53 protein-coding genes and 1 other annotated feature (1 of these 54 running past the window's edge) are annotated in these 57671 nt (G+C 56.9%); of the genes, 31 read left to right on the plus strand and 22 right to left on the minus strand.

Annotation, left to right across the window (positions count from 1 at the left end):
- Window positions 1-66: 66 nt before the first annotated feature.
- The 7 genes from cobS to dacD all read right to left on the minus strand — a co-directional run bounded on the left by cobS (window position 67) and on the right by dacD (window position 6301).
- Entirely contained in the window at window positions 67-807 is a 741-nt protein-coding gene (gene cobS, locus ABLU96_RS16495) for an adenosylcobinamide-GDP ribazoletransferase (protein WP_064404592.1), read from the minus strand.
- A 70-nt stretch (window positions 808-877) separates the two neighbouring features.
- Complete coding sequence (locus tag ABLU96_RS16500) at window positions 878-1090, minus strand: bifunctional adenosylcobinamide kinase/adenosylcobinamide-phosphate guanylyltransferase (RefSeq protein WP_004852374.1); 213 nt, start codon at window positions 1088-1090, stop codon at window positions 878-880.
- A 193-nt stretch (window positions 1091-1283) separates the two neighbouring features.
- Window positions 1284-1619 carry a DUF496 family protein gene (locus tag ABLU96_RS16505; RefSeq protein ID WP_004103624.1) on the minus strand — a complete coding sequence of 112 codons (336 nt, stop codon included), beginning with the start codon at window positions 1617-1619 and terminating at the stop codon, window positions 1284-1286.
- Window positions 1620-1787: 168 nt separating this feature from the next.
- Window positions 1788-2846: an FUSC family protein gene (locus ABLU96_RS16510; RefSeq protein WP_004103626.1), complete on the minus strand. Its 1059-nt coding sequence runs from the start codon at window positions 2844-2846 to the stop codon at window positions 1788-1790.
- 98 nt (window positions 2847-2944) lie between these two features.
- Entirely contained in the window at window positions 2945-3418 is a 474-nt protein-coding gene (gene sbmC, locus ABLU96_RS16515; protein ID WP_348862630.1) for a DNA gyrase inhibitor SbmC, read from the minus strand.
- A 126-nt stretch (window positions 3419-3544) separates the two neighbouring features.
- Window positions 3545-4981 (minus strand): capsule assembly Wzi family protein, encoded by a 1437-nt coding sequence (locus ABLU96_RS16520; RefSeq protein ID WP_047723374.1) that lies wholly within the window; start codon window positions 4979-4981, stop codon window positions 3545-3547.
- 153 nt (window positions 4982-5134) lie between these two features.
- Window positions 5135-6301, minus strand: a complete 1167-nt coding sequence (gene dacD / locus ABLU96_RS16525; protein ID WP_064404619.1) for a serine-type D-Ala-D-Ala carboxypeptidase DacD — start codon at window positions 6299-6301, stop codon at window positions 5135-5137.
- Between the two features lie 180 nt (window positions 6302-6481).
- On the opposite strand from dacD, the gene sbcB reads away from it, so the two are divergent.
- Window positions 6482-7906: an exodeoxyribonuclease I gene (sbcB, locus tag ABLU96_RS16530; RefSeq protein WP_025107723.1), complete on the plus strand. Its 1425-nt coding sequence runs from the start codon at window positions 6482-6484 to the stop codon at window positions 7904-7906.
- Between the two features lie 105 nt (window positions 7907-8011).
- Here the strand turns inward: sbcB and fusA are convergent, their stop codons facing one another.
- Window positions 8012-10114 carry an elongation factor G gene (gene fusA, locus ABLU96_RS16535; RefSeq protein WP_064404589.1) on the minus strand — a complete coding sequence of 701 codons (2103 nt, stop codon included), beginning with the start codon at window positions 10112-10114 and terminating at the stop codon, window positions 8012-8014.
- 238 nt (window positions 10115-10352) lie between these two features.
- Between fusA and ABLU96_RS16540 the strand changes: the two genes are divergently transcribed.
- A complete protein-coding gene (locus ABLU96_RS16540; protein WP_064374863.1) occupies window positions 10353-10664 on the plus strand; it encodes a helix-turn-helix domain-containing protein in 312 nt (103 codons plus the stop codon).
- 18 nt (window positions 10665-10682) lie between these two features.
- Here ABLU96_RS16540 and nifJ read toward each other — a convergent pair whose 3' ends face one another.
- Window positions 10683-14198 carry a pyruvate:ferredoxin (flavodoxin) oxidoreductase gene (nifJ, locus tag ABLU96_RS16545; protein WP_064407239.1) on the minus strand — a complete coding sequence of 1172 codons (3516 nt, stop codon included), beginning with the start codon at window positions 14196-14198 and terminating at the stop codon, window positions 10683-10685.
- A gap of 404 nt (window positions 14199-14602) precedes the next feature.
- Between nifJ and nifH the strand changes: the two genes are divergently transcribed.
- The 14 genes from nifH to nifM all read left to right on the plus strand — a co-directional run bounded on the left by nifH (window position 14603) and on the right by nifM (window position 27955).
- Window positions 14603-15484 carry a nitrogenase iron protein gene (nifH, locus tag ABLU96_RS16550; RefSeq protein ID WP_004852391.1) on the plus strand — a complete coding sequence of 294 codons (882 nt, stop codon included), beginning with the start codon at window positions 14603-14605 and terminating at the stop codon, window positions 15482-15484.
- Window positions 15485-15500: 16 nt separating this feature from the next.
- Complete coding sequence (gene nifD / locus ABLU96_RS16555) at window positions 15501-16949, plus strand: nitrogenase molybdenum-iron protein alpha chain (protein WP_014230022.1); 1449 nt, start codon at window positions 15501-15503, stop codon at window positions 16947-16949.
- Between the two features lie 55 nt (window positions 16950-17004).
- Window positions 17005-18567: a nitrogenase molybdenum-iron protein subunit beta gene (nifK, locus tag ABLU96_RS16560; RefSeq protein WP_025107726.1), complete on the plus strand. Its 1563-nt coding sequence runs from the start codon at window positions 17005-17007 to the stop codon at window positions 18565-18567.
- Window positions 18568-18606: 39 nt separating this feature from the next.
- Window positions 18607-18825, plus strand: coding sequence for a putative nitrogen fixation protein NifT (gene nifT / locus ABLU96_RS16565; protein WP_014230024.1), 219 nt, complete (start codon window positions 18607-18609; stop codon window positions 18823-18825).
- Window positions 18826-18835: 10 nt separating this feature from the next.
- On the plus strand, window positions 18836-19498 hold the full coding sequence (locus ABLU96_RS16570) for a NifB/NifX family molybdenum-iron cluster-binding protein (RefSeq protein ID WP_064380224.1): 663 nt from the start codon (window positions 18836-18838) through the stop codon (window positions 19496-19498).
- Window positions 19499-19819: 321 nt separating this feature from the next.
- Entirely contained in the window at window positions 19820-21193 is a 1374-nt protein-coding gene (gene nifE, locus ABLU96_RS16575) for a nitrogenase iron-molybdenum cofactor biosynthesis protein NifE (protein ID WP_025107729.1), read from the plus strand.
- A gap of 10 nt (window positions 21194-21203) precedes the next feature.
- Complete coding sequence (gene nifN / locus ABLU96_RS16580; protein ID WP_032750494.1) at window positions 21204-22589, plus strand: nitrogenase iron-molybdenum cofactor biosynthesis protein NifN; 1386 nt, start codon at window positions 21204-21206, stop codon at window positions 22587-22589.
- Window positions 22576-23046 (plus strand): NifB/NifX family molybdenum-iron cluster-binding protein, encoded by a 471-nt coding sequence (locus tag ABLU96_RS16585; RefSeq protein ID WP_049104338.1) that lies wholly within the window; start codon window positions 22576-22578, stop codon window positions 23044-23046. Before nifN ends, ABLU96_RS16585 begins: the two co-directional genes overlap by 14 nt.
- A gap of 194 nt (window positions 23047-23240) precedes the next feature.
- Complete coding sequence (nifU, locus tag ABLU96_RS16590) at window positions 23241-24065, plus strand: Fe-S cluster assembly protein NifU (RefSeq protein ID WP_014230029.1); 825 nt, start codon at window positions 23241-23243, stop codon at window positions 24063-24065.
- Window positions 24066-24095: 30 nt separating this feature from the next.
- Window positions 24096-25298, plus strand: coding sequence for a cysteine desulfurase NifS (nifS, locus tag ABLU96_RS16595; RefSeq protein WP_064404585.1), 1203 nt, complete (start codon window positions 24096-24098; stop codon window positions 25296-25298).
- A 14-nt stretch (window positions 25299-25312) separates the two neighbouring features.
- On the plus strand, window positions 25313-26455 hold the full coding sequence (gene nifV, locus ABLU96_RS16600) for a homocitrate synthase (RefSeq protein ID WP_032693846.1): 1143 nt from the start codon (window positions 25313-25315) through the stop codon (window positions 26453-26455).
- The gene (locus tag ABLU96_RS16605) at window positions 26455-26715 is read left to right on the plus strand and encodes a nitrogenase-stabilizing/protective protein NifW (protein WP_014230032.1); all 261 of its coding nucleotides are present in this window, start codon (window positions 26455-26457) and stop codon (window positions 26713-26715) included. The genes nifV and ABLU96_RS16605 overlap by 1 nt, the downstream gene beginning before the upstream one ends.
- The gene (locus ABLU96_RS16610; protein WP_046877504.1) at window positions 26712-27158 is read left to right on the plus strand and encodes a nitrogen fixation protein NifZ; all 447 of its coding nucleotides are present in this window, start codon (window positions 26712-26714) and stop codon (window positions 27156-27158) included. The genes ABLU96_RS16605 and ABLU96_RS16610 overlap by 4 nt, the downstream gene beginning before the upstream one ends.
- Window positions 27155-27955 (plus strand): nitrogen fixation protein NifM, encoded by an 801-nt coding sequence (gene nifM / locus ABLU96_RS16615; RefSeq protein ID WP_046877505.1) that lies wholly within the window; start codon window positions 27155-27157, stop codon window positions 27953-27955. Before ABLU96_RS16610 ends, nifM begins: the two co-directional genes overlap by 4 nt.
- A gap of 22 nt (window positions 27956-27977) precedes the next feature.
- Here nifM and ABLU96_RS16620 read toward each other — a convergent pair whose 3' ends face one another.
- Window positions 27978-28508 carry a flavodoxin gene (locus ABLU96_RS16620; protein ID WP_025107735.1) on the minus strand — a complete coding sequence of 177 codons (531 nt, stop codon included), beginning with the start codon at window positions 28506-28508 and terminating at the stop codon, window positions 27978-27980.
- 321 nt (window positions 28509-28829) lie between these two features.
- Here ABLU96_RS16620 and nifL point away from each other — a divergent pair, with 321 nt between their 5' ends.
- The 4 genes from nifL to ABLU96_RS16640 all read left to right on the plus strand — a co-directional run bounded on the left by nifL (window position 28830) and on the right by ABLU96_RS16640 (window position 33962).
- Window positions 28830-30317 carry a nitrogen fixation negative regulator NifL gene (nifL, locus tag ABLU96_RS16625; protein ID WP_025107736.1) on the plus strand — a complete coding sequence of 496 codons (1488 nt, stop codon included), beginning with the start codon at window positions 28830-28832 and terminating at the stop codon, window positions 30315-30317.
- Complete coding sequence (gene nifA / locus ABLU96_RS16630) at window positions 30314-31888, plus strand: nif-specific transcriptional activator NifA (protein ID WP_064404584.1); 1575 nt, start codon at window positions 30314-30316, stop codon at window positions 31886-31888. The genes nifL and nifA overlap by 4 nt, the downstream gene beginning before the upstream one ends.
- A gap of 164 nt (window positions 31889-32052) precedes the next feature.
- Complete coding sequence (gene nifB / locus ABLU96_RS16635; RefSeq protein WP_064404581.1) at window positions 32053-33459, plus strand: nitrogenase cofactor biosynthesis protein NifB; 1407 nt, start codon at window positions 32053-32055, stop codon at window positions 33457-33459.
- Window positions 33459-33962 (plus strand): nitrogen fixation protein NifQ, encoded by a 504-nt coding sequence (locus tag ABLU96_RS16640; RefSeq protein ID WP_014230039.1) that lies wholly within the window; start codon window positions 33459-33461, stop codon window positions 33960-33962. Before nifB ends, ABLU96_RS16640 begins: the two co-directional genes overlap by 1 nt.
- Window positions 33963-34051: 89 nt before the next feature.
- Here the strand turns inward: ABLU96_RS16640 and ABLU96_RS16645 are convergent, their stop codons facing one another.
- The 3 genes from ABLU96_RS16645 to ABLU96_RS16655 all read right to left on the minus strand — a co-directional run bounded on the left by ABLU96_RS16645 (window position 34052) and on the right by ABLU96_RS16655 (window position 37451).
- Window positions 34052-35410 (minus strand): APC family permease, encoded by a 1359-nt coding sequence (locus tag ABLU96_RS16645; protein WP_004103635.1) that lies wholly within the window; start codon window positions 35408-35410, stop codon window positions 34052-34054.
- Between the two features lie 287 nt (window positions 35411-35697).
- Window positions 35698-36588, minus strand: a complete 891-nt coding sequence (locus tag ABLU96_RS16650; protein WP_064404579.1) for a LysR substrate-binding domain-containing protein — start codon at window positions 36586-36588, stop codon at window positions 35698-35700.
- A gap of 38 nt (window positions 36589-36626) precedes the next feature.
- Window positions 36627-37451, minus strand: a complete 825-nt coding sequence (locus tag ABLU96_RS16655; protein ID WP_004852412.1) for an SDR family oxidoreductase — start codon at window positions 37449-37451, stop codon at window positions 36627-36629.
- Window positions 37452-37626: 175 nt separating this feature from the next.
- On the opposite strand from ABLU96_RS16655, the gene hisL reads away from it, so the two are divergent.
- From hisL to hisIE, 9 genes are all read left to right on the plus strand, one after another.
- Window positions 37627-37677, plus strand: coding sequence for a his operon leader peptide (gene hisL / locus ABLU96_RS16660; protein ID WP_009654477.1), 51 nt, complete (start codon window positions 37627-37629; stop codon window positions 37675-37677).
- Window positions 37653-37775, plus strand: a sequence feature (His leader region). Its footprint overlaps the gene before it by 25 nt.
- 47 nt (window positions 37776-37822) lie before the next feature.
- Window positions 37823-38722, plus strand: a complete 900-nt coding sequence (gene hisG / locus ABLU96_RS16665; protein ID WP_032693852.1) for an ATP phosphoribosyltransferase — start codon at window positions 37823-37825, stop codon at window positions 38720-38722.
- A 39-nt stretch (window positions 38723-38761) separates the two neighbouring features.
- Window positions 38762-40066 carry a histidinol dehydrogenase gene (gene hisD / locus ABLU96_RS16670; RefSeq protein ID WP_032719822.1) on the plus strand — a complete coding sequence of 435 codons (1305 nt, stop codon included), beginning with the start codon at window positions 38762-38764 and terminating at the stop codon, window positions 40064-40066.
- Complete coding sequence (gene hisC / locus ABLU96_RS16675; RefSeq protein WP_014230044.1) at window positions 40063-41124, plus strand: histidinol-phosphate transaminase; 1062 nt, start codon at window positions 40063-40065, stop codon at window positions 41122-41124. The genes hisD and hisC overlap by 4 nt, the downstream gene beginning before the upstream one ends.
- Complete coding sequence (gene hisB, locus ABLU96_RS16680; protein WP_064404576.1) at window positions 41121-42188, plus strand: bifunctional histidinol-phosphatase/imidazoleglycerol-phosphate dehydratase HisB; 1068 nt, start codon at window positions 41121-41123, stop codon at window positions 42186-42188. The genes hisC and hisB overlap by 4 nt, the downstream gene beginning before the upstream one ends.
- The gene (hisH, locus tag ABLU96_RS16685; protein ID WP_014230046.1) at window positions 42188-42778 is read left to right on the plus strand and encodes an imidazole glycerol phosphate synthase subunit HisH; all 591 of its coding nucleotides are present in this window, start codon (window positions 42188-42190) and stop codon (window positions 42776-42778) included. The genes hisB and hisH overlap by 1 nt, the downstream gene beginning before the upstream one ends.
- Window positions 42778-43515 (plus strand): 1-(5-phosphoribosyl)-5-[(5-phosphoribosylamino)methylideneamino]imidazole-4-carboxamide isomerase, encoded by a 738-nt coding sequence (gene hisA / locus ABLU96_RS16690; RefSeq protein WP_025107742.1) that lies wholly within the window; start codon window positions 42778-42780, stop codon window positions 43513-43515. The genes hisH and hisA overlap by 1 nt, the downstream gene beginning before the upstream one ends.
- The gene (gene hisF, locus ABLU96_RS16695; RefSeq protein WP_064404574.1) at window positions 43497-44273 is read left to right on the plus strand and encodes an imidazole glycerol phosphate synthase subunit HisF; all 777 of its coding nucleotides are present in this window, start codon (window positions 43497-43499) and stop codon (window positions 44271-44273) included. The genes hisA and hisF overlap by 19 nt, the downstream gene beginning before the upstream one ends.
- Window positions 44267-44866 carry a bifunctional phosphoribosyl-AMP cyclohydrolase/phosphoribosyl-ATP diphosphatase HisIE gene (hisIE, locus tag ABLU96_RS16700; RefSeq protein ID WP_004122447.1) on the plus strand — a complete coding sequence of 200 codons (600 nt, stop codon included), beginning with the start codon at window positions 44267-44269 and terminating at the stop codon, window positions 44864-44866. The genes hisF and hisIE overlap by 7 nt, the downstream gene beginning before the upstream one ends.
- An 83-nt stretch (window positions 44867-44949) precedes the next feature.
- Here hisIE and ABLU96_RS16705 read toward each other — a convergent pair whose 3' ends face one another.
- The 7 genes from ABLU96_RS16705 to ABLU96_RS16735 all read right to left on the minus strand — a co-directional run bounded on the left by ABLU96_RS16705 (window position 44950) and on the right by ABLU96_RS16735 (window position 53023).
- The gene (locus tag ABLU96_RS16705; RefSeq protein ID WP_064404572.1) at window positions 44950-46269 is read right to left on the minus strand and encodes a glycosyltransferase; all 1320 of its coding nucleotides are present in this window, start codon (window positions 46267-46269) and stop codon (window positions 44950-44952) included.
- A gap of 131 nt (window positions 46270-46400) precedes the next feature.
- Window positions 46401-47546, minus strand: coding sequence for a glycosyltransferase family 4 protein (locus tag ABLU96_RS16710; RefSeq protein ID WP_025107744.1), 1146 nt, complete (start codon window positions 47544-47546; stop codon window positions 46401-46403).
- Window positions 47547-48440 carry a glycosyltransferase gene (locus tag ABLU96_RS16715; protein ID WP_064404570.1) on the minus strand — a complete coding sequence of 298 codons (894 nt, stop codon included), beginning with the start codon at window positions 48438-48440 and terminating at the stop codon, window positions 47547-47549.
- Window positions 48437-49591 (minus strand): UDP-galactopyranose mutase, encoded by a 1155-nt coding sequence (gene glf / locus ABLU96_RS16720; protein WP_004852435.1) that lies wholly within the window; start codon window positions 49589-49591, stop codon window positions 48437-48439. The genes ABLU96_RS16715 and glf overlap by 4 nt, the downstream gene beginning before the upstream one ends.
- An 18-nt stretch (window positions 49592-49609) precedes the next feature.
- Window positions 49610-51502, minus strand: coding sequence for a DUF4422 domain-containing protein (locus ABLU96_RS16725; protein ID WP_032719826.1), 1893 nt, complete (start codon window positions 51500-51502; stop codon window positions 49610-49612).
- A 13-nt stretch (window positions 51503-51515) separates the two neighbouring features.
- Entirely contained in the window at window positions 51516-52256 is a 741-nt protein-coding gene (locus ABLU96_RS16730) for an ABC transporter ATP-binding protein (RefSeq protein WP_004852439.1), read from the minus strand.
- The gene (locus ABLU96_RS16735) at window positions 52256-53023 is read right to left on the minus strand and encodes an ABC transporter permease (protein WP_004138730.1); all 768 of its coding nucleotides are present in this window, start codon (window positions 53021-53023) and stop codon (window positions 52256-52258) included. The genes ABLU96_RS16730 and ABLU96_RS16735 overlap by 1 nt, the downstream gene beginning before the upstream one ends.
- 1305 nt (window positions 53024-54328) lie before the next feature.
- Here ABLU96_RS16735 and ABLU96_RS16740 point away from each other — a divergent pair.
- Entirely contained in the window at window positions 54329-55333 is a 1005-nt protein-coding gene (locus ABLU96_RS16740) for an NAD-dependent epimerase (protein ID WP_064404568.1), read from the plus strand.
- Between the two features lie 471 nt (window positions 55334-55804).
- Entirely contained in the window at window positions 55805-55927 is a 123-nt protein-coding gene (locus tag ABLU96_RS16745; RefSeq protein WP_004138729.1) for a small membrane protein, read from the plus strand.
- A 573-nt stretch (window positions 55928-56500) separates the two neighbouring features.
- On the opposite strand, the gene ABLU96_RS16750 is transcribed toward ABLU96_RS16745, so the two are convergent.
- On the minus strand, window positions 56501-56974 hold the full coding sequence (locus tag ABLU96_RS16750) for a UDP binding domain-containing protein (protein WP_074189013.1): 474 nt from the start codon (window positions 56972-56974) through the stop codon (window positions 56501-56503).
- A gap of 412 nt (window positions 56975-57386) precedes the next feature.
- A protein-coding gene (locus ABLU96_RS16755; protein WP_064404567.1) for an NAD-dependent epimerase crosses the window boundary here: on the minus strand, window positions 57387-57671 show its end. It continues 723 nt past the right edge of the window; the window shows 285 of its 1008 coding nt (coding positions 724-1008); its start codon lies off the right edge, out of view — the gene reads right to left on this strand; the stop codon is at window positions 57387-57389.

Genomic DNA, 57671 nt, shown 5'->3' on the forward strand with positions numbered 1-57671 from the left:
CCGGCCCGCAGACAGCGGTGGACTGGTAGCCCGGTCAGCGCAGCGCCACCGGGAATAAATCAATGCCTACAGCAGGGCCAGCAGAAATATGACTTCGCCCAGCTCAATCGCCGCGCCTAATGTGTCACCGGTTTGCCCGCCCAGGGTACGCTTCAGCGCCTGACCCAGCGCCCAAACCAGCACCAGAGTGATAAGCGCCGCCCGCAGACCGTTGACCCCGAGCAGCAGCGTCGCCAGCGCCAGCGCGATCCCCATGGTAATCAGCATCTGCCGCAGCGTGATTTTGCCGATAAATAAGTTGCCCAGCCCCTCTTCCCGGGCGTAGCGCTGACGATACATCAGCAGCACCGCCATACCGCGGCCGACGGCGCAGGCGGCAGCCAGCACGGCAAGCGCCGACGTGCCGCGCAGCGCCACTTCGCTGACCACCAGCACTTTGGCAACCAGCACAAAAATCAGCGCCAGCCCGCCGTGAGTGCCCAGCCGACTGTCGCGCATGATTTCCAGCATCCGCTCGCGGCGGCGGGCGGAAAAGATGCCATCGCAGGTATCCGCCAGCCCATCAAGATGGAACCCGCCGGTCAACAGCGCCAGCGCCAGCACGCCGAGCAGCGCGGCGAGCGGGCCGCCGCACCACGGCTGCAGCAGCATCACAACGGCGCCAGCAATCGCCCCCAGCAGCAGCCCCACCAGGGGAAATGTAATGATACTGCGTTGATATTGTTCAATTTCCAGCCCCTGGGATAAACGCGCCGGGACCGGCAGGCGGCTGATAAATGATAATGCGGCAAAAAAAGACTTAATCATTGAGTGATGACTCCTGTCGATAAACCCCGCGGCAGCGGTTATTCACGCCCGCCACCGACCGTGACCTGACTTATCCGCGCGGCTGCCGCGCGGAGAAAGCCTGCCCGCGTTCTTCCAGCCGCCAGTGGGCAAGCCGGGTATCACGGTGGTGTTGAATGCGCGCGGCCATTTGGTTGTCGGAGAGCCGGGAGGTAGCGATGAAGATCGCCGAAACGAAAGAGTTGAGTAAAGATTCGGCGTCACGGCGTTGGCCGCTAAGCGCGTCGCCGGTCATCAGTATCATCGCGGCGGCACCTGTTGCAGGGACAGCATGAGATAAACCCTTCCGATATCAATATGTTTACGGCGGAAGTATACCAAATTCCTGGGTAAAGGTTCAGCGTCGCACGGGCGTTTTTGCTAAGGAACTGTGAGGTCACGCAAGAGGAAGAAGAGGAACTCCGGCAGCGAGCGCCGCCGGAGCGCATTAACGGGGCTTACTCGGCAGATTTATCTTCGACTTTCGCTTCGCCCATCGCTTTCAGCTTTTTAGAGATATCGCGACGTTCTTTGGAGATCTCGGCGTTTTTGATGATGTAATCGTCAACGCGATCTTCGTAATCGCTCTTCATGCTGGCGATGATGCCCTGAATAGCTTCAACGCTCATGCCCGGCTTGATGTAGTCGCTCAGGTTGTCCAGCAGCAGTACGCGCTTCTGGTTATCACGGATCTTTTTCTCAACGTCCTGAATTTCACGCTGCAGTTTGTTCTTACGACGGTACAGGCGAACAAACTCCAGTACGTCCTGGAAAGAAGGCTTAGTTGTTTCCATTTTTATACCCCTAATATTTGAGATTCGGATTCGCTAAAGCGACTGCTACATAGGGCTAACATAACTGTTAGCAGCCGCTGATGACAATGTTTTTTCCTTTGCCGTTATCATAACCCTAAACGCTGCTGAATCGAAGCAAGCGATGGAAAAACCACGTGAGTCTGGTCTTTATTTACGCAACGCACGGCAGATTAAATGCGACAGCAGTTCGAGCTGGCGCGCCAGCTCGATAGTTAACCAGACATAACCGTGAATGGGCGTTTCGGAGAAATTGTCGTCCTGCTGCTCTTTGATGAGCTGGCGCAGTTCGGCCACAATTTCGTTGAGCTTTTCATTGTTGGCAAGAATCGGCTGCGGATTGCCCTCATACAATGCGTGGGCGATAGTCAGCAATGTTTGCTGGGTCATTTGCTGGGTTTCGCGCAGCGTATGGGCGTTAAGCATCACGAAGTGGCCGGGACGCGACGCCCAGTAGGCGTTGATTTGCAGCTCCAGCATGCACACCAGGTTACGGCTGACGGTCTGGATCGCCTCAAAGATGGCCTTCTGGATATGCGTCTCTTTGCTGGCGGGGGTAATTAATCCGCGCATTTTCACCACGTCGTTAAGCACCTTCTGCATATGCTTTTCCAGACGCGGACGCTCAACGAGGTTCGGCGAGAAGCCCGCCTGATACAAACGGTTGAAGGCGGTGACGTAGCTGGCCATCTGGATGCGCCAGTGCAGGAAAGCCCGCTGCGGCCAGATACCGGTAAACAGCATCGCCAGCAGGGAGCCGAAGATCACGTCGCCGCTTCGCCACAGCGCGGTGGTCATGTCGCCCGGCGGCGCGCCGACCACTACCGCCAGGGTGATGCCGATCAGCAGCGCCTGGTAGGGCTTTTTGCCCAGCGCCAGCCAGCCGCAGAGGAACATCGCAACCGCGCACCACAGCAGCATAATGGGCAGAGAGATAAGCTCCAGCTTGAGCGCTACCAGCCCGAGCGCCGAGCCGAGGATCGTGCCGCCGATACGTTCAAACGCGCGCGGTACGACATTTCCCCAGAAGGAGATAGGCCCCATCACTACCACCAGGGTGATGAGGGGCCAGGTGCCTTCAGGAACGTTAAGCAGGCGCACCAGCACAAAGGTGAGCACAAAGGCCAATGCTATTCGCACGCCATGGACGATGCGGTAATGGCGATACAGCCGAATTTCAAATGGCTTAAGTGATTTATCCGCGCGCACAACCTACTCCGACACAACGAAAAGGCCAATTGTAACTGCTTTTTCGCCGCAAGCATCACGCGAATGTAATAAACCTTGTCAAACGAAGGGACAATGTTCTACTTCACCGCCGGCTCGACCGCGATATACATATCAATATCCCAGTAGCCGTCCTGGTTACCATCGTTAAGATAGACTTCAAAACAGGGCTTCATCGCCATCTGATGGGTTGTGCTTTGCACCAAGCTCTCGAAGAACTGGTACCACGGCGTCGCAAAGTCAAAATTCTCGACTCTGGCACGGGCAACCGCATAATCCCCGCCGGCGATTTCGGTCATCATCACGCCTTCGCTACCCTCAGGAATCTGGTAGTCGTCCGCCACCGTGACGGTGGTGTCGCAGCGCAGCTTTTCCGCCGGGACTTCGTCCGGGTTGTCGTAGTAAACGGCCACCCACTCCTGCGCCGGCACCTGGCTGTTATCGACCCACATCATCAGCTGTTCAAACCCCTGTTTTACCGTCTGCTCCCAGGGACCGACCAGATGAAAACCAGCAATTTTCTTCTTGCCTACGGATTTAACGTTATAGTCCATGCTGCCTCCACTGTTGATAAAATACTGTATGTATATACACATAAATTAGCAGTACTATCACCCACAGTATGTGCGGCAATTCACAAATCCGCGCGGCAAGAAGATGAAAAAATCGCCGCCATACGGTTATAAACTGAACGGTAGCTCAACGCCGATGCTGGCCCCAACATCGTCGCTGGCGCTGTGGTTAGCGTCGGTGTACCACAGGGAGGTATTCAGGCGTACCGTTGGCATAACATCGCCGCTCCAGCCCAGCTGTACGCCCTTCAGCGTATCGGCGCGCGGGAAGGCTTTATTGATTCGCTGGTTTTTTGGATTGACCTCAGCGTAGACCAGCCGCGCGCTCCAGCGCTGATTCTCTTCGGTTACCAGCTCCACCTTACCGGCATATAAACGCCCGTCGCCGCCCATCGCATCGCCCAGCGGATAGCCCTGCTGGTAGTAGCCGTCTTTATAGATAAAGTGGTTATAGATGTAGTTAGTACGGCCCATGTTCGAGCGGGTATCGTGGGCTTCCAGATACCAGTTAACCGCATTGCTGTTCCACTGGTGATGCCCTTCCACGCCGCCAAGATAGAGGTGCGCCGAGGGTAAATATCCGGCTTCGTCCTCGCCGATCATCTGGCCGTAAATGCTCACCGGCCAGCCGAGGGTGGGCGCCAGCTTCAGCTTGAAATCAAAACCGGCCAGCTGGTTGCCGGGATCGTCGGCCGAGTCGCCGGTGTTATCATTGCCGGTGAGGCCGTCCCAGAAGCTGCTGAATGAGGAAGGCCGCCCTTCGCCGCCCCACTGCATAACGCGCGAGGCTCCCAGCTCCAGCGAGGTGAGCGGTGAAAAAGTCAGGCGACCACCGAAGATTTTGGTATGCGGTACGGCTGCGTACTGGTTCATCTGGCTGGCGGAAAGCTGGTACTGCCAGGGGCCAATCCAGCTTAGCCATGAGGTTTCCGGCGCCCGCTGTTCGGCGCGCTGCAGCAGAAAACCGGTCATGGGACGCGCGGCATCGGAGCGGATCAGGCTACCTTCATAGCCCGGCCCCCACCACTGGGGGATTTGCCCGAACGCCAGCCACTGGTTCCACAGCTTAACCGCGCCGTATGCGCCGTTGGCGTTCACGCTCGAACCGTTACTGATGCGCTTGTCGCCTTCAACATTGCCCTGCAGGTGCAGATCCCACCATTCGCCGCTGTTGTTCAGGGCGAGAGAAAGCGACTGGTCGGCGGGGTAAGACTGGGCGAACCCCTGCGGCGTGCCCGGCTTATCAGTGGAGCTGTAGCCGGTAACGCGCACGTCAGCTTTCAGCGCGCTTAATCGCTGATTTACCCGACCCAGTACCACCCGCTCTGCGGACGTTGTCGGATGGGCATTGGCCAGCGCGCGCTTAATCTCCTCTTCGCTCAGAGGCCAGGTCGACAGGCTCAACGAGAGGGTTCCACGGTCGGATAACCAGGCTAAATCATTGCGGAATTCGTTATCGGCCAGAACGAGGCCGGAGGCAAAACCAGAAGTGCTAAAAACGGTGAAAAGTCCCAGAGAAAGCGCACTACGCGCAAAGTATTTCATCTTCCCAGCTCCATTTATGGCGCACAAGCGCCAGGCTTTTTCCTGAAGGGTGACCGGGTAAGGTAATGGAGTGAAAGTAAACGAAGCGCCAACCGAAGCGGCATAATAATCAAACAGCTACGAGATGCCGCTCCGGGCGGAGCGGCGGAGAAGTTACAGTTTTTGATGCAGATAATCGCTAAAGCGCGACAGCACGCCGCCCTTGCCAACGCTTTCCAGCGTCACCAGCGGCCAGTGGGCCACCACTTTATCACCATCGTAAAGGGAGATTTCGCCAACCCGCTGGTGGGCGGCGATCGGCGCTTCCAGCACTTTGTTATCCAGCACGTATTTGGCCTTAATGCGCGAGACTTCCGACTTCGGCAGCGCTAGCCAGAAGTCCTGATCGGTCCCCAGCTTAATCTGCTCTTTATCGCCATACCAGATACGCTCAACGCCGACCTGCTTGCCGTCCTGCAGGACCTGGACGGTATCGAAGTTTTGCTGGCCCCAGTGCAGCAGCTTCGCCGCCTGCTGTTCACGCCCTTTCGGGCTGTCGGCTCCCATCACCACCGCAATCAGCCGGCGCTGGCCGTCCACCGCGGAGGCAATCAGGTTGAAGCCGGCGCCCGAGGTGTGGCCGGTCTTCAGACCATCGACGTTCATGGTCTTATCCCACAGCAGACCGTTGCGGTTCTGCTGGGTAATGCCGTTCCAGGTCAGGCTCTTCTGGCTGTACATATGGTAGACGTCCGGCTCGCCGTGAATAATCGCCCGCGAGAGCACCGCCAGATCGTAGGCCGAACTGTGCTGACCCGGCGCGTCCAGACCGTGGACGGTTTCAAAATGGGTATCCTGCAAATGCAGTTTTTCCACGTAGCTGTTCATCAGCGCGACGAACTGCGGCTGGCCGCCGGCGACGTAGTCCGCCAGCGCCACGCAGGCATCGTTGCCGGAGTCAACGATCAGCCCGCGGCTTAAATCGCGTACGCTGACCCGATCGCCGGGCTTAAGGAACATCAGCGAAGAACCATTAAAGACCGGGTTACCCTGCGCCCAGGCGTCTTTCCCGACGGTGACGATGTCGTCAAAGGTGATGCGCTGGCTGTCGATAGCGCGATCGACCACGTAGCCGGTCATGAGTTTGGTCAGGCTGGCGGGATTGCGCTGCTGATGCTCGTTACCGGCGGTCAGGATCTGGCCGGTGGTGTAATCCATCAGCACCCAGGAACCGGCCTGAATAGAAGGAGGCGTCACGTTGACGGGAAAATCATTGGCGGCAAATGCGCAGGAAACGCTCGCAGCGAGCAAAGATACAGCAATAAAAAAACGGCCTTTCAACGGCATATCCTCTAAATTGACAGATTCGCCGTCCTTTTTACGGAACTTCTCGTTTCAAATCAGGGTTTAATTGCAAGAAAATATGACATCACCGACGCGGGACAAAGGGGATACCCTTCTGATGGCCCGGCAAATCGTTTACCATGAAGGCTGCTCGCCACCAGGAATAATGAACAGATTATGCAAGATAGCGCCAGCCAGCCCGGATTTTTATTTCACGATTACGAGACCTTCGGCACCAGTCCCTCGCTCGACCGACCGTCGCAGTTTGCCGCCATTCGCACCGATGAAGACCTGAATATCGTCGGCGAACCCGAAGTCTTCTACTGCAGGCTCGCCGATGACTATCTGCCGCAGCCGCAGGCGGTCATGGTCACCGGGATAACGCCGCAGGAGGCGAACGCCAAGGGCGACAACGAAGCCGCTTTCGCCCGCCGCGTTCACGATCTGTTCACGGTGCCGAAAACCTGCATCGTCGGCTATAACAACGTGCGCTTCGATGACGAAGTGACGCGCAACATTCTCTATCGTAATTTTTACGATCCCTACGCCTGGAGCTGGCAGCACGACAACTCCCGCTGGGATCTGCTGGACGTGATGCGCGCCTGCTATGCGCTGCGCCCCGAAGGGATCAACTGGCCGGAAAATGAAGAGGGCTTACCGAGCTTCCGGCTGGAGCATCTGACCGTCGCTAACGGCATCGAACACAGCAACGCCCACGACGCGATGGCCGACGTTTACGCCACCATCGCCATGGCGAAACTGGTGAAAACCCAGCAGCCGCGCCTGTTCGATTATCTTTACGCCCACCGCAACAAGCGTAAGCTGGCGACGCTGATTGACGTGCCGCAAATCAAACCGCTGGTGCATGTTTCCGGCATGTTCGGCGCGGCGCGCGGCAATACCAGCCTGGTCGCCCCGCTGGCGTGGCACCCGGACAACCGTAACGCGGTGATTATGGTCGACCTGGCCGGAGACATCGCCCCCCTGCTGGAGCTCGATGCCGACACCCTGCGCGAGCGGCTGTATACGCCGAAAAGCGAGCTGGGCGATCTGGCTGCGGTGCCGATCAAGCTGGTCCACCTGAATAAATGCCCGGTGCTGGCGCAGCAAAACACCCTGCGTCCGCAGGATGCCGACCGGCTGGGCATCAATATCCAGCGCTGTCTGGAGAACGCCCAGCTGCTGCGGGCCAATCCGCAGGTACGCGAGAAAGCGGTGGCGATTTTTGCCGAAGCGGAGCCGTTTGTGCCGTCCGATAATGTCGATACGCAGCTGTATAACGGCTTTTTCAGCGATGCCGACCGTGCGGCGATGAAAATCGTACTCGAAACCGAGCCGCGCAACCTGCCGGCGCTGGATATTACCTTCGCCGATAAGCGTATCGAGCGCCTGCTGTTCAACTATCGCGCGCGCAACTATCCCGGCACGCTGGATGAAGCCGAGCAGCAGCGTTGGTTAGAGCACCGTCGCCAGGTCTTTACGCCTGAGTTTTTGCAGGCCTACGCCGATGAGCTGCAGACGCTGTACCAGCAGTATGCGGACGATAAAGAGAAGCTGGCGCAGCTGAAGGCGCTGTGGCAGTACGCGCAGGATATTGTTTGATTGGCAGAAATTCCCGGGTTGCGGCTAATGCCTTACCCGGGCTACAAACGATGGCAGGACTCGTAGCCCGGGTAAGACGCCTCGCGTCGCACCCGGGAACGTTGCTTAGCCTTTGGCGCGGCTGGCGATAATCGCCTCAGCCACGTTGCGCGGGGCTTCCGCGTAGTGGTGGAACTCCATGCTGTAGGTCGCCCGGCCCTGGGACATTGAACGCAGCGTGGTGGAATAGCCAAACATCTCGGCCAGCGGCACGTCGGCGCGGATAATCTGGCTGCCGAACAGCTCCTCCATCCCCTGCACCATTCCGCGACGGGAAGAGAGATCGCCCATAATATTCCCGGCGTACTCTTCCGGGGTCTCCACTTCCACGTGCATCACCGGTTCAAGAATAACCGGGTCGGCCCTGCGCGCCCCTTCCTTGAAGCCAAATATCGCCGCCATCCGGAAAGCCATCTCCGACGAGTCGACGTCGTGATACGAACCAAACGTCAGGGTCGCCTTGATATCCACCACCGGATAGCCCGCCAGCACGCCGGTGCCCATCGCTTCGCGCAGCCCTTTTTCCACTGAAGGGATGTACTCGCGCGGCACCACGCCGCCTTTGGTCGCGTCCTCAAACACGAAACCGCTTCCCGGCTCCAGCGGTTCAAGGGTCAGCACCACGTGACCGTACTGCCCTTTACCGCCGGACTGGCGGACAAATTTGCCTTCCACCTCTTTGACCGTTTTGCGGATCGTCTCGCGATAGGTCACCTGCGGACGCCCGATATTCGCCTCGACGCCAAACTCACGCTTCATGCGGTCGACGATAATCTCCAGATGCAGTTCGCCCATCCCGGAAACGATCGTCTGGCCGGACTCCTCGTCAGTATGCAGACGAAACGACGGATCTTCCGCCGCCAGCCGCTGCAGCGCGATACCCATTTTCTCCTGATCGGCTTTGGTTTTCGGTTCAATCGCCAGCGAAATCACCGGCTCCGGAAACTCCATCCGTTCGAGGGTAATCACCGCATCCGGGTCGCACAGCGTGTCGCCGGTGGTGACATCCTTCAGGCCGACGCAGGCGGCAATGTCCCCGGCGTGCAGTTCGTCCACCTCATGGCGATCGTTGGCCTGCATCAGCACGATGCGTCCGATGCGCTCTTTCTTACCTTTCACCGGATTCCACACCGCATCGCCTTTTTTCAACGTCCCGGAATAGACGCGGATAAAGGTCAGCTGTCCAACGTAGGGGTCGGTCATCAGCTTGAAGGCCAGCGCCGAGAACGGCTCGTCGTCGCCCGGATGACGTTCAGCGGGCCGCCCTTTCTCATCCACGCCCTGAATCGCCGGGATATCCAGCGGCGACGGCATCAGCTCAACCACCGCATCGAGCATCCGCTGCACGCCTTTGTTTTTAAACGCGCTGCCGCACAGCACCGCCTGGATTTCCCCCTTCACCGTGCGCTGGCGCAGACCGGCGACGATCTCCGCCTCGTCCAGCTCACCGGTTTCGAGATATTTGTCCATCAGTTCGTCGCTGGCTTCCGCCGCCGCCGAGACCATTTTCTCCCGCCACAGCCGGGCGGTTTCTACGAGGTCGTCAGGCACAGGCGCATAGCTGAAGGTCATCCCCTGGGTGGCGTCATCCCACAAAATGGCGCGCATTTTGATGAGATCCACCACCCCGGTGAAGTGCTCTTCGGCGCCAACCGGGATCGCAATCGGCACCGGATTGGCCTTCAGGCGATCGATCATCATCTGCACCACGCGGAAAAAATCCGCGCCGGGGCGGTCCATCTTGTTGACGAAGGCCAGCCGCGGAACGTGGTATTTATTCGCCTGCCGCCAGACGGTTTCCGACTGCGGCTGCACGCCGCCGACGGAGTCGTAAACCATCACCGCGCCGTCCAGGACGCGCATGGAGCGTTCCACTTCGATGGTGAAATCCACGTGCCCGGGGGTATCGATGATGTTAATCCGGTGCGGCTCGAAGCTGCGGTCCATGCCGGGCCAGAAGCAGCTCACCGCCGCGGAGGTAATGGTGATCCCGCGCTCCTGCTCCTGCGCCATCCAGTCGGTGGTTGCCGCGCCATCGTGTACTTCCCCCAGCTTGTGGCTCATCCCGGTATAAAACAGGATGCGCTCGGTGGTGGTGGTTTTGCCGGCATCGATATGCGCGGAGATACCGATGTTGCGATAACGTTCGAGGGGGATGGGTCGGGGCATGATGCGTCCTTAGTCATTGTGACTGTTAACAGGCGGCCGGAATTGGCCGCCGTTCATATAACGGCATCTATCATAGTACAACTGTACGAGTATATTCGAACTATTTTTGCTATCGTTACTATTGGTGAAGCTGCGACGACCCGCGTGGCTTTAGAAAAGCAGTTTCGGTATATTACCGGCCAGCCGCCGATACGGGCTGCTGCTCACGGAGCTGCGCCGCCGCCGACACAGGAATATTATGATCGCCAATCACCCCGAACGTGAACAAATTCGCCTCGAAAATGTCCTTTTCGCTCTCGGCAACCCGCTGCGGCTTGAGATTATCCGTATCCTTGCCGACGGCAGCGAGCAGAGCTGTAACGCCCTGCGTCATGAAGATGTGGCGAAGTCGACCATGACCCACCACTGGCGCGTCCTGCGCGACAGCGGTGTGATCTGGCAGCGGCCTCAGGGGCGGGAGAATTTGATTTCGCTGCGCCGGGAAGATTTAGACGCGCGCTTTCCCGGCCTGCTGGATACGCTGCTTAAGGTCATGCAGCACGATAACTAAAGGCCTGCGCGCCGGCCTCTACTCCTCACCGGCCAGCCGCCGATACTGGGCAAAGCGGGCGCGCGCATCCTCCTCGGTTCTGCTAAAAAGCGCATCCGCGAGATGCGGCGTCGTTTTATGCAGCGAGGCGTAGCGCACTTCGCCAAGCAAAAAGTCGCGGAAGCTCTCCTCCGGCTCTTCGGAATCGAGCATAAACGGCGTCTTGCCCTCCGCTTCCCGCTGCGGATGATAGCGCCACAGGTGCCAGTATCCCGCCTCAACCGCCCGTTTCGCCTCGCGCTGGCTGCAGCGCATACCGGCTTTCAGCCCGTGGTTAATGCAGGCGGCGTAGGCAATCACCAGCGACGGTCCCGGCCAGGCTTCAGCCTCGGCGATCGCGCGCAGCGTCTGATCTTTATCGGCGCCCATGGCGACCTGGGCCACGTACACATTGCCGTAGCTCATCGCCATCATGCCAAGATCTTTTTTCCGCGTGCGTTTGCCCTGCGCGGCAAACTTCGCGATGGCCGCCACCGGGGTCGATTTAGACGACTGCCCGCCGGTATTGGAGTAAACCTCGGTATCAAACACCAGAATATTCACGTCTTCCCCGCTCGCCAGCACGTGATCGAGACCGCCGAAGCCGATATCGTAGGCCCAGCCATCGCCGCCGAAAATCCACTGCGACCGGCGCACAAAATAGTCGCGGTTCTGCCATAGCTGCTCCAGCAGCGGCACGCCCTCTTTTTCCGCCGCCAGCCGTTCGCTGAGCCGGTCCGCGCGCTCGCGGGTACCCTCGCCTTCATCCTGCTTCGCCAGCCACTGGCGCATCGCGTCGAGGAGTTCGTCGCTGACCGGCAGCGCCAGCGCGGCGGTCATATCATCGGCGATTTGTTGACGCACCGCCTGGCCGCCGAGCATCATGCCGAGGCCAAACTCCGCGTTATCCTCAAACAGCGAGTTCGCCCATGCCGGGCCGTGGCCGCGGTGGTTGGTGGTATAGGGAATCGACGGCGCGCTGGCTCCCCAGATTGAAGAGCAGCCGGTGGCGTTAGCGATCAGCATCCGGTCGCCAAACAGCTGGGTTATCAGGCGGGCATAAGGCGTTTCGCCGCATCCCGCGCAGGCGCCGGAAAACTCCAGCAGCGGGGTTTCAAACTGGCTGCCTTTGACCGTCGTCTTCCGGAACGGATTGCTCTTCGGCGTCAGCGCCAGCGCATAGTCCCAGACCGGCGCCATCTGGCGCTGGCTATCAAGAGACTGCATTTTTAACGCCTTGCCGCGCGAAGGACAGATATCCACACAGTTGCCGCAGCCGGAGCAATCCAGCGGCGAAATAGCCAGATGGTAGTGGTACGCCTTCGCTCCCTGAGCGGGTTTGCTCAACAGCCCGGCCGGCGCGGCGTCCTGCTCTTCGCCGTTGAGCAGCGCCGGGCGGATCGCCGCGTGGGGGCAGATAAAGGCGCACTGGTTACACTGCGTGCAGCCCTCCGGCTGCCAGACCGGCACTTCCAGCGCGATCCCGCGTTTCTCCCAGGCGGCGGTGCCCGAGGGAAAGGTGCCGTCTTCCATGCCGACAAACGCGCTTACCGGCAACTGGTCGCCGCACTGGCGGTTCATCGGCTGCAGAATATCGCGGATGAAATCCGGCATCATGGCTGAAGCCTGCGCCACGGGCTCATCCAGCGTCGCCCAGTGCGCCGGAATGGTCACCTGATGCAGCGAGGCCATGCCCAGCTCGATCGCCCGTTGGTTCATCTCGATCACCGCCGCCCCTTTGCTGCCGTAGCTTTTTTCAACCGCCTGCTTGAGGTAATCCGCCGCGGTCTGCGGGTCGATAATTGCCGCCAGCTTAAAGAACGCCGCCTGCATCAGCATGTTAAAGCGCCCGCCCAGCCCGAGCTCACGGGCGATATCCACGGCGTTCAGGGTATAAAAATGGATATTTTCCCGCGCCAGATAGCGTTTAAAGCCGACCGGCAGATGCTGCTCCAGCTCCGCATCGGACCAGCTGCAGTTGAGTAAAAAGGTCCCGCCCGGCTTTAACCCATCCAGCAGGTCATAGCGCTCCACGTAGGACTGCTGCGAACAGGAGATAAAATCGGCCCGATGAATCAGGTAGGGCGAATTGATCGGCCGGTCGCCGAAGCGCAAATGCGAAACGGTAATGCCGCCGGATTTTTTCGAGTCATAGGAAAAGTAGGCCTGCGCGTAGAGCGGCGTTTTGTCGCCGATGATTTTAATCGCGCTTTTATTGGCCCCGACTGTGCCGTCCGAGCCCATGCCCCAAAATTTACAGGCGGTGATGCCATCATGCGAGACCGCCAGCGTCTGCTGGCGCGGGGGCAACGAGGTAAAGGTGACATCATCGACAATACCGAGGGTAAAGCCGTCCATCGGCAGCGGTTTATTGAGGTTGTCAAAGACCGCCGCGATATCGTTGGGCAGAACGTCCTTACCGCCAAGCGCGTAGCGGCCGCCGACAATCAGCGGCGCATCGTCGTGGTGGTAGAAGGCGTTTTTCACATCCAGGCACAGCGGTTCAGCCTGAGCGCCGGGCTCTTTGGTGCGGTCAAGCACGGCAATCCGCTGTACGGTTTTCGGCAGCTGAGCGAAAAAGTGGGCCAGCGAAAAAGGGCGAAACAGATGCACGCTGAGCAGCCCGACCTTCTCTCCCGCCGCGTTCAGCGTATCCACCACTTCCTGAACGGTGTCGCAGACCGACCCCATGGCGATAATCACCCGTTCGGCATCCGCCGCGCCGGTGTAGTTAAACAGATGGTACTCCCGGCCGGTGAGCGCGCTGATTTGCGCCATATAGCTTTCGACAATGTCGGGCAGCGCCTGATAAAAACGGTTACCCGCCTCTCTTTCCTGGAAGTAGATATCCGGGTTTTGCGCCGTTCCGCGGATGACCGGATGATCCGGATGCAGCGCGTTACGGCGGAAGCTGTCGAGCGCGGGCCGGTCCAGCAGCGTCGCCAGCTGGTCATATTCCAGCACCTCGATTTTTTGAATTTCGTGCGAGGTGCGGAAACCATCGAAGAAGTTAACAAACGGGATGCGTCCCTTAATCGCCGCCAGATGCGCCACCGCCGACAAATCCATCACCTGCTGCACGTTGTTCTCCGCCAGCATCGCGCAGCCGGTCTGGCGAACCGCCATCACGTCCTGGTGATCGCCAAAAATATTCAGCGAATTGGTCGCCAGCGCCCGGGCGCTGACGTGAAAGACGCCCGGCAGCAGTTCACCGGCGATTTTGTACATGTTGGGGATCATCAGTAGCAGCCCCTGGGAAGCCGTATAGGTGGTGGTGAGCGCCCCGGCCTGCAGCGCGCCGTGTACCGCGCCTGCCGCGCCGGCTTCCGACTGCATCTCCATTAAGCGCACCGGCTGGCCAAAGAGGTTCTTTTTCCCCTGCGCCGCCCACTCGTCGACGTTTTCCGCCATCGGCGTGGAGGGGGTAATGGGGTAAATCGCCGCGACCTCGGTAAAGGCATAAGAGATCCAGGCCGCCGCGGCGTTGCCATCCATTGTTTTCATTTTTCCGGACATTGTTCAATCCTCGAAGGTGAGAGGCATCTTCGCCGCCTCAAATAAGCGGCAAACCCAGTTGTTGCCTCAAGCACAGCCTGTGCCAGCTCGCGGATGACCGAAGAGTTAGCGCGAATTCAACGCGTTATGAAGATAAAGGCAACGCAGCGCGCCGAGAGATTGCGTGGAACAAGACACAGGGGACGACAAGCTGTTGAACAGACGACAAACCGCCACAATGGCCCCGGCAGGCGGAATTGTTCTGTTTCCCACATTTGGTGGCCTTATTGTGCCGTTTTGTTTTACGCCCTGCGCGGCAATGAATTAATAAATCCATAAAAATCAGATAAATAAATAAAAAGGCACGGCTGGTATGTTCCCTGCACTTCTCTGCTGGCAAACACTCAACCACAGGAGAAGTCACCATGACCATGCGTCAATGCGCTATTTACGGTAAAGGCGGTATCGGCAAATCCACCACCACGCAGAACCTCGTCGCCGCGCTGGCGGAGATGGGTAAGAAAGTAATGATCGTCGGCTGCGATCCGAAGGCGGACTCCACCCGCCTGATCCTGCACGCTAAAGCACAGAACACCATTATGGAGATGGCCGCGGAAGTCGGCTCGGTCGAGGATCTCGAGCTCGAAGACGTGCTGCAAATTGGCTACGGCGACGTGCGCTGCGCGGAATCCGGCGGCCCGGAGCCAGGCGTCGGCTGCGCGGGGCGCGGCGTGATCACGGCGATCAACTTTCTTGAAGAAGAAGGCGCCTACGAGGACGATCTCGATTTTGTCTTCTATGACGTGCTCGGCGACGTGGTCTGCGGCGGCTTCGCCATGCCTATCCGCGAAAACAAAGCCCAGGAGATCTACATCGTCTGCTCCGGCGAAATGATGGCGATGTACGCCGCCAACAATATCTCCAAAGGGATCGTTAAATACGCTAAATCCGGCAAGGTGCGCCTCGGCGGCCTGATCTGTAACTCACGCCAGACCGACCGTGAAGACGAACTGATCATGGCCCTGGCGGAAAAGCTCGGGACCCAGATGATCCACTTTGTCCCCCGCGACAATATCGTGCAGCGCGCGGAGATCCGCCGAATGACGGTGATCGAGTACGACCCCGCCTGCCAGCAGGCCAACGAATACCGCACCCTGGCGCAGAAGATCGTCAATAACACCATGAAAGTGGTGCCGACCCCCTGCACCATGGATGAGCTGGAGTCGCTGCTGATGGAGTTCGGCATCATGGAAGAAGAAGACACCAGCATCATTGGTAAAACCGCCGCCGAAGAAAGCGCGGCCTGAGCACAGGACAATAATGATGACCAACGCAACGGGCGAACGTAATCTGGCGCTGATCCAGGAAGTCCTGGAGGTGTTCCCGGAAACCGCGCGAAAAGAGCGCAGAAAGCACATGATGGTCAGCGATCCGCAAATGGAGAGCGTCGGCAAGTGCATTATCTCTAACCGCAAATCACAACCCGGCGTGATGACCGTGCGCGGCTGCGCCTACGCCGGCTCGAAAGGGGTGGTATTCGGGCCAATCAAGGATATGGCCCACATCTCGCACGGGCCGGTCGGCTGCGGCCAGTATTCCCGCGCCGGACGACGCAACTACTACACCGGGGTCAGCGGCGTCGATAGCTTCGGCACGCTGAACTTCACCTCTGATTTTCAGGAGCGCGACATCGTCTTCGGCGGCGATAAAAAGCTCAGCAAACTGATTGAAGAGATGGAGCTGCTGTTCCCGCTCACCAAAGGGATCACCATACAGTCGGAATGCCCGGTGGGGCTGATCGGCGATGATATCAGCGCGGTGGCCAACGCCAGCAGCAAAGCGCTGGATAAACCGGTGATCCCGGTACGCTGCGAAGGCTTTCGCGGCGTGTCGCAGTCGCTGGGGCACCATATCGCCAACGACGTGGTGCGCGACTGGATCCTCAACAATCGCGAAGGACAGCCGTTTGAAACCACTCCTTACGATGTGGCGATCATCGGCGACTACAACATCGGCGGCGACGCCTGGGCCTCGCGCATCCTGCTTGAAGAGATGGGGCTACGGGTGGTCGCGCAGTGGTCCGGCGACGGCACGCTGGTGGAGATGGAGAACACCCCATTCGTCAAGCTGAACCTGGTTCACTGCTACCGTTCGATGAACTATATCGCCCGCCATATGGAGGAGAAACATCAGATTCCGTGGATGGAGTACAACTTCTTCGGGCCGACCAAAATCGCCGAATCGCTGCGCAAAATCGCCGACCAGTTTGACGATACCATTCGCGCGAACGCCGAAGCGGTGATCGCCCGGTATGAGGGGCAGATGGCGGCGATTATCGCCAAATATCGCCCGCGCCTGGAGGGGCGTAAGGTGCTGCTCTATATGGGCGGCCTGCGGCCACGCCACGTCATCGGCGCCTACGAGGATCTCGGCATGGAGATCATCGCCGCCGGGTACGAGTTTGCCCATAACGATGACTACGACCGCACCCTGCCGGATCTCAAAGAGGGCACGCTGCTGTTCGATGACGCCAGCAGCTATGAGCTGGAAGCGTTCGTTAAGGCGCTGAAGCCCGACCTTATCGGCTCCGGCATCAAGGAAAAATATATCTTCCAGAAAATGGGCGTGCCGTTCCGCCAGATGCACTCGTGGGACTATTCCGGCCCGTACCACGGCTACGATGGTTTCGCCATTTTCGCCCGCGATATGGATATGACCCTGAACAACCCGGCGTGGAACGAACTCACCGCGCCGTGGCTGAAGTCTGCGTGATTGCCCACTCACTGTCCCGTCTGTTCACCGATTTGTGGCGCGGGAGGAGAACACCATGAGCCAAACGATTGATAAAATTAATAGCTGCTATCCGCTATTCGAACAGGATGAATACCAGGAGCTGTTCCGCAATAAGCGGCAGCTGGAGGAAGCGCACGATGCCCAACGCGTGCAGGAGGTCTTTGCCTGGACCACCACCGCCGAGTATGAAGCGCTGAATTTCCAGCGCGAGGCGCTGACCGTTGACCCGGCGAAAGCCTGCCAGCCGCTTGGCGCGGTGCTTTGCTCGCTGGGATTTGCCAATACCCTGCCGTACGTCCACGGCTCCCAGGGGTGCGTGGCCTACTTTCGCACCTATTTTAACCGCCATTTCAAAGAGCCGATCGCCTGCGTCTCCGACTCGATGACCGAAGACGCGGCGGTCTTCGGCGGCAACAACAACATGAATCTGGGTCTGCAGAACGCCAGCGCCCTGTACAAGCCGGAGATCATCGCGGTTTCCACCACCTGCATGGCGGAAGTCATCGGCGATGACCTGCAGGCGTTTATCGCCAACGCCAAAAAAGATGGCTTCGTCGATAGCAGCATCGCCGTGCCCCATGCCCATACGCCAAGCTTTATCGGCAGCCACGTCACCGGCTGGGACAACATGTTTGAAGGCTTCGCCAAAACCTTCACCGCGGACTACCAGGGGCAACCGGGCAAACTGCAGAAGCTCAATCTGGTGACCGGCTTTGAAACCTATCTCGGCAACTTCCGCGTATTAAAGCGGATGATGGAACAGATGGCGGTGCCGTGCAGCCTGCTCTCCGATCCGTCAGAAGTTCTCGACACGCCCGCCGACGGCCATTATCGGATGTATTCCGGCGGCACCACGCAGCAGGAGATGAAAGAGGCCCCTGACGCCATCGATACGCTGCTTCTGCAGCCGTGGCAGCTGCTGAAGAGCAAAAAAGTGGTGCAGGAGATGTGGAACCAGCCCGCCACCGAGGTCGCGATTCCGCTGGGGCTGGCCGCTACCGATGAACTGCTGATGACCGTCAGCCAGCTTAGCGGCAAGCCGATCGCCGACGCCCTCACCCTTGAGCGCGGCCGGCTGGTTGACATGATGCTCGATTCCCACACCTGGCTGCACGGCAAGAAATTTGGCCTGTACGGCGACCCGGACTTCGTGATGGGCCTCACCCGCTTCCTGCTGGAGCTGGGCTGCGAGCCGACGGTGATCCTGAGCCATAACGCCAACAAACGCTGGCAAAAAGCGATGAAGAAAATGCTTGATGCCTCGCCGTACGGGCGCGACAGCGAAGTGTTTATCAACTGCGATTTGTGGCACTTCCGTTCGCTGATGTTCACCCGTCAGCCGGACTTTATGATCGGCAACTCCTACGGCAAGTTTATCCAGCGCGACACCCTGGCGAAGGGCAAAGCCTTTGAAGTACCGCTTATCCGCCTCGGCTTTCCGCTGTTCGACCGCCACCATCTGCACCGCCAGACAACCTGGGGTTATGAAGGGGCGATGAACATTGTGACGACGCTGGTAAACGCCGTGCTGGAGAAACTGGATAGCGATACCAGCCAGCTGGGCAAAACCGATTACAGTTTCGATCTCGTCCGTTAACCATCAGGCGCCCCGCGTCATGCGGGGCCAGGAGGGAGTATGCCCATCGTGATTTTCCGTGAACGCGGCGCGGACCTGTACGCCTATATCGCGAAACAGGATCTGGAGGCGCGAGTGCTCCAGATTGAGCATAACGACGCTGAACGCTGGGGCGGCGCGATTTCGCTGGAAGGGGGACGCCGCTACTACGTCAATCCGCAGCCGGGGCGCCCCGCCTTTCCGATAAGCCTGCGCGCGACGCGCGGCGCGTTGATATAAGGAGCTGGAGATGTCCGACAACGATACCCTTTTCTGGCGCATGCTGGCGCTGTTTCAGTCCCTGCCGGACCTGCAGCCGGCGCAAATTGTCGACTGGCTGGCGCAGGAGTGCGGCGAGACGCTGACCCCGGCGCGGCTGGCGACCCTGACCCAGCCGCAGCTGGCCGCCAGCTTCCCCTCCGCGACGGCGGTGATGTCCCCCGCTCGCTGGTCGCGGGTGATGGCGAGCCTGCAGGGCGCGCTGCCCGCCCATTTACGCATCGTTCGCCCTGCCCAGCGAACGCCGCAGCTGCTGGCGGCGTTTTGCTCCCAGGATGGCCTGATGATTAACGGCCATTTCGGTCAGGGGCGGCTGTTTTTTATCTACGCGTTCGATGAGCAAGGCGGCTGGCTGCACGATCTGCGCCGCTATCCCTCCGCGCCCACCCAGCAGGAAGCCAGCGAAGTGCGCGCCCGGCTGATTGAAGACTGCCAGCTGCTGTTTTGTCAGGAGATCGGCGGGCCCGCCGCCGCCCGGCTGATCCGCCACCGGATCCACCCGATGAAAGCGCAGCCCGGGACGACGATTCATGCGCAGTGCGAGGCGATCAATACGCTGCTGGCCGGCCGTTTGCCGCCGTGGCTGGCGAAGCGGCTTAACCGGGAGAACCCTCTGGAGGCGCGCGTTTTTTAATTCCTGTTTTGTGCTTGTTGCCCGCTGACCCCGCGGGCTTTTTTTTGCGTATGGACGCGTTCCCCACGTTACGGTCAGGGGAATATTCCGTTCACGGTTGTTCCGGGCTTCTTGATGCGCCTAACCCCCTCGCTGCCAGCCTTCCAGCAACAAATAGCCATGCCAGTGCGATAGGACATAAAGCATCACTTACCGCCATCCCTTGTCCGATTGTTGGCTTTGTCGCAAAGCCAACAACCCTTTTTCTTTAAATATCAAGGCGCCGCTTATGGAGCGCGAATTGCATCTTCCCCCTCATCCCCCACCGTCAACGAGGTCACTATGAAGGGAAATGAAATTCTGGCGCTGCTGGATGAACCGGCCTGTGAACACAACCATAAACAAAAATCCGGCTGCAGCGCGCCCAAACCCGGCGCCACCGCCGGCGGCTGCGCGTTCGACGGCGCGCAGATAACCCTGCTGCCCATTGCCGACGTGGCGCATCTGGTCCATGGCCCCATCGGCTGCGCCGGAAGCTCCTGGGATAACCGCGGCAGCGCCAGCTCCGGCCCCACCCTGAATCGGCTCGGGTTCACCACCGATCTCAACGAACAGGACGTGATTATGGGCCGCGGCGAACGTCGCCTGTTTCACGCCGTTCGCCATATCGTCACCCGTTATCATCCGGCGGCGGTCTTTATCTACAACACCTGCGTACCGGCCATGGAGGGCGATGACCTGGAAGCGGTATGCCAGGCCGCGCAGACCGCCACCGGCGTACCGGTTATCGCCATTGACGCCGCCGGTTTTTACGGCAGTAAAAATCTCGGTAACCGGCTGGCCGGCGAAGTCATGGTGAAACGGGTAATCGGTCAGCGCGAGCCCGCGCCCTGGCCGGAGAGCACGCCCTTTGCCCCGGAGCAGCGTCACGATATTGGCCTGATTGGCGAATTCAATATTGCCGGCGAGTTCTGGCATATTCAGCCGCTGCTCGACGAGCTGGGGATCCGCGTGCTCGGCAGCCTCTCCGGCGATGGCCGTTTCGCCGAGATCCAGACCATGCATCGGGCGCAGGCCAATATGCTGGTCTGCTCGCGGGCGCTAATTAACGTCGCCAGAGCCCTGGAGCAGCGCTACGGCACGCCGTGGTTCGAAGGCAGCTTCTACGGGATCCGCGCCACCTCCGACGCCCTGCGCCAGCTGGCGGCGCTGCTGGGCGATGACGACCTTAGCCAGCGCACCGAAGCGCTGATTGCGCGGGAGGAACAGGCGGCGGAACTGGCGCTACAACCGTGGCGCGAACGGCTGCGCGGCCGCAAAGCGCTGCTCTATACCGGCGGGGTGAAATCCTGGTCGGTGGTATCGGCGCTTCAGGATTTGGGCATGACCGTGGTGGCAACCGGCACGCGTAAATCCACCGAAGAGGATAAACAGCGGATCCGCGAGCTGATGGGCGAAGAGGCGGTAATGCTGGAAGAAGGCAACGCCCGCACGCTGCTGGATGTGGTCTATCGCTATCAGGCCGACCTGATGATTGCCGGCGGACGCAATATGTACACCGCCTATAAAGCCAGGCTGCCGTTTCTCGATATCAATCAGGAGCGCGAACATGCCTTCGCCGGCTACAAGGGGATCGTCACCCTCGCCCGCCAGCTGTGTCAGACCATCGACAGTCCCATCTGGCCGCAAACCCATGCCCGCGCCCCGTGGCACTAAGGAGTTCACCATGGCAGACATTTTCCGCACCGATAAACCGCTGGCGGTCAGCCCGATCAAGACCGGCCAGCCGCTCGGCGCAATCCTCGCCAGCCTCGGGATTGAACACAGCATCCCTCTGGTCCACGGCGCGCAGGGATGCAGCGCCTTCGCCAAAGTCTTTTTTATTCAACACTTCCACGACCCGGTTCCCCTGCAGTCGACGGCGATGGACCCCACCTCGACGATTATGGGCGCGGACGGCAATATTTTCACCGCCCTGGATACCCTCTGCCAGCGCAACGCGCCGCAGGCTATCGTGCTGCTCAGCACCGGGCTGTCTGAGGCTCAGGGCAGCGACATTTCCCGCGTGGTTCGCCAGTTTCGCGAAGAGTATCCCCGGCACAAGGGCGTGGCGATATTAACCGTTAACACGCCGGATTTTTATGGTTCCATGGAAAACGGCTTCAGCGCGGTGCTCGAGAGCGTCATTGAGCAGTGGGTTGCGCCGACGCCGCGCCCCGCTCAGCGCAATCGCCGGGTCAACCTGCTGGTCAGCCACCTCTGCTCGCCGGGCGATATCGAGTGGCTGCGCCGATGCGTCGAAGCCTTTGGTCTGCAGCCGATAATCCTGCCGGACCTTGCGCAATCGATGGATGGGCACCTGGCGCAAGGCGATTTCTCGCCGCTGACCCAGGGCGGGACGCCGCTGCGCCAGATAGAACAGATGGGACAAAGCCTGTGCAGCTTCGCCATTGGCGTCTCCCTCCACCGCGCGTCATCGCTGCTGGCCCCGCGCTGCCGGGGCGAGGTTATCGCCCTGCCGCACCTGATGACCCTCGATCGCTGCGACGCCTTTATTCATCAACTGGCGAAAATTTCCGGACGCGCCGTTCCCCCGTGGCTGGAGCGCCAGCGCGGTCAGCTGCAGGATGCGATGATCGACTGTCATATGTGGCTTCAGGGCCAGCGCATGGCGATAGCGGCGGAAGGCGATCTGCTGGCGGCGTGGTGTGATTTCGCCAACAGCCAGGGGATGCAGCCCGGCCCGCTGGTGGCTCCTACCGGCCATCCCAGCCTGCGCCAACTGCCGGTGGAACGCGTGGTGCCGGGAGATCTGGAGGATCTGCAAACGCTGCTGTGCGCCCAACCCGCCGACCTGCTGGTGGCCAACTCCCACGCCTGCGACCTGGCGGAGCAGTTTGCGCTGCCGCTGGTGCGCGCGGGTTTTCCGATCTTTGACAAGCTCGGTGAATTCCGCCGGGTGCGTCAGGGGTACAGCGGAATGCGCGATACGCTGTTCGAGCTGGCAAACCTGATGCGCGAGCGCCATCACCACCTCGCCCGCTACCGATCGCCGCTTCGCCAGAACACCGAATCTTCACTCTTCACAGGAGGCGCCTATGCCGCCGATTAACCGTCAGTTTGATATGGTCCACTCCGATGAGTGGTCTATGAAGGTCGCCTTCGCCAGTTCCGACTATCGTCATGTCGATCAGCATTTTGGCGCCACGCCGCGGCTGGTGGTATACGGCGTCAAGGCGGATCGGGTCACCCTGATCCGGGTGGTTGATTTCTCCGTTGAGAACGGCCACCAGACGGAGAAGATCGCCAGGCGGGTCCACGCCCTTGAGGATTGCGTCACGCTGTTCTGCGTGGCGATTGGCGACGCGGTTTTTCGTCAGCTGCTGCAGGTCGGCGTCCGCGCCGAACGCGTTCCCGCCGACACTACCATCGTCGGCTTACTGCAGGAGATCCAGCTTTACTGGTACGACAAAGGGCAGCGCAAAAATGCGCGCCAGCGCGACCCGGAGCGCTTTACCCGTCTGCTGCAGGAACAGGAGTGGCATGAGGAACCGGACCCGCGCCGCTAGCCGTGTCGTTTGTGTGACAAAGCCCACAAAACATCCCGACACTGTCGGGCGCATCTTGTCAGGGCAAAATATAACAAATTGAAAATATTGCATTTTATTCTCTGGTATCGCATTTGCTAGTTCGTTAACGCCACCGCACTCCTGCGGTGAACCGCGCCCCGGCGTTTTCCGTCATCATCCCTGGAGCTGACAGCATGTGGAATTACTCCGAGAAAGTGAAAGACCATTTTTTTAATCCCCGCAACGCGCGCGTGGTGGACAACGCCAACGCGGTAGGCGATGTGGGGTCATTAAGCTGCGGCGACGCGCTGCGCCTGATGCTGCGCGTTGACCCGCAAAGCGAAATTATCCAGGAAGCGGGCTTCCAGACCTTCGGCTGCGGCAGCGCCATCGCCTCCTCCTCCGCGCTGACGGAGCTGATTATCGGCCATACCCTGGCCGAAGCCGGGCAGATAACCAATCAGCAGATTGCCGATTATCTCGACGGGCTACCGCCGGAGAAAATGCACTGCTCGGTGATGGGCCAGGAGGCCCTGCGCGCGGCCATCGCCAACTTTCGCGGCGAAAGCCTGGAGGAAGAGCATGAGGAGGGCAAGCTGATCTGCAAATGCTTCGGCGTCGATGAAGGACACATTCGCCGCGCGGTGCAGAACAACGGCCTGACCACCCTTGAAGAGGTGATCAACTACACCAAAGCGGGCGGCGGCTGCACCGCCTGCCACGAAAAAATCGAGCTGGCGCTGGCGGAGATCCTCGCGCAGCCGCCGCAGACGCCGCCCGCCGCGGCCAGCGGCAAAGATCCGCACTGGCAGAGCGTCGTCGAGACCATCGCTGAACTGCGCCCGCATATTCAGGCCGACGGCGGCGATATGTCGCTGCTCAGCGTCGCCAACCACCAGGTGACCGTCAGCCTCTCCGGCAGCTGTAGCGGCTGCATGATGACAGATATGACCCTGGCCTGGCTGCAGCAAAAACTGATGGAACGTACCGGCTGTTATATGGAAGTGGTGGCGGCCTGAGCCGCGGTTAACTGACCCTAGGGGGACAAGATGAAACAGGTTTATCTCGATAACAACGCCACCACCCGTCTGGACCCGATGGTTCTGGAAGCGATGATGCCCTTTTTGACCGACTTTTACGGCAACCCCTCGTCGATACACGATTTTGGCATACCGGCCCAGGCGGCTCTGGAGCGCGCGCATCAACAGACCGCGGCGCTGCTGGGCGCGGAGTATCCCAGCGAGATCATCTTTACCTCCTGCGCCACCGAAGCTACCGCCACCGCCATCGCCTCGGCCATCGCCCTGCTGCCGGAGCGGCGCGAAATTATCACCAGCGCGGTCGAACATCCGGCGACGCTGGCGGCCTGCGAGCACCTGGAGCGCCAGGGCTACCTGATCCATCGCATCGCGGTGGATAGCGAGGGAGCGCTGGACATGGCGCAGTTCCGCGCCGCGCTCAGCCCGCGCGTCGCGCTGGTCAGCGCCATGTGGGCGAATAACGAAACCGGGGTGCTTTTCCCGATCGCCGAAATGGCGGAGCTGGCCCATGAACAAGGGGCGCTGTTTCACTGCGATGCGGTACAGGTGGTGGGCAAAATGCCGATTGCCGTGGGCGAGACCCGCATCGACATGCTCTCCTGCTCGGCGCATAAGTTTCACGGACCAAAAGGCGTAGGCTGCCTCTATCTGCGCCGGGGAACGCGCTTTCGCCCGCTGCTGCGCGGCGGTCATCAGGAGTACGGTCGGCGCGCCGGGACGGAAAATATCTGCGGAATCGTCGGCATGGGCGCGGCCTGCGAGCTGGCGAATATTCATCTGCCGGGAATGGCGCATATCGGCCAGCTGCGCGACAGGCTGGAACATCGACTGCTGGCCAGCGTACCGTCGGTCATGGTGATGGGCGGTAGCCAGCCGCGGGTGCCCGGCACGGCGAATCTGGCCTTTGAGTTTATTGAGGGTGAGGCCATTCTGCTGCTGCTCAACCAGGCCGGGATCGCCGCCTCCAGCGGCAGCGCCTGCACGTCAGGCTCGCTGGAACCCTCCCACGTGATGCGGGCGATGAATATCCCCTATACCGCCGCCCACGGCACCATCCGCTTTTCCCTCTCGCGCTACACCCGGGAGAAAGAGATCGATTACGTCGTCACCGCGCTGCCGCCGATTATCGACCGGCTGCGCGCGCTGTCGCCCTACTGGCACAACGGCAAGCCGCGCCCGGCGGACGCCGTCTTCACGCCGGTTTACGGCTAAGGCGGAGGTGGCTGATGGGACGCGTGCTGATTAACGATACCACCCTGCGCGACGGCGAACAGAGCCCCGGCGTCGCCTTTCGCACCAGCGAAAAGGTCGCCATTGCCGAGGCGCTTTATGCCGCAGGGATTACGGCGATGGAGGTCGGCACCCCGGCGATGGGGGACGAGGAGATCGCGCGGATCCAGCTGGTGCGTCGTCAGCTGCCCGACGCGACGCTGATGACCTGGTGCCGGATGAACGCGCTGGAAATCCGCCAGAGCGCCGATCTGGGCGTTGACTGGGTGGATATTTCGATTCCGGCTTCAGATAAGCTGCGGCAGTACAAACTGCGCGAGCCGCTGACGGTGCTGCTGGAGCGGCTGGCGATGTTTATCCGCCTTGCGCATACGCTCGGTCTGCGGGTATGCATCGGCTGCGAGGACGCCTCGCGCGCCGGCGTCCAGGCCCTGCGCGCTATCGCCGAGGTCGCGCAGCAGTGCGGCGCCGCCCGCCTGCGCTATGCCGATACGGTCGGCCTGCTCGACCCCCTCACTACCGCGGCGCAAATCTCGGCCCTGCGCGAAGTCTGGTCCGGGGAAATCGAAATGCACGCCCACAACGACCTGGGTATGGCCACCGCCAATACGCTAGCGGCGGTAAGCGCCGGGGCCACCAGCGTGAATACGACGATCCTCGGCCTCGGCGAGCGGGCGGGCAACGCGGCGCTGGAAACCGTCGCGCTGGGCCTGGAGCGCTGCCTCGGCGTGAAGACCGGCGTGCATTTTCCAGCGCTGCCCGCGCTCTGTCAGAGGGTCGCCGAAGCCGCCCAGCGCGCCATCGACCCGCAGCAGCCGCTGGTCGGCGAGCTGGTGTTTACCCATGAATCAGGGGTCCACGTGGCGGCGCTGCTGCGCGACAGCGAGAGCTATCAGTCGATCGCCCCTTCCCTGATGGGCCGCAGCTACCGGCTGGTGCTGGGTAAACACTCCGGGCGTCAGGCGGTCAACGGCGTATTTGACCAGATGGGCTATCACCTTAACGCCGCGCAAATTAACCAGCTGCTGCCCGCCATCCGCCGCTTCGCCGAGAACTGGAAGCGCAGCCCGAAAGATTATGAGCTGGTGGCTATCTACGACGAGCTGTGCGGTGAATCCGCCCTGCGGGCGAGGGGGTAATGATGGAGTGGTTTTATCAAATTCCCGGCGTGGACGAACTTCGCTCCGCCGAATCCTTTTTCCAGTTTTTCGCCGTCCCCTATCAGCCCGAGCTGCTTGGCCGCTGCTGCCTGCCGGTGCTGGCAACCTTTCACCGCAAACTGCGCGCCGAGGTGCCGCTGCAAAACCGGCTGGAGGAAAACGCCCGCGCTCACTGGCTGCTGGCGCGACGACTGCTTGCGGAGAGCTATCAGCAACAGTTTCAGGAGAGCGGAACATGAGACCGAAATTCACCTTTAGCGAAGAGGTCCGCGTCGTACGCGCGATTCGTAACGACGGCACCGTGGCGGGCTTCGCCCCCGGCGCGCTGCTGGTCAGGCGCGGCAGCACCGGCTTTGTGCGCGACTGGGGCGTTTTTTTGCAGGATCAAATTATCTACCAGATCCACTTTCCGGAGAGCGATCGGATCATCGGCTGCCGCGAACAGGAGCTGATCCCCATCACCCAGCCGTGGCTGGCCGGAAACTTGCAATACGGTGATAACGTCGCCTGCCAGATGGCGCTCGCGGTCAACGGCGAAGTCGTCGTGGCCGTCGGCCAGCGGGGACGCATCGAGGCGACCGATCGCGGAGAGACCGGCGACAGCTACACCGTGGACTTTAGCGGCCGCTGGTTCAGGGTTCCGGCGCGGGCCATCACCCTTATAGAGGAGAGAGAAGAATGAACCCATGGCAACGTTTTGCCCGGCAGCGGCTGGCGCGCAGCCGCTGGAATAGCGACCCGACGGCCCTGGAGCCGGACGATACGCAGGCTTTTGAACAGGCCTGGCAACGTCAGTGCCGCATGGAGCAGGCGATCGTCGCGCGGGTCCCGGAAAGCGATATTCCGGCGGCGCTGCTGGAGAATATCGCCGCCTCCCTTGCCGTCTGGCTCGACGAGGGGGAATTTACGCCGCCGGAGCGCGCAGCCATCGTGCTGCATCACGCCCGACTGGAGGTCGGCTTTACCGATATCGCCCGCCAGGCGCCGCAGCCGGATCTCTCCACGGTGCAGGCCTGGTACCTGCGCCACCAGACGCAGTTTATGCGCCCGGAGCAGCGTCTGACCCGCCACCTGCTGCTGACGGTCGATGGCGACCGCGAAGCCGTACATCAGCGGATCCTCGGCCTGTATCGGCAAATCAACGCCTCCCGGGACGCGTTTGCTCCGCTGGCTCGCCGCCATTCCCACTGCCCAAGCGCCCTGGAAGAGGGCCGTCTGGGCTGGATTAGCCGCGGGCTGCTCTATCCCCAGCTCGAGACGGCGCTGTTTTCACTGGCGGAAAACGCCCTGAGCCTCCCCGTCGCCAGCGAGCTGGGGTGGCATCTTTTATGGTGTGAAGCAATTCGTCCCGCCGCGCCCATGGAGCCGCAGCAGGCGCTGGAGAGTGCGCGCGATTATCTTTGGCAGCAGAGCCAGCAGCGCCATCAGCGCCAGTGGCTGGAACAAACGATCTCCCGTCAGCCGGGCCTGTGCGGGTAGCCTCGCGGCTACCCGTTAACGCCTACAGCACCGCGCGTTTAATCTCCTCAAGCCAGCTCGCCAGACGCGCTTCGGTCTGGTCGAACTGGTTATCCTGATCCAGTACCAGCCCAATAAAGCGTTCGCCCTCCAGCGCCGCAGAGGCGCTGAATTCATAGCCCTCATTTGGCCAGCTGCCGATTATCTGCGCGCCGCGCGCGCGCAGAGCGTCGTACAGCGGACGCATCCCGCTAACGAAGTTGTCCGGGTAGCCTTTCTGGTCGCCGAGGCCGAACAGAGCCACGGTTTTCCCGCTCAGGCTGGCGTCGTCGAGGCCGCTGATGAATTCGCTCCATGATTCGCCTTCGCATCCGGCCTCAAGCCCCGGCAGCTGGCCGTCGCCGAGCGTCGGCGTGCCCAGCAGCAGCACCGGATAGGCCATAAAGTCGTCCAGCGTCGTGCGGTTAATGTTGACCGGGGCATCCGCCAGCTCGCCCAGCTGTTTGTGGATCATTTTCGCGATTTTGCGGGTTTTACCGGTATCGGTGCCAAAGAAAATACCAATGTTCGCCATATTGCGCTCCTGTCGGAAAGGGGGATTGAAAACACGCGTTCTCGCAGAGGTATTGCGAAGGCTGTGCCAGGTTTCTTTGCACTATCGCGGCTCACCCCTGCCCCAAAACGATCGCTTCCGCGCCCGCCCGCCGCCCGCAGCGGGGCCGGCGGGCCGCTTAAAATGAAAAAAGCGCTGGGTTTTCCCCTACCGGATCAATGTTTCTGCTTATCTCGCCGATAAGGGCGCACGCTTTGCATGGTTATCGAAATTCGACAAACGCCGCGGCGTTCTCGTCACGGTGTCGGACAAATTGTCATAACTGCGACACAGGAGTTTGCGATGACCCTGAATATGATGCTCGATAACGCCGTACCCGAGGCGATTGCCGGTGCGCTGACTCAACAACATCCGGGGCTATTTTTTACGATGGTCGAACAGGCATCGGTAGCCATTTCCCTCACCGACGCCCGGGCGAATATTATCTACGCCAACCCGGCGTTTTGCCGCCAGAGCGGATATTCGCTGGCGCAATTGCTCAATCAAAACCCGCGCCTGCTGGCCAGCAGCCAGACGCCGCGAGAAATCTACCAGCAGATGTGGCAAACCCTGCTTCAGCGCCAGCCGTGGCGCGGCCAGCTGATTAATCAGCGCCGCGACGGCGGCCTGTATCTGGTGGATATCGACATCACGCCGGTGCTGAATCCCCAGGGCGAGCTGGAGCATTATCTGGCGATGCAGCGGGATATCAGCGTCAGCTATACCCTGGAACAGCGCCTGCGCAATCATATGACGCTGATGGAGGCGGTGCTCAACAACATCCCCGCCGCCGTGGTCGTGGTGGATGAGCAGGATCGGGTGGTGATGGATAATCTCGCCTACAAAACGTACTGCGCGGACTGCGGCGGAAAAGAGCTGCTGGTCGAGCTCCAGATTTCACCGCGCAAAATGGGGCCCGGCGCGGAGCAAATCCTGCCGGTGGTGGTTCGCGGCGCGGTGCGCTGGCTGTCGGTGACGTGCTGGGGGCTGCCCGGCGTAAGCGAAGAAGCCAGCCGCTATTTTGTCGACAGCGCCCCGGCGCGCACGCTGGTGGTGATCGCCGACTGCACCCAGCAGCGCCAGCAGCAGGAGCAGGGCCGTCTCGACCGTCTGAAGCAGCAGATGACCGCCGGAAAGCTGCTGGCCGCCATTCGCGAGTCGCTGGACGCGGCGCTGATTCAGCTTAATTGCCCGATCAATATGCTAGCGGCGGCCCGTCGGCTGAACGGCGAAGGCAGCGGCAACGTGGCGCTAGACGCGGCGTGGCGTGAAGGCGAAGAGGCCATGGCGCGACTGCAGCGCTGCCGCCCTTCTCTCGAGCTGGAAAGCAGCGCCGTCTGGCCGCTTCAGCCCTTCTTTGACGACCTGTACGCCCTCTACCGCACCCGCTTTGACGACCGCGCGCGGCTGCGGGTTGACATGGCATCGCCGCATCTCGTCGGCTTCGGCCAGCGTACCCAGATGCTGGCCTGCTTAAGTTTATGGCTCGATCGGACGCTGGCCCTCGCCGCTGAGCTGCCCTCGGTACCGCTGGAGATCGAGCTTTATGCCGAAGAGGACGAGGGCTGGCTCTCGCTGTATCTCAACGACAATGTACCGCTGCTGCAGGTGCGCTACGCCCACTCACCCGATGCCTTAAACTCTCCCGGCAAAGGGATGGAGCTGCGGCTGATCCAAACGCTGGTCGCCTACCATCGCGGCGCGATTGAACTGGCTTCGCGCCCGCAGGGAGGCACCAGCCTGGTTCTGCGCTTCCCGCTCTTTGATACCCTGACCGGAGGTGAGCAATGATCCATAAATCCGATTCGGACACCACCGTCAGGCGCTTCGATCTCTCCCAACAGTTTACCGCCATGCAGCGGATAAGCGTGGTGCTGAGCCGCGCCACCGAAGCGAGCAAAACCCTGCAGGAGGTGCTGAGCGTTTTACATAACGATGCGTTTATGCAGCATGGGATGATTTGCCTGTACGACAGCCAGCAGGAGATCCTGAGCATCGAAGCGCTGCAGCAAACGGAAAACCAGACGCTGCCCGGCAGTACGCAAATTCGCTACCGGCCGGGGGAAGGACTGGTCGGTACCGTGCTGGCGCAGGGCCAGTCGCTGGTGCTGCCGCGCGTCGCCGATGACCAGCGCTTTCTCGATCGTCTGAGCCTGTACGACTACGACCTGCCGTTTATCGCCGTTCCGCTGATGGGCCCTCATTCCCGGCCCATCGGCGTACTGGCGGCGCAGCCGATGGCGCGTCAGGAAGAGCGGCTACCCGCCTGCACGCGCTTTCTCGAAACCGTCGCCAATCTGGTGGCCCAGACGATTCGCCTGATGATTCTGCCGACCTCCGCCGCGCAGCCGCCGCAGCAGAGCCCCCGAGTTGAGCGCCCGCGCGCCTGTACCCCTTCACGCGGTTTCGGCCTGGAGAATATGGTCGGCAAAAGCCCGGCGATGCGGCAGATTATGGACATTATCCGTCAGGTCTCCCGCTGGGATACCACGGTGCTGGTGCGCGGCGAGAGCGGCACCGGGAAAGAGCTGATCGCCAACGCCATTCATCATAATTCCCCGCGCGCCGCCTCCGCATTCGTCAAATTTAACTGCGCGGCGCTGCCGGACAATCTGCTGGAGAGCGAGCTGTTCGGCCATGAGAAAGGCGCGTTTACCGGCGCGGTGCGCCAGCGGAAAGGCCGCTTTGAGCTGGCGGACGGCGGCACCCTATTCCTGGATGAAATCGGTGAAAGCAGCGCCTCGTTTCAGGCCAAGCTGCTGCGAATTCTGCAAGAAGGAGAGATGGAGCGCGTCGGCGGCGATGAAACCCTGCGCGTCAACGTACGCATCATCGCGGCGACCAACCGCCATCTGGAAGAGGAGGTGCGGCTGGGGCATTTCCGTGAAGACCTTTACTACCGCCTGAACGTAATGCCTATCGCGCTGCCGCCGCTGCGCGAGCGCCAGGAGGATATCGCCGAACTGGCGCATTTTCTGGTACGTAAAATCGCCCACAGCCAGGGGCGAACGCTGCGCATCAGCGATGGGGCAATTCGCCTGCTGATGGAGTACAGCTGGCCGGGAAACGTCCGCGAACTGGAAAACTGTCTCGAACGTTCGGCGGTGATGTCGGAAAGCGGCCTGATCGACCGGGACGTGATTCTGTTCAACCATCGCGATAACCCGCCGAAAGCGCTGCCCAACGGCGGCCAGACGGAAGACGGCTGGCTCGACAACAGCCTCGACGAGCGCCAGCGGCTGATCGCCGCCCTGGAGAAAGCGGGCTGGGTGCAGGCCAAAGCGGCGCGGCTGCTCGGGATGACGCCGCGTCAGGTGGCGTATCGTATTCAGATCATGGATATCACCATGCCGCGGCTGTGAAGCGTTATGTGAGATTCAGGACATTGTCGCCAGCGCGGCGGAATTACGACAATTTTACCTGGCCGGCCGTCAGTTAAAGCGTTTATTTTTCATAGGGTTGTAAAAAATCCCTCTGGTATAGCATTTGCAGCAGGAAGGTATCGCCCAACCACAAAGGTATGACCATGACTTCCTGCTCCTCTTTTTCTGGCGGCCCAGCCTGCCGCCCGGCGGATGACAGCGCCCTGACGCCGCTTGTGGCCGATAAAGCTGCCGCGCACCCCTGCTACTCTCGTAATGGGCATCACCGTTTCGCGCGGATGCATCTGCCCGTCGCGCCCGCCTGCAATTTGCAGTGCAATTACTGTAATCGCAAATTCGATTGCAGCAATGAGTCCCGCCCCGGCGTATCGTCAACGCTGCTCACGCCTGAACAGGCGGTCGTCAAAGTGCGTCAGGTCGCACAGGCGATCCCGCAGCTTTCGGTGGTCGGCATCGCCGGCCCCGGCGATCCGCTCGCCAATATCGCCCGCACCTTCCGTACCCTGGAGCTGATCCGCGAACAGCTGCCGGACCTGAAGTTATGCCTGTCGACCAACGGGCTGATGCTGCCCGACGCGGTGGACCGCCTGCTGGACGTCGGGGTTGACCACGTCACGGTCACCATTAATACCCTCGACGCGGAGATTGCCGCGCAAATCTACGCCTGGCTATGGCTGGACGGCGAGCGCTACAGCGGACGCGAAGCGGGAGAGATTCTGATTGCTCGTCAGCTGGAGGGCGTGCGCAGGCTGACCGCCCAGGGCGTGCTGGTGAAAATAAATTCGGTGCTGATCCCCGGCATCAACGATAGCGGCATGGCCGACGTGAGCCGCGCGCTGCGGGCCAGCGGCGCGTTTATCCATAATATTATGCCGCTGATCGCCAGGCCGGAGCACGGCACGGTGTTTGGCCTCAACGGCCAGCCGGAGCCGGACGCAGAGACGCTCGCCGCCACCCGCAGCCGGTGCGGAGAAGTGATGCCGCAGATGACCCACTGCCGCCAGTGCCGCGCCGACGCCATCGGGATGCTTGGCGAAGACCGCAGCCAGCAGTTTACCCAGCTTCCGGCCCCGGAGAGCCTCCCGGCCTGGCTGCCGATCCTCCACCAGCGCGCGCAGCTGCACGCCAGCATTGCCACCCGCGGCGAATCTGAAGCCGATGACGCCTGCCTGGTCGCCGTGGCGTCAAGCCGCGGGGACGTGATTGATTGCCACTTTGGCCACACCGACCGGTTCTCTATCTACAGCCTCTCGGCCGCCGGCATGGTGCTGGTCAACGAACGGTTTACGCCTAAATATTGTCAGGGGCGCGAAGAGTGCGAGCCGCAGGATAACGCGGCCCGGTTCGCGGCGATCCTCGAACTGCTGGCGGACGTTAAAGCCGTATTCTGCGTGCGTATCGGCCATACGCCGTGGCAAATGCTGGAACAGGAAGGCATTGAACCGTGCGTTGACGGCGCGTGGCGGCCGGTCTCCGAAGTGCTGCCCGCGTGGTGGCAGCAGCGCCGGGGGAGCTGGCCTGCCGCGCTGCCGCATAAGGGGGTCGCCTGATGCCGCCGCTCGACTGGCTGCGGCGCTTATGGCTGCTGTACCACGCGGGGAAAGGCAGCTTTCCGCTGCGCATGGGGCTTAGCCCGCGCGACTGGCAGGCGCTGCGGCGACGCCTGGGCGAGGCGGAGACGCCGCTGGACGGCGAGGCGCTAACCCGCCGCCGCCTGATGAGCGAACTCAACGCTACCCGCGAAGAGGAGCGCCAGCAGCTGGGCGCGTGGCTGGCGGGCTGGATGCAGCAGGAGGCCGGGCCGATGGCGCAGATTATCGCCGAGGTTTCGCTGGCGTTTAACCATCTCTGGCAGGATCTGGGCCTTGCGTCGCGCGCCGAACTGCGCCTGCTGATGATCGACTGCTTTCCGCAGCTGGTGGCGATGAACGAACACAATATGCGCTGGAAAAAGTTCTTTTACCGTCAGCGCTGTTTGCTCCAGCAGGGGGAAGTTATCTGCCGGTCGCCAAGCTGCGACGAGTGCCGGGAGCGCAGCGCCTGCTTTGAGTAGCGGTTACCCGAGCTCCTGCCCGGCCTGCGGAACGCCAGAAACAAAAAAGCCGGAGGTCTCCCTCCGGCTTTTCACATCACCAAACGCGATCAGGCAACGTCTTCGTACTGCGGTACCGGGTTGCGGAAGCTTTTGGTCACGCAGGCCAGGTAGACCAGACCAATACCGCCCCAGATCAGGCCGAGAACCATGGAGCTCTCTTCCAGATTGATCCACAGTGCGCCAACGGTCAGCGCGCCGCACACCGGCAGAACCAGATAGTTGAAGTGGTCTTTCAGCGTTTTGTTGCGCTTTTCACGGATCCAGAACTGGGAGATCACCGACAGGTTAACGAAGGTGAACGCCACCAGCGCGCCGAAGTTAATCAGCGCCGTCGCCGTGACGAGGTCGAATTTAATCGCCAGCAGCGCAATCGCGCCGACCAGCAGTACGTTCCACGCCGGAGTCCGCCATTTCGGATGCACGTAGCCGAAGAAGCGCGTCGGGAACACGCCGTCGCGGCCCATCACGTACATCAGACGGGAAACGCCCGCGTGCGCGGCCATGCCGGACGCCAGTACGGTGACGCTGGAGAAAATCAGCACGCCCCACTGGAAGGTTTTGCCCGCCACGTACAGCATGATTTCAGGCTGCGATGCGTCCGGATCCTTAAAGCGCGAGATATCCGGGAAGTACAGCTGCAGGAAGTAGGAAGCGCCGATAAAGATCAGGCCGCCAATCAGCGCGGTCAGGAAGATAGCCTTCGGGATCACGCGCTCTGCGTCTTTGGTCTCTTCAGACAGCGAAGAGATACCGTCGAAGCCGAGGAACGAGAAGCACAGGATGGTCGCGCCGGTAATCATCGGCACCACGTGCGCGCCTTCAGACCAGAACGGACGGGTGCTGGTCAGCGTGCCCGCGCCTTCGCCGTGCATAACGCCGTAGATAATCAGGCCAACAATCACCGCCACGATGCCCATCTGCAGGATAACGATCAGGGTGTTGAAGTTCGCCACGGTCTTGATGCTGCGCAGGTTGGAGATGGTCATAAAGGCCACCAGCGCGACAACGAAGATCCACGATGGAATAGAAGGCACCAGCGCTTCAAAGTAAATTTTCGCCAGCAGAATGTTGATCATCGGCATGAACAGGTAGTCCAGCAGCGATGACCAGCCAACCATAAAGCCAACGGCCGGGCTAATGGATTTCTGCGCGTAGGTATAAGCGGAACCCGCCGACGGGAAACGGCGAACCAGTTTACCGTAGCTCAGCGCCGTGAAAAGAATGGCGATCAGCGCGAAGGCGTAAGCCGTCGCAACGTGACCATCAGTCAATCCAGAGACGATACCAAACGTATCGAACAGCGTCATCGGCTGCATATAGGCCAGGCCCATCATGACAACCGGAATCAACGTAAGCGTTTTACGTAATTCCACGCGAGAGGTTTTTGGAGTAGCGTTATGCGACATAGTTATCCCCTTTTACGGTGAACGCCAGCGCGTAAGCAAAAAATTGCCCCATTTCTTTGTATTCCTCAGCGACAACCACTGTCGGTTTTTAGTAAATATCTATCCGGTACGAAGCCCGGCCTCTTGGTATTGAATGATGTGTCTTTCAACCAAAAAAATAACCGACACTTTAAAAAAGCGTCGGCCAGTTTCTGATTTTCAGGACGCGTATTTTGCAACAACTGCTGGCACGATGACAAGATGTTACAAGGCTTAATAATTACGGCGATTCTCTAACAGATTAATATTCATACGATTTTAGTATTATAGACCTGATGGATAGCACTATTTGCTAATATCTCCTTTCGCCACCACTCGCCCGCCTGCCCGCAAATATCTTCATTCCAGCCTATCCACGCGCGATTGACCGGTTCAGGCACCGTCGTTTTTAATATTTGTAGCTCGCCGCGGGCGATGAAAGGCTGTACCTGAAATAGCGGCAAATAGCCCCATCCCAGTCCGGCGCACAGCAGCGTCAGCCGGGCGGAAAGATCGAATACCGCCAGGCTATCCTGAGCGTCAATCTGCGGCCACGCGCTGTCGGCCACAATCGCCCGATGACGGCGCAACGTCCGCCAGCCCAGCGGGCCGGCAATCTGCGCAAGCGGATGCCGGGGCGCAACAACAAACGCCTGCGCCACCTCTCCCAGCAGAACAGAGCCGCAGCCGCTGAGCGCCGGCGGGTCGCCCAGCACGCCGAGCAGAAGATCCGCCCGCCCTTCCATCAGCATCTGCCAGTTTGCGCCCGGGATATCGCGGCGGAATTCAAGGCGGGTGGCGTGATGCTGGTGATAAAACGCCGCGATCGCGGGAGCCAACAGCGGGAACGGAAAGGTGGCGTCGACGTTGAGTATCAGCGCATTTTCCCAGCCCTGCTGCAGCCTGACGGCCTGCTTTTCCAGTTCGCGGGCGGTGTGCAGCACGTCGCGCCCCTTTTCCAGCAGCATCTGCCCGGTACGGGTAAAGCGCGCCCGGTGGCCGCTGCGGTCAAGCAGTTGAATATTGAGATCGCTTTCCAGCTTATGAATGGTGTAGCTCAGCGCCGACGGCGTTTTATAGAGCTTCGCCGAGGCGGCGGCAAAACTGCCCTCTTTGTCGAGGGCATCAAGAATGACGAGCACATCCAGCAGTGGTTTCATCGCTACCCCCTTACGGTACGCGATTCACCGCTGGCGCATTACTCCATCGGCATGACCAGCGGGTCGGGGTACTGGTACTCAAACCCCAGTTCGTTGCAAATACGGCTGCCATCTACGATCTTACCGCTACCGTTCTCCGGGTTATCAGAGAATACGGGGACGGGAAGCCCAAGCTCGCGGGCCATCTGCGGATAAAAGACGCCGCGCGCGGGATGCTTAGGCGCACATATATTATAGATGCGCCCGCCTTTCGGAGCCTGCAGTAACAGTTCGATCGCGGCAATCACATCCTGAAGATGCACCAGATTGACGCCGTGCTGGCCGTCCGGCGCGGATTTTCCGGCAAAAAAGCGCCCCGGATGACGGGACGGCCCCACCAGACCGGCGAGGCGCAGAATGTCCACCGAGGTGCCGGGAAGGTTATGCAGCCAGTCCTCCAGCTCTTTCAGCACCCGCCCGCTGGCGGTTTGCGGGTTACGGGGCGAGTTCTCTTTCAGCGTGCCGCTGGCGTTGCCGTAAACCGACGTTGAGCTGGTGAATATGATGCGCGGCACGTGATGCGCCAGCGCGGTATCGACGATCTCCTGTACCGCCTGAAGATAAAAGTCCTCTCCCGGTCCGGTTCGCCGCGCCGGTAAGGTAATCACCAGCGCGTCAACGTTCATTAAGGCATCCAGATCTTCGGTGTCGCAGACCAGCTGCGGCTCCAGACGCAGCGGATAGCCATCGATGCCGCACATCCGCGCCGCCTCGACGCCATCCTGCGTGGTCTTACTGCCGGTCACCTGCCATCCCCGCGACATCAACGACAGCGCAAGCGGCATACCCAGCCATCCTAAACCTACAATTGCGACCTTTTTCATCCCCTTGCTCCTGAATTTTCGCTGTGCTGACTTAAGGCTACGCCAGCCGGCGGCAGCTGACAATTTCTAAGGTCAATATGAAATCAATTAATGATAGAAAAAAGCCCTTGCTTTATGCGAGTGAAGTGGTTTAGGTTAAAAGGCATCAAATGCATAGTCATTCACAGAGAATTTTATGAACAGCGTTCAATTTAAAAACCACCATCATCACCATCATCCTGACTAGTCTTTCAGGCGATGTGTGCTGGAAGACGTTTGGATCTTCCAGTGGTGCATGAACGCAAAGAGAGCCCCCGGAAGATTCACTTCCGGGGGCTTTTTTTTGGACCGAATTCGGACAGATTCAGACAGGGTTACAGAGGAAAATAAGAATGTTAGACAACAGCCGTTTACGCATAGCTATTCAGAAATCAGGGCGTTTAAGCGAAGATTCACGCGAATTACTCAGCCGCTGCGGCATCAAAGTGAATCTGCACACCCAGCGCCTGATCGCGCTGGCGGAAAATATGCCCATCGATATTCTGCGCGTGCGTGATGACGATATTCCGGGCCTTATCATGGACGGCGTGGTCGATTTGGGGATTATCGGCGAAAACGTGCTGGAGGAAGAGCTGCTGAGCCGCCGCGCTCAGGGCGAAGACCCGCGCTATTTCACCCTGCGCCGTCTCGACTTCGGCGGCTGCCGCCTGTCGCTGGCGACCCCGGCGGATGAACCCTGGGACGGCCCGGCGGCGCTTAACGGCAAACGCATCGCCACCTCCTACCCGCACCTGCTGAAGCGCTACCTTGACCAGAAAGGGATCTCGTTCAAATCCTGCCTGCTGAACGGCTCGGTTGAAGTGGCTCCGCGCGCCGGTCTGGCCGACGCGATTTGCGACCTGGTATCAACCGGCGCGACTCTCGAAGCGAACGGCCTGCGCGAAGTGGAAGTGATGTTCCGCTCCAAAGCCTGCCTGATCCAGCGCGACGGCGAGATGGCCGATAGCAAACAGCAGCTGATCGACCGCCTGCTGACCCGTATTCAGGGGGTGATTCAGGCCCGCGAATCAAAATACATCATGATGCACGCGCCGACCGAGCGCCTGGAAGAAGTGGTCGCCCTGCTGCCCGGCGCCGAGCGCCCGACCATTCTGCCGCTGGCCGGCGACAAGCAGCGCGTGGCGATGCACATGGTGAGCAGCGAAACCCTGTTCTGGGAAACCATGGAAAAACTGAAAGCGCTAGGCGCCAGCTCCATTCTGGTCCTGCCGATTGAGAAGATGATGGAGTAAACCGGCGGGTCGGTCACGGGATAAACAGGGGAAACAACCATGAGCTTCAACACAATTATCGACTGGAACGGCTGTAGCGCAGAACAACAGCAACAGCTCTTAACGCGCCCGGCCATTTCCGCCTCCGAGAGCATCAGCAAGACGGTGTCGGAGATCCTGAATAACGTTAAAGACAACGGCGATGCGGCCCTGCGCGAATACGGCGCGAAGTTCGATAAAACCGACGTCAAGGCGCTGAAGGTCAGCGACGAAGAGATTGCCGCCGCCGGCGCGCGCCTGAGCGACGAGCTCAAGCAGGCGATGGCCGTGGCGGTCAAAAATATCGAAACCTTCCACAACGCGCAGCGGCTGCAGGCCGTCGATGTGGAAACCCTGCCGGGCGTACGCTGCCAGCAGGTGACCCGCCCTATCGCCTCCGTCGGCTTATATATTCCCGGCGGCTCGGCGCCGCTGTTCTCCACGGTGCTGATGCTCGCCACGCCGGCGCGCATCGCGGGCTGCCAGCAGGTGGTGCTGTGCTCGCCGCCGCCGATTGCCGATGAAATCCTCTATGCCGCCCAGCTGTGCGGCGTGCGCAATATCTTTAACGTCGGCGGCGCGCAGGCGATTGCCGCCCTGGCGTTCGGCACCGAATCGGTAGCGAAGGTCGATAAAATCTTTGGCCCGGGCAACGCCTTCGTGACCGAAGCCAAGCGCCAGGTCAGCCAGCGTCTTGACGGCGCGGCTATCGATATGCCCGCCGGGCCGTCGGAAGTGCTGGTGATCGCCGACAGCGGTGCCACCCCGGATTTCGTCGCCTCTGACCTGCTTTCCCAGGCGGAGCACGGCCCGGATTCGCAGGTGATCCTGCTGACGCCGGATAGCGAGATGGCCACCCGCGTCGCGCAAGCCGTTGAGCGCCAGCTGGCCGCGCTGTCCCGTGCGGAAACGGCCCGCGGGGCGCTCTCCGCCAGCCGCATCATCGTGGCTCGCGATATCGCCCAGTGCGTGGAGATTTCCAACCAGTACGGTCCGGAGCACCTGATTATTCAGACCCGCAACGCCCGCGAACTGGTCGACGGCATTACCAGCGCCGGTTCGGTATTTCTCGGCGACTGGTCGCCGGAGTCCGCCGGCGATTACGCCTCCGGCACCAACCACGTGCTGCCGACCTACGGCTACACCGCCACCTGCTCCAGCCTCGGCCTGGCGGATTTTCAGAAACGTATGACCGTGCAGGAGCTGTCGCGCGACGGGTTTGCCGCCCTCGCCTCAACGATTGAGATTCTGGCCGCCGCCGAGCGTCTGGACGCCCACAAAAACGCCGTTACGCTGCGCGTCGCAGCCCTTAAGGAGCAAGCATGAGCATCGAAGATTTAGCCCGCGCCAACGTCCGCGCGCTGACGCCTTATCAATCTGCTCGCCGTCTGGGCGGTAAAGGCGACGTCTGGCTGAACGCCAACGAATTCCCGACCGCGGTCGCGTTTCAGCTGACCGAGCAGACGATGAACCGCTATCCGGAACCGCAGCCGAAAGCGGTCATTGAACGCTACGCGCAGTATGCGGGCGTCAAGCCGGAGCAGGTGTTGGTCAGCCGCGGCGCCGATGAAGGCATTGAACTGCTGATCCGCGCCTTCTGCGAGCCGGGCCAGGATGCGGTGCTCTACTGCCCGCCGACCTACGGCATGTACAGCGTCAGCGCCGAAACCATCGGCGTGACCTGCCGTACGGTGCCCACCCTCGCCGACTGGCAGCTGGATCTGCCGGGCATCGCGGCCAATCTTGACGGCGTGAAAGTGGTGTTCGTCTGCAGCCCGAATAACCCGACCGGGCAGATTATCAACCCGAAAGATTTTCGCACCCTGCTGGAGATGGCGCGCGGTAAAGCTATCGTGGTCGCGGATGAGGCCTATATTGAGTTCTGCCCGCAGGCCACGCTGGCGACCTGGCTCAACGAGTATCCGCACCTGGTGATTCTGCGTACCCTCTCCAAGGCCTTCGCCCTGGCCGGACTGCGCTGCGGCTTTACCCTCGCCAACGCCGAGGTGATTAACGTGCTGATGAAGGTTATCGCACCTTATCCGCTCTCGACGCCGGTCGCCGACATCGCCGCCCAGGCGCTCAGCGCGGAAGGCATTGCCGCCATGCGGGCGCGCGTGGCGCAGATCCTCGGCGAACGCGATTATCTGGTCAGCCAGCTGCGCAGCATTGCCTGCGTTGAAGAGGTGTTCGATTCCGAGAGCAACTACGTTCTGGCGCGGATCACCGCCTCCAGCGCGGTATTTAAATCTTTGTGGGATCAGGGCATTATCTTACGTGACCAGAATAAACAACCTTCATTAAGCGGCTGTTTGCGTATCACTATCGGTACCCGTGCAGAGAGCCAGCGCGTCATTGACGCTTTGACTGCGGAGAATGTATGACCCAGAAGTTTCTCTTTATTGACCGTGACGGTACGCTGATTTCCGAGCCACCGGTTGATTTTCAGGTAGACCGCTTCGATAAGCTGGCGTTCGAGCCGCAGGTGATCCCGGCCCTGCTGAAGCTGCAGCAGGAAGGGTACAGGCTGGTGATGATCACCAATCAGGACGGGCTGGGAACCGCCAGCCTGCCGCAGGACGAGTTCGACGGCCCGCACAACCTGATGATGCAGATATTCTCCTCGCAGGGCGTCAACTTTGACGAGGTGCTGATTTGTCCGCATCTCCCGGCGGATAACTGCGACTGCCGCAAGCCGAAAACCAAACTGGTGCTGCCGTGGCTGGAGCAAGGGCTGATGGACACCGCCAACAGCTACGTGATTGGCGACCGCGCGACCGATATCCAGCTGGCGGATAACATGGGCATTACCGGCCTGCGCTATGACCGCGAAAAGCTGGACTGGCCGACCATTTGCGAACAGCTAACCCGCCACGACCGCTACGCCCACGTTGAGCGCATCACCAAAGAGACCCAGGTGGATGTGAAAGTGTGGCTGGACCGCGAAGGCGGCAGCAAAATTTCCACCGGCGTCGGCTTCTTCGATCATATGCTTGACCAAATCGCCACCCACGGCGGCTTCCGCCTGGAGATTAACGTCGGCGGCGATCTTTATATCGACGATCACCACACCGTGGAAGATACCGGGCTCGCGCTGGGCGAAGCGCTGAAGCTGGCCCTCGGCGACAAGCGCGGTATCGGCCGTTTCGGCTTTGTGCTGCCGATGGACGAATGCCTGGCCCGCTGCGCGCTGGATATCTCCGGCCGTCCGCACCTCGAATACAAAGCCGACTTTACCTATCAGCGCGTTGGCGATCTGAGCACCGAGATGGTGGAACACTTCTTCCGCTCGCTCTCCTATACCATGGCGGTCACTCTGCACCTGAAAACCAAGGGCAAAAACGACCACCACCGCGTAGAGAGCCTGTTTAAGGCCTTCGGCCGCACGCTACGCCAGGCGATTCGCGTCCAGGGCGACACGCTGCCGTCTTCGAAAGGGGTACTCTGATGAACGTGGTGATCCTCGATACCGGCTGCGCCAACCTCAATTCGGTGAAATCCGCGGTGAGCCGCCACGGCTACGAGCCGCAGGTCAGCCGCGACCCGGATGTGGTGCTGCGCGCCGATAAACTGTTTCTGCCGGGAGTGGGCACGGCTCAGGCGGCGATGGACCAGCTGCGCGAGCGCGATTTGATCGAGCTGATTAAAGCCTGTACCCAGCCGGTGCTGGGCATTTGCCTCGGCATGCAGCTGCTGGGAAAACGCAGCGAGGAGAATAACGGCGTTGACCTGCTGGGCATTATCGACCAGGACGTGCCGAAAATGACCGACCACGGCCTGCCGCTACCGCATATGGGCTGGAACCGGGTATATGCCAAAGCGGGCGATCGTCTGTTTCGCGGCATTGAAGACGGGGCGTATTTTTACTTCGTCCACAGCTACGCGATGCCGGTCAACGTCAATACCATCGCCCAGTGCAGCTACGGCGAGGCCTTCACCGCGGCGGTGCAGAAAGATAACTTCTTTGGCGTCCAGTTCCACCCTGAACGCTCCGGCAGCGCCGGGGCGCAGCTGCTGAAAAACTTCCTGGAGATGTGATGATCATTCCTGCTTTAGATTTAATTGACGGCACGGTCGTCCGTCTCCATCAGGGCGATTACGCTCAGCAGCGCGACTACGGTAACGACCCGCTGCCGCGCCTGCAATCCTATGCCGCCCAGGGGGCCGAAGTGCTGCACCTGGTCGACCTGACCGGGGCGAAAGATCCGGCGAAGCGCCAGATCCCGCTGCTGAAAACGCTGGTTGCCGGCGTGAACGTCCCGGTGCAGGTTGGCGGCGGCGTGCGGACGGAAGAAGACGTGGCCGCCCTGCTTGATGCAGGCGTGGCGCGCGTGGTGGTGGGTTCGACGGCGGTGAAGTCGCCGGAAGTGGTGAAAGGCTGGTTTACGCGTTTTGGCCCGCAGCATCTGGTGCTGGCGCTTGACGTGCGGATTGACGCGGAAGGCAGCAAGCAGGTGGCGGTCAGCGGCTGGCAGGAGAACTCCGGCGTAACCCTGGAGGAGCTGGTGGAGAGCTATCAGTCCGTCGGCCTGCAGCACGTGCTGTGCACCGATATTTCCCGCGACGGGACGCTGGCCGGATCTAACGTCTCGCTGTATGAAGAAGTCTGCGCCCGCTATCCGCAGGTCGCGTTTCAGTCTTCCGGCGGCATTGGCGATCTGCATGATATCGCCGCGCTGCGCGGAACCGGAGTGCGCGGGGTGATTGTCGGCCGGGCGCTGCTGGAAGGTAAATTTAACGTAACGGAGGCCATTCAATGCTGGCAAAACGGATAATCCCCTGTCTCGACGTTCGCGACGGCCAGGTAGTGAAAGGCGTGCAGTTCCGTAATCACGAAATCATCGGTGATATCGTCCCGCTGGCAAAACGCTATGCCGACGAAGGCGCGGATGAGCTGGTGTTCTACGATATCACCGCCTCCAGCGACGGCCGCGTGGTGGACAAAAGCTGGGTGTCGCGGGTCGCGGAAGTGATCGACATTCCGTTCTGCGTCGCCGGCGGCATTAAGTCGCTGGACGATGCGGCGCAAATTCTCTCCTTCGGCGCGGATAAAATCTCCATCAACTCCCCTGCCCTGGCGGATCCGACGCTGATTACCCGCCTGGCCGACCGTTTCGGCGTGCAGTGTATTGTGGTGGGCATCGATACCTGGTTTGACGCCGCGAGCGGTAAGTATCACGTCAACCAGTATACCGGCGATGAGAGCCGGACGCGGGTGACTCAGTGGGAAACCCTGGACTGGGTGCAGGAAGTGCAAAAGCGCGGGGCCGGCGAGATCGTCCTCAATATGATGAACCAGGACGGCGTGCGTAACGGCTACGATCTGGCGCAGTTAAGCAAGGTCCGCGCCGTGTGCCACGTGCCGCTGATTGCATCCGGCGGCGCGGGCACCATGGAGCACTTCCTGGAAGCCTTCCGCGACGCTAACGTCGACGGCGCGCTGGCCGCCTCGGTGTTCCACAAGCAAATTATTAATATTGGTGAACTGAAAACGTACCTGGCAGCACAGGGCGTGGAGATTAGGATATGTTAAGTGAACAGCTGGATTGGCAAAAAACCGACGGTCTGATGCCGGTCATCGTGCAGCACGCCGTTTCTGGTGAAGTGCTGATGCTGGGCTATATGAATCAGGATGCGCTGGCGAAAACCGAAGAGACCGGCAAGGTGACCTTTTATTCGCGGACCAAACAGCGTCTGTGGACCAAGGGGGAAACGTCGGGCAATTTCCTCAACGTGGTGAGCATCACCCCGGATTGCGATAACGATACCCTGCTGGCGCTGGTTAATCCGATTGGCCCAACCTGCCATAAAGGCACCTCAAGCTGCTTTGGCGAAACCGGCCATCAGTGGCTGTTCTTATATCAGCTGGAGCAGCTGCTGGCGGAACGCAAACACGCCGATCCGGAGAGCTCCTATACCGCGAAGCTGTACGCCAGCGGCACCAAACGTATTGCGCAGAAGGTGGGGGAAGAAGGCGTTGAGACCGCGCTGGCCGCGACGGTGCATGACCAGTTCGAACTGAAGAATGAAGCGTCGGATTTGATGTATCACCTGCTGGTGCTGCTGCAGGATCAGGGGCTGAATTTAACGGATGTGGTGGAAAACCTGCGGAGCAGGCATAAGTAAGTGATCAAAGGGAGGCGGCATGACGCCTCCCTTGCAATATCAACATCGCCAGCGCGCTGGTTGATATCACCGGTTTATCGACGTCATGACTTTTTTCGTGCGGTTATTTCTTTAACTAGCCTCAATGGTTTCGTCATTTTCCATGACAAAGATGAGACTAAATCTGTATAGCGCTGAGTCAGCTCATGGTACGCATTTTCAATGCTGAGCAATTTCTGTTGTTGAGTTTGATACTCTTCCTTTAAACGCGTATTCCGCTGTTCAAGCTCGTGGATAATGGTGGTTTTATCGCTAACCTGCGCCTTCAGAACATCAATTTCACTTCGCTGAGATACCGTCGACTGTTTAAGAGAAGTCATTTCTTCCTGCAGCGTTGAGTTCATCATTTGTGAATGTTCAAGCTCGCGTAACGCTCTGTCTTTCAGAGAAAAAATATACTCTTCCGCTGACTGATTAACGATCCGGCCATACGCAGCTTTGATAAAGTCATCATAAAAGTCATCACGATCGATTTCTAAAGATAAGATGAACGACTTTACTTCATTAAACAACGGGCTAAACGTACCGCCAGAAATCGTATTGAGATGCCACTCAAGAAAAACAACGGCGTAATTATTAAAATCACGACTTCTGGACGCCAGTAAATCACGATCTTGCATAAACAAACGTAGCGAAGTTAATGCCTGCAGCGCGCAGTGCCACGAATTTTCTCTGGTGGAGGAAAGCGACTCAGCGCGGTGGATAGTATGAGAGATTAAGATCTCATCAACCAGAGAGATGCGATTTGCTAACAGCATGAAACAACTCACAAAGTACAGGTCGTTTGTGGTTCTCAGCGGTTGAAACTCCAGGCCCATTGCCAGGATAGCCTCGCGTCTGAAGAGCTTATCCCATGGCCACCATATAAAGGCTCTGAAAAAATCGTCAGCAATTTCCCGTGAAGAGAAGACCTCTTTTTCAGGCAGTAAATCCTCACGCGCCGACAAAGGCATGGGAGAACGGGTATTGGTTTGCAGATCGATTGACTGGCACCGGCAGATAACAACATCCGTTTGCAGGGCCGTAGCCCGGTCGGACATTCTCTTTAACATCTCTTTATCGGCGTAATCGTCATCGTCGAGGAAAATGATGTATTCGCCGGTCGCTACACGTAGGCCAATATTTCGCGATTCGCCGCCACCAACGTTGCTCGGGTTGGTGATAACCCGGACTCGCGAATCTTCACTGGCTATTTTAGTGACAATATCCAGAGTATTATCCGTTGAGCTATCGTTAACAAGGATAATCTCAATCTCTTTTAAAGACTGGGCTAACACCGTAGTAAGCGTCTCAGCAATATACTCCGCGGCGTTATGGACAGGGATAATAACGGATACAATAACGTTACTTGATTCATCAGACATTCAATCACCTTCAAAATAAGAGGCACGCAATCATTAAACTCATCATGCGTTTGCTGAGCAGTTACATAGCTTAAAATGTAACCGCTTCGGAGGTGTTTGATTTACATGAAGCTGTAATCTCTTGCGTTACATCATCCCTGAACCACATCATGATAAGTCTTTAAGGTCTTGCTAATGATCATACCGCTAGAAAACTTATCCTGAACGCGTTGCCGTCCTTTGATACCCATCTCTACTCGTGCTTTGGGATTGGCTAACAAGAATTCAAGCTTATCGGCCAGCTCCTGCGGAGAGTTACTTTTCACGATAATGCCGTTATCGTTATTAATGATCAGGCTATCGCAGCCGCCAACATCGTAGGCAATGCAGGCCCGGCCAACCGAGGAAGCCTCAAGCAGAATACGCGGCACGCCTTCGGAATAGATCGAAGGTAATGCCACAATGTTCGACTCCTCGATCAAGTCGCAAACGTTAGAGCTGTGACCCAACCAGTTAATCAGGCCTTCTTTATGCCATTGCTGGATCACCGCAAGGGATATAGCATCCTTATCGTTTTCAACGAGTATCCCGGCGACGTTTAGCGTAAAATGAATATTTCTTGCTTCGAGGATTTTCTTGGCTTCAATTAAATCCCCGAGCCCTTTACTCCAGAGCATTCTGCTGGCAAACAGCACAACCGGAACGTCACGCTCCTGCTCCAGAGAATATTTATAGATCTCCGGATTGATACCCGCGCCATCGATGACAATAGTCTGCTGATAGTCAATCCCGACAAAACCCGCCAGTTTTTTACGATCTTTATCGTGCTCAAACATAAATATACTGCGCTTATTACTGGCAATATATTTGTAGGCCATGATGGTGATATTGCGCAATAGCTTAAGCAAACCCGTATCACCTGAAAATACACGGCCCAGACCGACAAAACTCACGATGACGGGACGGTTGTTTGTCCTGGACAGGAGCCCACCGATCAGACAGGGTTTAATAGTGATACAGTGTAAAAGATCGGGATTAATTTCTTTAATGAGCTTTCGGGAGGCAAAAAAGGCCCGAAAGAAAGTTAATGCATTAAATGATTGAGCATCAAGTGGAACATTATGACACTTAAAACCGAATGTTTTAAATTTATTCAGCACTTTACCGTCGACAAAATGACTGATGATGTGAATCTCATAACCAGCATCTCGGGCGGCGATCGCACGATCAATCCAGTGCAAATCAAAATACCAATCCGAGTTTATGAAATAACACAGTTTTTTCATTGCTATATCCACTTAATGATTCTTACCGCTGATTCCTTTTACACCATGGATAATTCCACGACGCAAGCATTTAAAATATAACAATTTATTGCGTTGCCATGGCAATATTGATACATATTTAATCAACCGTAAAAGGATTGAGAGACGGCTAAAAATGGCAACTCGCGGAAAAATTCTCTTCGCCAAAATAAGATTTCGACAAAGATAATAAACCTTCCATTCGGGAACAATACATTTCCCCTGGATACTCACATCATGGGTAAAGATGACCTCGGGAGAATAGCGAATAGCTTCGCCATCTAATGTCAGCTGATAGCCAAAATAGAGATCGTCAAAATATAAAAATAACTCGTCGTGAATACTGTGGAGACGCTTTTGCAGCACATCTCGTTGAATAATCATACCGACAAAGGAAACCGTCTGTACCGCACACGCCCGGGAAACCGACGGAAGAAACTCCGCAGGATTTCTGATGTAGCGTAATGTGTCCATAAACGACGACGGAACTTTGGCAAAAGGCATGTTCATCGGACAGGGTTGCCCCTGAAGATCCTTGACCAAAGCGGTGAACACCCGACAGTTAGCCTTTTCTAGCTGGGCAAATTTTTCCAGCGCATCGCTCTCGGGCCAGGCGTCATCATCGTAAAAGAAAACCCAGTCGCTATCGACGTTGTCGCATAAATATTGACTCCCGGCCTTAAAGCCACCCGCGCCACCGCTGTTGGATGGCAGATTAAGAACAATCACTCGCGGGTCGCTAAGGGTGGCTAACCAGGCCTGGGTTCCATCCGTGGACCCGTTATTGACAACAACGATCGCTGTAAAATTTAATTTCACCGTGTTGGCAATAGTCAGCTTTAACTTCTCTAAACGATTATACGTGACTATTAATGCGGAGCAATTCATCGCACAGAAACCGTAAATACTGGCATAGACTCATTACTGCTAAGGGAGGACAAGTACTTATCGGCTGTATTTAATGCTTCAGCGATAGTGACATCCATATCCAGATATCGATAGGTTCCAAGGCGGCCAACAAACGTCATATTCTTTTCATTTTCCGCGAGGGACAAATATTTATCGAGTAAAGCCATCTCCCCCATCTGACGAATCGGATAATAAGGGATATCCTTTTCGCCACATTCGCGGCTGTATTCCTTGTAACAGACCGATCCCTCATGGGATTCCCAGGGCGAAAAGTACTTATGTTCAGTGATACGGGTATAAGGAACATCCAGCGAGCAGTAATTCATTACCGCGCAGCCCTGATAATCGCCCTGCCAGGTGAATTTTTCAAAATCCAGAGTACGATAGCCCAGTCGACCATATTGATAGGAATAAAAAGCATCCAGCGGCCCGCTATAGAACACGTGATCGTACTGTTCTCTCTCTTCAGCGTTAAATGATTGCTGAAGTTCGATGGTAATATTTTCATGATTGGCGATTGACTCAATCATTTTCGTATAACCCAGTTTCGGCATGCCCTGAAATCTGTGGTTAAAGTAATTATCATCGTAGTTAAAACGAACCGGCAGACGCTTAAGAATCGACGCAGGAAGCTGCGAAGGCTCCATCCCCCACTGCTTGATGGTATAGCCCTTGAAGAACGCCTCATAGAGCTCTTTGCCGATAAAACGCAGAGCCTGTTCTTCAAAGGTCTTCGGTTCCAGGATCGAACTGTCCCCTTTTTCGGCAATCAGCGCCCGGGCCTCATCTGGCGAACAGGTCTTCGCAAAAAACTGGTTGATGGTATGCAGGTTGATCGGCAGAGAGAACACCTGGCCATTAACCGTTGCTTTGACACGGTTCACATACGGCATCATTTCAGCGTGCTGAGTCACATAGTTCCACACTGTTTCATTATCGGTGTGAAAGATATGCGGGCCATAAACGTGAACCATAACGTCAGTTTGCGGATCGCGCGCATCATAGGAGTTACCGCCTATGTGGTCACGCTGGTCAATAATTCTGATGTGATGACCTTGTTCAGCGAGCTGGCGTGCGATAACCACACCGGAAAAACCCGCTCCGACGATGAGAATATTTTTACTGTTCATAATATAACTCCAGCAGCCTTAACCAAGAATTGAGCGTCTAACTTTATAGTAGTATTTTGTTATCGTGTTTCGCCTCGGTGAACCGACAGGAGCATATTTATTAAGGAAAGGCATCAACGCTTTTTTGATCTTAGTCTGAAGCAGAACTGGCGTTTGCCCTGCAGTTTGCGCAGGACTTGATGAATTTACCGGAGATAACTGACGGAAATAGGTCTCTTTTTCCCATGGCGTATTGATGACGTTTTCCAGGAAATCGTCATAAAAGTCAACCTTGTCCGTATTCCACGGTTTATTCTCCCCGGCATAGTGAATCATATTCGGGTTCTTTCTGGCTTTTAAAAAGCGCATATATGTTGCGAACTGGAGATTGGGGAAAAAGTCATCCGTATTGCCATTACCGTGATAGACATTCCACTCCAGCGGTAAAAACTCAACCCGGCCATAGAAGACTTTGTTCATGATGTCCTGGTCGAGGAACCAGTACTTCTTCTCTTTGAGCGTCTTAATCAGCGCTGAGAAGGTATCTTCCTGCACCATCTGGGCAACGTTAAAAACGATAATTCCCGCCTGGAAATACTCATCCGGATTGGTCATTTTAAGCGTTTTTTGCAGATACTCGCCGGCGGGCATCACGCCATCTGCCGACTCCGACATCGCACCAAACTTGACGAAGCCTTCCATCACGATATCTTTAACGGCGGCAACAAGGTTTGTGCCGAGGTCGACATTAAGCAAAGTCGCAAGATCGGCCTTCACCACAGTATCGGAATCGATAAAAATGACCTTCTCATATTCACGGAAAAGCTGCGGAATAAACAAGCGAGCATAGGTTGATGCGCTAAAGTGCGCGCGGGTATGTACGCCATTCAATTCAGTAAAGGCATTCACATCAAAGAAACGCAGTGAAAAGTTTGTATGGGCCGAGACCAGTTTTAGTAAGCGCTGCTTGTTAAGGTTACTCACCTTATTTTCCAGCACAACAATATCATAATGGGTGTTTTTATCAGAATGACGAACAATGGAGTTGATTAAGGCTCCACCGCTGATGGCATAGTTGTCATCAAAACTGATGACTATCGGCGCAGCGTGAGGAAAAACCGGTTCCAGCTTGCCGTTGAATGTCTCATTCGTCACGAAAGTGCGCTGAAGTTCTTTAACTTTCAGGGCCCGGTCTTGCTGCTGCTTAATAATATAAATGTTAAAAAGACGCTCAGCAATATGTCCAATAACACGCTTTTCTTGCGCGTTATAATTATTCATAGAGATGCGGCTTTCAAGATTAGTCAAAATCGCGAAGAGCCATTCTGAATAATCCACGAACATATCTTTGTGCATCACAAACATGTTCGTGTAATAGCCATCTGTGGCATTGTTAAACTGCTGAATAGCCGCTTTATAATCCGGATAAAGCTCTTCGACAACCTCCAGGGCAGCCAGATAGTCCTTTATATGTAAAAACTCACCTTTCTCATAATGATCGAGGTTATTTTTACTGCCGGCAGAGGTCACAGACCACTTCTTTGGTAACAGCAGGTCAAACCCTGAAATACAATCCTGGATTGCCGTGTCGGTTAAACCAAACTGCTTTTCATACTCTGCATCAATAACGGGTGAATTAACGACGCCCCAATTATCTTCGGGAAAGCTCTGCTCTGAGGAAAAGTTCAGATGTCGGCGATAATGCATAAAGCCGACATAATCAGAAAGAGATTCATTTTTCCAAACCCAATAATGTGCTGTTAACTCACAGTAAAAAGGGTTTTTAAACGAAATATTATCACCTGTATCATCGCCAATACAGCCGATATCATTATAGGAGTTGGCTTTACCTACATGCAATGGTTTGATAATCGATGCATTAAGGAATGCGCTCGGCTTATGATGACAGGTATAGATCTTAATACTATTCATTTAATTACCAGATTTAGGCCATTGCTTGTTTATAAAGTTCGATGATTCTTTCAGCAGAACCGATTTCCCGCAGACGGTGATTTTCGATCCAGACAACCCGATCGCATATCTTTTCCACATCACTCATGTTGTGGCTAACAAACAATATTGTCACGCCACGATTTTTGAACTCTTTAATCGTCTTGATACATTTGGCCTGAAAAGAAATATCGCCGACGGCAAGCACTTCATCGATAATCAAAATATCAGGCTCAACTTGACTGATAACAGAAAAACCAAGCTTCGCTAGCATACCGCTAGAATAGACGCGGATCGGCTCATCGATAAATTCTCCTAATTCGGAAAATTCAATGATGCGCTCCATTCGCTGCTGCACCTCTTTACGGCGTAACCCAAGAAGTGTGGCATTAAGAAAAATGTTCTCGCGCCCCGTCAATTCTGGATGAAAGCCGCCGCCCAGCTCAAGCATTGAAGCGACTCGCCCACGCGTGGTGACCGATCCTTTTGTGGGTTTTATCACGCCGGCAACCAGCCCCAAAGATGTGCTTTTACCTGCGCCATTTCGCCCGATGAGCGCAACGGCCTCTCCTTTACCGACCGTAAAAGAAACATCCTGAATAGCAAGATATTTGCGGCCCTTCAGTAATTGAAATGCTCTTTTGGGATGAAATATTAAATCTTTAATACCTGAGCCAATATGATGGTAAAGTGGATACTCTTTTGTCACATTATTAAAATCAATTACTGGTTCCATCACAAGATCTCTGCAAAGCGATATTTTAATTTATTAAAAATACTCAGACCGATAACCGTCAGCACTATACCCGTCAAATATAATACTGAAATATGCTCATAGTTTAAAACCCCATCCATAAATAAGTTGCGCCAGCTTAAAATCATACTCGCCAGAGGGTTATAGTCAATAACCCAGCTATATTTTGCCGGAATCATATCGGATGCGTATAAAATGGGCGTACAGTAGAACATTAACATAATACCGAGAGTCACAAATCTTTCCAGATCTCTAAAAAATAGATTCAACGTTGAAAAGATTATGGATATGCCAAAGGTGAATATCACCTGCCCGATAGCAATGAGCGGTATTCCCCACAGCCACGAAAGCGAAGGACGCATACCGTATACAAAAAGAAAAGCGACGATGACAGGAATGGTACACAAGAAGTGTAACCCTTCCATCATGACATTACTGAGCGGGATAACTGAGCGCGGAAATACAGTTTTTTTAATAATTTGCGCATTAGCAATAAATGAAAAAAGTGAATTTGTTGCTGAGCTTGCAAACCACTGCCAGGGAAACAGCCCCGTTATTAGAAAAAGGGTATAATTAGGTATCTGAACACGCATGATCAGTTTGAAAATAAAATAGTAGATCATCGCAAAAAGCAAAGGATTGGCAATTGACCATAAATAACCAAACACGCTACTTTTATACCGTACCTTTAGATCTTTATTAGTGATAACAACAAGCAGGTCAAATAAATACCCTAGATTATACTTCATTTTTATACTCATAAATTATTCTACGAAATTTTAAGCATTTTGTTATGCACTTTAGATTTCGCGTTGTAGCTGACTAAACCCCCGTCAGCTGCGATAGCTCTAACGCCCGAACTTATAGATTGCCGGTAGATACCGTGACTTGAGCATACGAGCTGAAAACCTAAGCACATAGATTAAAGCAAGATTTTCCCGAGTTTTGTCTCCGCTTTAATGCATTGGCAGCAGCCGACCATTGTAGATCTTGCATACCGAACTGGGACAAGTGAGATGCTGACCTGGAGATGACCAGTTAATGTGCTGTTTCATGGCAAACAGTAAAAACTGCTATTTTACAGTCAGATACCCCCTCCCCTTAATGTTATGAGATAGCTTTAAATCACGCTACCGCCCTTGGCTGTCGCAACCAAACTGCGTAATGATTCATCTATCTTGTCTGTCAACATCTCCAGCGCCGGTTATCACAACCACAGCGCACTGGCTCAACGCCGTCCTGAGGTTAAACAGCGGCTGTCGAAAAAGTGGCCGCCCGTGACACCGGGTGTTGCTCGCTTGAAAACGATAAAGATTCAAGCAGGGGCACACTCTCGCTGTTTGCTTTCGCCTCATCCATCAGGAATTTCTCAATTCGCTCTTCCGACAAGCCTGTTTTTCATGCGTCACAGGGCTCTGTCTCCGTTATCTACCCATTCATCTTCTGATGAATCAGCGCAAACTGTGCTCCAATATTGATTGAAATGACGCCAACAATCAGTTTAGTGTCATATTTAATGCTGCGCACAGGATAGCTGATTAAGCTGACAACACAATGGTCATGCAAATGAGCAGCAGCATTATAGCGCTGGTCTATAGGAATAAAAATGAAAATACGTTGCCAATCAATTCATATTGCAAATGATTCAGGAGGTAAACATAATTTAAACAAAATACAGCAATGAAAATAAGCGTTTGATTTAAAAAGGAAAATCTTAAAAAGCCGCCTTCAATGTGAAATAATTGTAAACTCAAACATAAAATCAATTTTAATCTGCGTTAATTCTCCGGGGCATAAACCGTTCAGGCAGAACAGGGAATCCTGAGTACGCGATCAAACCATACGCAATCATTATCTTGCTAATCATAAAGCACGGATAATGAATTTCATTGAAACTACAGAACGCCAGTACATTCTCGATACTATCCGGACGCCAGCGCTTCCCCAGCGAACACATGAACATAATCAGCAACGGTAAAGCAGGTGATCCACGCGGCAAGCCAGTGTAAAATCAACGAATAGATAGCGGGACACAGTCACCCCAGAGGATGAATATGAAATTTTTAGTAACTGGAGCCGCAGGATTCATCGGCTTTCATACCTGCAAGCGCCTTCTGGAGGCGGGTCATGAGGTTGTCGGCCTCGACAACATGAACGATTATTATGACGTCAATCTTAAGCAGGCCCGTCTGGATTTACTGCAATCTCCACTGTTCAGTTTTCACAAAATCGATCTCGCGGATCGTGAAGGTATTGCCCGGCTTTTTGCTAACGAGAAATTTAACCGAGTGATCCATCTCGCCGCGCAGGCAGGAGTTCGCTACTCCCTGGAAAACCCGTTCGCTTATGCTGACGCTAACCTGATTGGTTATCTGAACATTCTTGAAGGCTGCAGACACAACGACGTTGAGCATTTGCTCTATGCCTCATCCAGTTCGGTCTATGGCCTGAACCGTAAAATGCCGTTCTCTACGGAGGATTCAGTTGATCATCCGGTTTCGCTGTATGCCGCCACCAAGAAAGCGAATGAACTGATGGCGCATACCTACTCGCATCTTTATGGCATTCCAACCACCGGACTGAGATTCTTCACCGTCTACGGCCCGTGGGGCCGTCCGGATATGGCGCTGTTCAAGTTTACGAAAGCCATGCTGGAAGGCAAGAGCATTGATGTCTACAACTACGGCAAGATGAAGCGCGACTTCACCTACATTGACGATATCGTTGAGGCGGTTGTAAGGATGCAGGACATTATCCCGCAGCCTAATCCGGAATGGACCGTTGAAACGGGTTCACCAGCGGATAGCTCGGCGCCATACCGGGTGTATAACATCGGGAATAGCTCACCGGTTGAGCTCATGGATTACATCACTGCTCTGGAAGAGGCTCTGGGGATGGTGGCGGAGAAAAATATGATGCCGATACAGCCCGGCGATGTGCTGGAAACCAGCGCAGATACCAGGCCGCTGTATGATGCGGTGGGATTCAGGCCACAAACGACGGTTAGCCAGGGGGTGAAGAACTTCGTTGACTGGTATAAAGCCTATTACAAGGCGTAGTCATATCAGGCATTGTGGATTTAGCCGCAGCAGAACGCTACTGCGGCTTTTTATATCGGAAATGGTCATTGGATAAACTTATCCATCCAGCTGCGAGTTGAGATACGTCATTTATTCATGACCTGCCGCTGAAAACCACACAATACATAAACGCAGATTTAACACGAAGCAAACAAAACCTTCAACAAACTCTCATCTAAGCCACTTCCATTACCCTCACTGAAGAGCATTACCTTATAAAGCAAACAATCCCCAGCTCATCAGTCTGCCAGCAAAGTCGGCCACAGCGCTATTGTTCAACGTAACGGCAATGAAAAAGTTTTTTCCACTTTTCTCAAAAAAAAACCACAAATACCATATAGGAATTTTCTTAAATTCAGGCTATGTTAAGCAGGCAAAGGCATGCTTTTGCAAAGATATTAGTTCGCAGGCAAACGGATTTATAATATTCCTTTCATTCTGGTACGCATTATGGCAAACATAATTTTCTTAGCAGTTGCTGCCATCCTGTTGATTGTTTCAGTCTATTTTCTGATTTCTTATATCAAAGATCAGAAAAAGACCAAGCTGACTTTTAACAAACGAAAGTGGTGAAAAGAAAACTTAATATAATTATAATACAGGCATAGGAAATAATAATATAAGAATGAAACACTGCCAGCGGTGGGGATACGCATAGTCTTTACAGCTGGCATTGGATATCTTTTTAAAATAAAAATGTCATATTAAACTGATACTATATCCTTAGCATCAGCACGCTATTCTCATGGCCATGAATGGCTTGCGTTTGCTATGCCTGCGCCCTTCCCTTGAAAGATCCCGCAACTTCCCGTGTCAATATCAATCAGCGCCTCACCGCAACGCAGTACGCCTGAGAACCCGGGATCCAGAAACAACAAAAGCCTGCAAGCAGGCTCTGTTTTACCTTCCGGCGCTTATCTCCAGCGTCTACATCACAGTGACGGTAGCTCTTCACAAGGTGAATTTAACATATCCGACCTCAATGGTTGGGACAAGATGATCGATTGAAGAATTTAAGCGAGGTCACGTTTTTTAGGGAGTTGGGCCGGGGAAGAGGGGCAATACGATTCGTCAGGCGAATAGTTGCCCCCTTCAGAAGAGAGGAAAATTCTGGCCGACAGCGCATCTGCCGGCCAGAGGGGGGATTTAGTCACTACCGAACAAATCGCGGGTATACACTTTGTCAGCGACATCCGACAGCTCTTCAGCCATTCGGTTTGAGACAATCACGTCAGCTTCTTGTTTGAACGCGTCGAAATCGCGAACCACGCGGGAATTAAAGAACTCATCTTCCTGCATAACCGGTTCGTAGATAATGACCGGGATACCTTTGGCCTTGATACGCTTCATGATGCCCTGAATTGAGGAAGCGCGGAAGTTATCGGAGCCACTCTTCATGATCAGGCGATAGATACCAACGACTTTAGGCTTGCGCGCCAGGATAGAGTCAGCGATAAAATCTTTACGCGTGCGGTTAGCATCGACGATGGCACCGATGATGTTATTCGGTACAGATTCGTAGTTTGCCAGCAGTTGCTTGGTATCTTTCGGCAGGCAGTAGCCGCCATAGCCAAAGGATGGATTGTTATAGTGATTACCGATTTGATTGTTGTATCCAATGCCGGGAGGAGGTCAAACCCACGTTTTTAGGAGATACCAGGCTTGAAAGAAGCTAGAAAAATATTTATTTCATGAAACATGAATAAGTAGAAGATTTAGGAGTGGAGATATCAGGAGAGAAACTCTGGCCGATAGCTAAGGCCACCGACCAGAAAGTGTTAGTCGTTACCAAACAACCCGCGGGTATAGACTTTATTAGCAATGTCTGAAAGTTACTCAGCCATACAGTTTGAAGCAATCACGACTCCTTCTTACCCGAAGGCATCGAAGTCACAAACCTCGCGAGAATTGAAAAATCACTACTGTTTATTCTTTTCCAAACGACAGATATAGATAACATTAAGTCATGATAAAAACAGTTCAAATTATTTCAATTTTCATATGTGCAACAAGATAATTGAATTGCAGTATATTAGTTCCATTTGTAATACTCTTTATACCAGTCAACAAACTTTTTGACACCCTCCTGGACAGGAGTTTCCGGTCTAAAGCCTATTGTTTCATACAATGCTTTTGTTTCCGCACTAGTATTCAGAACATCTCCAGGTTGGATCGGCATCATATTCTTTTCAGCTTTAATCCCCAACGCATCCTCCAAAGCAGTGATATAATCCATCAACTCCACTGGTGAGCTGTTGCCGATGTTATACACCCGGTATGGTGCAGAGCTATCTGCTGGTGAACCCGCTTCAACGGT

The sequence above is a fragment of the Klebsiella sp. CN_Kp106 genome (assembly GCF_040064575.1).
GTDB classification, from domain to species: domain Bacteria; phylum Pseudomonadota; class Gammaproteobacteria; order Enterobacterales; family Enterobacteriaceae; genus Klebsiella; species Klebsiella michiganensis.

Excerpts from the sequence above, each read along its gene's own strand:
- ABLU96_RS16620 (WP_025107735.1), bottom strand. The coding sequence starts at position 28,508 with ATGGCGAACATTGGTATTTTCTTTGGCACCGATACCGGTAAAACCCGC.
- nifH (WP_004852391.1), top strand. The coding sequence starts at position 14,603 with ATGACCATGCGTCAATGCGCTATTTACGGTAAAGGCGGTATCGGCAAA.
- nifL (WP_025107736.1), top strand. The coding sequence starts at position 28,830 with ATGACCCTGAATATGATGCTCGATAACGCCGTACCCGAGGCGATTGCC.
- glf (WP_004852435.1), bottom strand. The coding sequence starts at position 49,591 with ATGAACAGTAAAAATATTCTCATCGTCGGAGCGGGTTTTTCCGGTGTG.
- ABLU96_RS16745 (WP_004138729.1), top strand. The coding sequence starts at position 55,805 with ATGGCAAACATAATTTTCTTAGCAGTTGCTGCCATCCTGTTGATTGTT.
- nifS (WP_064404585.1), top strand. The coding sequence starts at position 24,096 with ATGAAACAGGTTTATCTCGATAACAACGCCACCACCCGTCTGGACCCG.
- hisC (WP_014230044.1), top strand. The coding sequence starts at position 40,063 with ATGAGCATCGAAGATTTAGCCCGCGCCAACGTCCGCGCGCTGACGCCT.
- hisD (WP_032719822.1), top strand. The coding sequence starts at position 38,762 with ATGAGCTTCAACACAATTATCGACTGGAACGGCTGTAGCGCAGAACAA.
- nifD (WP_014230022.1), top strand. The coding sequence starts at position 15,501 with ATGACCAACGCAACGGGCGAACGTAATCTGGCGCTGATCCAGGAAGTC.
- ABLU96_RS16740 (WP_064404568.1), top strand. The coding sequence starts at position 54,329 with ATGAAATTTTTAGTAACTGGAGCCGCAGGATTCATCGGCTTTCATACC.
- nifU (WP_014230029.1), top strand. The coding sequence starts at position 23,241 with ATGTGGAATTACTCCGAGAAAGTGAAAGACCATTTTTTTAATCCCCGC.
- ABLU96_RS16605 (WP_014230032.1), top strand. The coding sequence starts at position 26,455 with ATGATGGAGTGGTTTTATCAAATTCCCGGCGTGGACGAACTTCGCTCC.
- nifE (WP_025107729.1), top strand. The coding sequence starts at position 19,820 with ATGAAGGGAAATGAAATTCTGGCGCTGCTGGATGAACCGGCCTGTGAA.
- hisA (WP_025107742.1), top strand. The coding sequence starts at position 42,778 with ATGATCATTCCTGCTTTAGATTTAATTGACGGCACGGTCGTCCGTCTC.
- nifV (WP_032693846.1), top strand. The coding sequence starts at position 25,313 with ATGGGACGCGTGCTGATTAACGATACCACCCTGCGCGACGGCGAACAG.
- nifK (WP_025107726.1), top strand. The coding sequence starts at position 17,005 with ATGAGCCAAACGATTGATAAAATTAATAGCTGCTATCCGCTATTCGAA.
- ABLU96_RS16505 (WP_004103624.1), bottom strand. The coding sequence starts at position 1,619 with ATGGAAACAACTAAGCCTTCTTTCCAGGACGTACTGGAGTTTGTTCGC.
- hisH (WP_014230046.1), top strand. The coding sequence starts at position 42,188 with ATGAACGTGGTGATCCTCGATACCGGCTGCGCCAACCTCAATTCGGTG.
- ABLU96_RS16640 (WP_014230039.1), top strand. The coding sequence starts at position 33,459 with ATGCCGCCGCTCGACTGGCTGCGGCGCTTATGGCTGCTGTACCACGCG.
- hisG (WP_032693852.1), top strand. The coding sequence starts at position 37,823 with ATGTTAGACAACAGCCGTTTACGCATAGCTATTCAGAAATCAGGGCGT.
- ABLU96_RS16520 (WP_047723374.1), bottom strand. The coding sequence starts at position 4,981 with ATGAAATACTTTGCGCGTAGTGCGCTTTCTCTGGGACTTTTCACCGTT.
- sbcB (WP_025107723.1), top strand. The coding sequence starts at position 6,482 with ATGCAAGATAGCGCCAGCCAGCCCGGATTTTTATTTCACGATTACGAG.
- cobS (WP_064404592.1), bottom strand. The coding sequence starts at position 807 with ATGATTAAGTCTTTTTTTGCCGCATTATCATTTATCAGCCGCCTGCCG.
- ABLU96_RS16610 (WP_046877504.1), top strand. The coding sequence starts at position 26,712 with ATGAGACCGAAATTCACCTTTAGCGAAGAGGTCCGCGTCGTACGCGCG.
- ABLU96_RS16715 (WP_064404570.1), bottom strand. The coding sequence starts at position 48,440 with ATGAATTGCTCCGCATTAATAGTCACGTATAATCGTTTAGAGAAGTTA.
- fusA (WP_064404589.1), bottom strand. The coding sequence starts at position 10,114 with ATGCCCCGACCCATCCCCCTCGAACGTTATCGCAACATCGGTATCTCC.
- hisIE (WP_004122447.1), top strand. The coding sequence starts at position 44,267 with ATGTTAAGTGAACAGCTGGATTGGCAAAAAACCGACGGTCTGATGCCG.
- nifJ (WP_064407239.1), bottom strand. The coding sequence starts at position 14,198 with ATGTCCGGAAAAATGAAAACAATGGATGGCAACGCCGCGGCGGCCTGG.
- nifB (WP_064404581.1), top strand. The coding sequence starts at position 32,053 with ATGACTTCCTGCTCCTCTTTTTCTGGCGGCCCAGCCTGCCGCCCGGCG.
- ABLU96_RS16540 (WP_064374863.1), top strand. The coding sequence starts at position 10,353 with ATGATCGCCAATCACCCCGAACGTGAACAAATTCGCCTCGAAAATGTC.
- ABLU96_RS16655 (WP_004852412.1), bottom strand. The coding sequence starts at position 37,451 with ATGAAAAAGGTCGCAATTGTAGGTTTAGGATGGCTGGGTATGCCGCTT.
- nifM (WP_046877505.1), top strand. The coding sequence starts at position 27,155 with ATGAACCCATGGCAACGTTTTGCCCGGCAGCGGCTGGCGCGCAGCCGC.
- ABLU96_RS16705 (WP_064404572.1), bottom strand. The coding sequence starts at position 46,269 with ATGTCTGATGAATCAAGTAACGTTATTGTATCCGTTATTATCCCTGTC.
- ABLU96_RS16735 (WP_004138730.1), bottom strand. The coding sequence starts at position 53,023 with ATGAAGTATAATCTAGGGTATTTATTTGACCTGCTTGTTGTTATCACT.
- ABLU96_RS16650 (WP_064404579.1), bottom strand. The coding sequence starts at position 36,588 with ATGAAACCACTGCTGGATGTGCTCGTCATTCTTGATGCCCTCGACAAA.
- ABLU96_RS16585 (WP_049104338.1), top strand. The coding sequence starts at position 22,576 with ATGCCGCCGATTAACCGTCAGTTTGATATGGTCCACTCCGATGAGTGG.
- hisB (WP_064404576.1), top strand. The coding sequence starts at position 41,121 with ATGACCCAGAAGTTTCTCTTTATTGACCGTGACGGTACGCTGATTTCC.
- nifA (WP_064404584.1), top strand. The coding sequence starts at position 30,314 with ATGATCCATAAATCCGATTCGGACACCACCGTCAGGCGCTTCGATCTC.
- ABLU96_RS16725 (WP_032719826.1), bottom strand. The coding sequence starts at position 51,502 with ATGAATAGTATTAAGATCTATACCTGTCATCATAAGCCGAGCGCATTC.
- nifT (WP_014230024.1), top strand. The coding sequence starts at position 18,607 with ATGCCCATCGTGATTTTCCGTGAACGCGGCGCGGACCTGTACGCCTAT.
- ABLU96_RS16645 (WP_004103635.1), bottom strand. The coding sequence starts at position 35,410 with ATGTCGCATAACGCTACTCCAAAAACCTCTCGCGTGGAATTACGTAAA.
- ABLU96_RS16730 (WP_004852439.1), bottom strand. The coding sequence starts at position 52,256 with ATGGAACCAGTAATTGATTTTAATAATGTGACAAAAGAGTATCCACTT.
- sbmC (WP_348862630.1), bottom strand. The coding sequence starts at position 3,418 with ATGGACTATAACGTTAAATCCGTAGGCAAGAAGAAAATTGCTGGTTTT.
- hisF (WP_064404574.1), top strand. The coding sequence starts at position 43,497 with ATGCTGGCAAAACGGATAATCCCCTGTCTCGACGTTCGCGACGGCCAG.
- nifN (WP_032750494.1), top strand. The coding sequence starts at position 21,204 with ATGGCAGACATTTTCCGCACCGATAAACCGCTGGCGGTCAGCCCGATC.
- ABLU96_RS16500 (WP_004852374.1), bottom strand. The coding sequence starts at position 1,090 with ATGATACTGATGACCGGCGACGCGCTTAGCGGCCAACGCCGTGACGCC.
- ABLU96_RS16570 (WP_064380224.1), top strand. The coding sequence starts at position 18,836 with ATGTCCGACAACGATACCCTTTTCTGGCGCATGCTGGCGCTGTTTCAG.